Genomic DNA, 57,174 nt, shown 5'->3' with positions numbered 1-57,174 from the left:
GGCGATTCGCGCTGCCAGTGTGGTCTTGCCCGAACCGGAGACCCCCGCGACTAGTACGCGGTGTGGGCGATGAGGAAGGGCGCCGTCGTGGGGAAGCATCGCTCAAGTGTAAGCACGCACGCTCCAGCCGCCTCGAGCAGCTGCATCGCCTGAGCAGAGAGCATGTTGTCGATGCCCGGGTGTCTCGCAAGCCATGGGTTTCGAAGCACTTAGGTTGCGAGACATTTCCCAATAGGGATGCGGTCCGATTCCAGGTCCTAACACCGACTCTTGGAGAGCGATCCTCGTAGAGGAAAACCTGAGCATGGGAGGTCCGTTGGATCGCGACGGCCCTCCCGGGTCGTCAACGCAGGCAAGGTCATTAGACCAGCCGATAACCCTGCACTGATTGAATTTGGTGGAGTACGTCGTTCATGATGACCCGGGACAACCATCCGATGTCGAACTCATACTCCGCGCCAACTTGGAAAGAAGCCGCTAGTTCTTGCCGCCCGTCGAAAGTCACTCCTTCGGTGATTGCCAGGCGACCGCAGTCCGACGTCTGGATGAGAACCGAGGCCGTTGACGCCGACCCTCTCAACCCGCCCGACGACGACCTCGGCTCCGCCGACACCACCTCACAGCGCACGCTTTCAACAGAAATTAAGTCCAACTCCGGGCCGAACAGCACACCGACACCAAACACCACCAAAAGCAGGAACACGACCCAGTACAACCACCCGGCTCTTGGCTTCTTCTTCGCCTTCGGTGTTGCAGGGTTACCCATTGTCGGCATTTCGTTGTTCACCTTTTCCATTACCACCCACCTGTATGGAGGCCCGTTGACGGTACGGAAGCCCCGCCCCAAAAGCCCTCAATCGCACCGCTCACGAAATTCTCAGACGTTGCCCCGTCCGGCTTCAAACCTGCGGTCCCCACCACAACGACGAGCCCGCCAAAAACGGTCGACCAGCTACTCCGCCACGGGCTCCTCGAACCAGGCCAGACCCCAGCTGTGCAGAAGAGCAATTGAAATTGCTGCAGGCGACCGGCAAAACCGACACCGTTCGCTCAACCTATCGAATGCAGGACCTCTCACGAGCCACTCTCGACTGTTCAAAGAGGAACGTCGTGTCTTGCATCCCATGGGTTATGAAGCAGATGCGTTACGAGACACATCTCTCCTGGGTTCCGGGCGGTCCATTCAGGATTCGTTGCTACCGGTGTGACTGGTTTTCTCCAGCAGTGCGCCAGCCTTTAGCAATCGACTGTATTCCCTGGTACGCAAGAGTGCCAGCGAGGCAAACGAAGACAACACCGGAAACGTGGTCGAACCATTCCGACGCATTCCCAAAGATGAGTATCGAGAGCCCGATGATCGCGACAGCGCCGCCGAGGTACGCGGTGCCGGTGCCTTTCGAATCTGCTCTGGACTCAGAGTGGTCAAGACCTGTCATGCCCGAAGCCTACTGCGCCTACGCATCGTGTCTCGAAACCCTGCCGATGTGAGACAGGTCAGGTTGCGAGACGAGTCGCCTGTATTTGTCCCCTCGACCGTCTCGTAACCCATGGGATACAAGGCAGCTGGCTTGCGAGACGCGCCAAGGGGGCTGCTCACGGACGAACTGAAGTCATCAGCTCGCCCAAAGTGACCATGGCGTTGCTCGACGTTTTCGGTATTGACCGGAATTTTCGAGCCAGGTCCGGATCAGCTGCGGTGGCCAGGAGGTACCGCTCGATGTCGGCGCGAGTTGCGAAGTTGAAAGGCTTGACTCGCAGGGCGGCCAGCGGCGCTTCCTCCTGGAAAGCGATGCTATGGGCATCCTCTGGATGATTAGCGAGGGCGGCCTCGAGAAGAGCGGACGGGATGTCTCGATGAATGTTGTTGACCATATGTCTGACATCCTCATTTTCGTCCAGGACTAGCCGGGCGATCAGCTCAAGCGTGAGGTCGGGCTGAAGTGCGACTTCTGCGCGTTGCTCCCGTACAGAACTCGCCACGCAAGTCGCGCGCATCTCCGCTGTTAGGCGAGGACTCGGCGCGCTGCTTCGCCGATAGACCGGGGCAGGAGGGGAATCATCGTCCATCACGGGATCAGTCAACCATCGATGCTGCTATGTATCAGCGACCGTTCAGGCGGTTTTGAACGCCTCATATCTCATGGCTTGTTAGGCGTCTCGTGTGCTCGGGTTAAGTTTCCGTAGATAGCGATCTCGAGCGCGCTACGGTGAACAGTTGCACCAGAGCCTCCAGCACGTGATTTCTTCAGCTGGGGCGGAACTGGGGCAAAACCACCGCAATGTCGTAGACCTCAACCTCAAGCAGACGCACCAACTCATCTCCCGTCGCCAACCATCGAGTCTGATTCCTGGATTCGTCCCAGCCGTCAAACGGGTCAAAGTGACGTTGCCAGAAAAGCGACCAGTCGTTAAGGCGTCGGCCCAGTTCAGAGGAGATGCCATAATCGTCCGGCTCCATTGCGTACTTGTCAGTGAAGTTCTCCCATAACGGATAGTCGTGGCCCCAGTCCAGGAAGAACCGGATCCGGTGCAACTCGCCTGCTTGCTCCCGCCGGGCATGGTCGACGGCGCGATCGTCTGGGATTTCCGCGGGCACGAGCATCTCAATCTGCGTCCCCGGGTCGACCACGCGGCGGTACTGGCCGTCACTCCCACTTACAGGCTGCTCCTCAATCACGATTCGAGGCTACGGTACTGGTGTGAACTGGGGCACAGTCGCGCAGAGCCAGTTCGCTGCGGCCGAATGCGGACCACCGACCTTGCCCATTGGGCGGTCGGTAATCGGTCGGGATTCTTTTCGTCGGGATTCCCCGGCCAAGGCGCACCGGGAGTGCTCATTTGTCCCTTCCGACGAGAACAGCCGCAAGGGTGCATTACCTGCGACATGATTTCATGTCTCGCATCCCATGCGACATGAGGCAGATCGGTTGCGAGACACGTGAAGGGGGCAGCTCAGGGAGGAAGGGAGCTCTTCAACTCATCCAAGGTGACCATGGCATTGCTCGACGTTTTCGGGGTTGACCGAAATGCTCGAGCTACGTCTTCCCCGCCCTCCGATACGGCTGTCCGTGATTAGCATGACTGTCACCCACACCAGGATCGGAAAGGCCGAGGCGGGACCAGCCCATGACGGATTGCCGGAGTTGCTGATGTAGATCACGTTCAGCACGATCAGCTACACCACAGACCCCAGTAAGAGGGCGAGACGGATAGGCGAGAACAGAACGGACAATCGTCGTTTCGAAGAGTGGCGATATTCGGTGTCGGTCATCTGCATGTGCCTCCCGAGTAGTCGTTCTGGACGGACAGTCTTCGTTCGCATCGCTTGGCCCGTCCCCTTGGCTCGTACGTATTTCGAACCATAACGGGTTCCCTCGGATTTCGACCCGTCGTTACCGAGATGCCGCCTATCGCCGACGGTATCGTCCCACGAACGAAGCCTGTCATGTGCCTCGAAGCCGTACGGATGCGAGAAAGGTCCAGATGCGAGACAAGTCAGCTGCCGCTCGTCGCTGAACAGGCGATCTCCTTTGTCTCGTATCCCATGGGATATGACACACATAAGTAACGAGACAGTGCTTCAGATGTGCAGTCTCAACAGGACGACGGCCTGCCGAGCGCAGCGCGGCATCCGGCGGAGTCAGGATGCAGGAACGAGTGACCCGACCGTGAAGTCGGTCCAAGCGTCGCCGCAGACCTGCAGATCAGCTGGCGCGTCGATGCCCGGGCCAGCACCATCCGATGTCACGAGCACCCGGATTGTCGTCACTTTCGCCGGCGTGCAGTCGTACGTGACGACGTACGTGAGGAGCGCTTCCACCTGGGCCGACTCGCCCGGGGCGAGCGCCCCGGCCTCCGGCTCGATGGGGCCCAATATCTTGTCGTCACGGCTGGCCAGATTAGTGCCGTCGGCGCCGAGCAACAGCACTCCTGGTCCCCCGTAGTAGGAGCAGGATTGCTCCGACACGTTCGTGAGCACGATCGCGAGCCCCTCCCGGGTCGCTGTAGAAAGGTCGGGACGCTCTACAAGCTCAGCGGCGAGCTGTTCGTCCTGACACCGGTCGTTTGGCCACACAGGTTCCGCCGCTTCGACTTGGGGGGTTGCAGTCGGGGTCGAGCTCGACACGGGTGCGCTGGCCACAGTGGGCTCCGGAGCCTCGGCGGCCCCTTCGGCGCATCCTACGAGCGCGAGAGTGGGCAGCATCAGCAGCGCGATGAGGGCTATGCGGTCAGTCCGGGTCTTGAGCATGCGGCGAATCCTTTGAATGAACGGACAGAAGGTGCATCTAAGGTCTCTTTTGCCAGCCAGACGATGGAGGCTGTCGTCCATTGACAGTGTCGCGTTGTCGGACAGTCAATAACCCTCGACGAACTTACAAACATGACCACTAGCGGGTGTGGGCGATGATCGCTTCGGCGATAGCCACCGTGTCGCTGTTCGACGCGACCTGGTAGGCCGACTGGCCGAGTGAGAAGATCACGACGCAGAACGGTGTCACGTCGGAGCACATCTGCACGGCGTGCTCACCCTCGACCGCGCCCTTCAGCGCAATCGTCGGCAGGGCCTGGCTGTCTGGTGTGGAGACCATCGTGTCGACGAGTCCGGCCAGGTCGTAACCGACCGTGACCGACGTACCCAAAACCCCGGCGGCGATCAAGTCGACCGGGACGCCGGCGGCATCCACATCACACTGGAATACCCCGGCCCGCTGCGCCACGTAGTTCTCAAAGTAGGTCAAGCCGTTTGGTGGGGACCGGACTTCGTATTCGAGCGAGTCGACGCCGAGAGCCGTGGCGATGCCCTCCGACCCCACCGCGCGGGTGCAGTCCGATTCGTGTTCGACCAGATCGACCGTCGGCCAGACCAACTTGCCGGGCTGAGCATCCGTCAGAGCGGTGAAAACGGATGCCGCGAGCGGCTGCATCTGCGCCAGAATCGCGTCGGGCGTCAGCCCGGAGAAATACCAACCGTCGCGTTGGATCCAGTTCGTGCTCAACACGATTTCGACCCAGGCATCGCCGACCGGCGCGCTGATGAAGCAGCCGGTGTCGTAGTAGCCGCACCCGGTCGCCGCTTCAATGCCTCCGATGGTCATCGCGGTGTCGGAAGGGCCGTCGCCGAACGATAAGGCGTCGTCGCCCACCGTGTAGGGCGCCCAAGAGTCGGCGCCGCCGGGAACGACCTTGACGCTGACGTAAGCCCAGTCGAAATCGACGGGGTCGAGCAACGGGTTGGTGACCGCGGGGCCGACCCGCCAGGAGCAGGACAGACCGCCCAGGGCTGGCACGACGTAGTCAATGAGGTTAAACGCTGGCTGGATCGCGGCCACCGGGGTCGGCGCGGTTCCGTCGGCGGTGACGAAAACGGGTGCCACGTCATCAAGGGCGGCAATGTCGTCGCAGGTGTAAACGCTCGCTGCCGCTGGTGTTGGTGCGACGGACGCTGACGGTTCTATCGGGGGCCCCGCAGTGCATCCGCTGAGGACCACGATGGCGAGCAAAACAGCCGGCGTGAGGGCGATGCGGCCAGTCCGGGTCGTGCGCATACGGCGAATCCTTTGAACGAAACGGACAGAAGGTGCATCTAGGGTCTCTAGCCGACGACGCTGAAGATGCCTAGTCGCCTGGCCAACGCGCGTAGTCGATCCGCATCAGTTCCTATCCGCAGTTGCATCGGCGTAGAAACGACGGACCGGACCCTCTGATCGTTCTCTTCTGTCCGGGCGGACCGAAAAAAACAACACGGCTCCTCTTGCGAGAGTAGTGGGCAGTGTAGGCAAGCTCCGCCATCTATCTGGTCCCTACTCCTCGCGTTCTGCCCCCAATTCGGGCAGCCTAGATTCTCCAGGGCCTGCCATGACCGGCAACCGTCCATGCCCGTTGGGATCGGATCACAATCCTGCGAAGCGCACCCACTCCAAGCGAAAGTTCGAGAGCCCGGCTGCACTGGCTATTTGGTTGGAATCCCGCAGCTCGGGGTTTGACCCTCGGACCCAAAGCAACTTTCTCAACGCCTGTTGGGCTTGCCTGTTTCGAAACCCTACCGACGCGTAAAGTCTCGTGGGTATTGCTCCCGCGGACGCCGCAGTAGCAGCGTCCGCCGCTGTTCGTATGGGATACGAGACACCGAGGCTATGAGACACCGATGTTGGGCTCAGAGGAGGAGCCGGCACCCGCAGGCGGCTACCCGTACGCAACAACCCGGCACCTATACGCCGAACAACAACCCGGCGCATATGAACAGGCCGACGACCAGCAGGAGCCCGATCGTAGCTGCGCCCATGTCAACCGCCTGGCGCGCTGGTGAAATCGAATGAGGCGCTGTCGCCGTCGAGTGAAGTGACGGTGACTGTGTACGTGTTGCCTTCCTTGCAGTACACGACGAAGGCATCCGTAGCGGTGGCGCCCGGCTCGATGATCGAGGGGAACTCGCCGATCGCATAACCTCGGTGCTCCGTCGTCACTGATCCGGCGCGACCGCCGAAGGGAAGATCCCACTCGGTCGAGCTTGAGCCGTCGAAGACTGCAAGGTCGCTTTCGTTGAACTTGATCGGCGTGGGGCTGAGGTTCTCGATTTTCACTCCGACTCCGCAGTAGCCGTCGAAGGAGTAGCTGATCTGATCAGCTGAGATCCGCAGGTTCGCTGTCTCGACCTCGTCGGGAGACGACGTCCTCAGCTCGAGGAGGCTGCACCCCGCCAGCAGCCCCGCTGAAACGAGCCCGCCTATCAAGCCAAGAGTTGTTCGGGTGGCTAGCGAAAATCTTCGCGACATGGCCCGAGCATCTGCGACCTCTCGGAGCCGTTGGTCACGCACATCGATCATGCGTTTGCCGTCCCATGTCCTAAGGTGTCAATCGTCGCGCATACGAGCACCTGCCACTCCGCACTCGACAGTCGCCGAAACGAGGAAATCAATGCCTCAGGGCGAAGAAACCGACGCGTGGGTTCAGCGAATCGGCTCGGAAGCAGCGAGAGTGCGCCGTAAGGCCGACCCGATCGTGTTTGGGGCGGTGGCAGCGGGCATCGGAACCATCATGTTGGCTACATTCGTAGGCCGTATGGTGTCTGCGCCGGAGCAGTACGGCGCTGCGCTACCCGTCGTCGGTTTCGTGGGAGTGCTCCCGCTCGTGATGAGTGCAATGGTCGTCGGAACAGTTTTGAAACGGCGTGCGGGAGCACTCGCAGCACAGCACATTGGCTTGAGCCGGTACTCCACTTACAAAACCGTTCCCACGATGTACCTGGTTCGCCGGACCGATTCGATGACTTCATGGTTATCGCAGGCGTCCCACAGGCCGGCAGCTACGTCGCCCACCCGTCACCTGTGGCCTTCGAAACTGCGAGACGACACAGTGACCGGATACTGACACCGCCGACGACGCTCCCGCGAGAGCCGGACGGATCCGGCCGCGATATCACTGCAGCGGGGACCTCTCGATCGGGGTTGTCTCGATCAGTTCGTCTTGGTGGTGCGCTCGTGTTGTGCGGCGTCGTTCTTGCCTTGGCTGGAGCGGTTGTAGTTCTCATTGGCACTTTCCAGGGGCACCCGCAAGGCGGCTTGGTACTGGCACTGGTCGGGAGCTGCATCCTGTGCTTCGTCGTTGGCACACCCCTGATGTATGTCCGTCGGACCGGCTAGCGCCCACTCTGAAGGCCCACTTGCCACCGGAGCTGGAATAGCCCACATCTGTCTCGAAACCCTACCGATGCGAGACACGTCCGGATGCGAGACAAGCCACCTCTTGCTCGTCGCCCCGACCGAGTCTCATATCGCATCGGTTTCGAGGCGCTCAGGTTACGAGACATTTCCCAGACGGGATTCGGTCCGATTCCAGTTCTGAGCACCGATGCTTGGAGAGCTTTCCCTTTGGAGGAACATCTGAGGATAGAGGGGCCCTTTGGGTCGCGACGGCCCTCTCCGGCCGGTCGATGGAGCCCGGTCATTCCACCAGCCGGTAACCCTGCACTGCCTGACTTCCGTGGAAGACGTTCGTCATGATGACCCGGGAGAACCAACCGATGTCGAACTCATACTCGGCGCCGACTTCAAAGGAGGACGCCAGCTTTTGCCGGCCGTCGAAGGTCACTCCCCTTGAGATATCCAGGCGGCCGCAGTTCGAGGTCTCGATGAGAACCGCGGGCGTTGACGCCGACCCTCTCGATCCGCCCGACGCCGTGTCTGGCTCCGCCGAGACCACCACGCAGCGCACGGTTTCGACAGTCATCGCGTCCAACTGCCCACCGAATACCACACCCCCAAAAACCACGAGCATGAGGAGGAAACCTACGAAGGACAACCAGAAGGTTCTTGGCTTGGTCGCCTTCGGCGTCGCAGAGTTACCCATTGTCGGCATTTCTTTGTTCACCTTTTCCATTGCCACCCACCTGTATGGAGGCCCGATGACGGTCCGGACGCCCCGGCCACGGATCCCTCAATCGCACCGCTCTTGAAGTCCGCAAGCGTCGGTCCGCCCGGCTTCAATGCCATGTTCTCGACCGCAACTATGCCCCCGCCGATCCGCTAGAAAGGGAACCGTTCGCTAAACCTATTGCATGCGGGACCCCAGGCCACAGGGACAGCCGTTCAGCAACTTCTACTGTCTCGAAACCCTAGGGATTCGAGACGTCTCCTCGCCGTGATCTGGACTTCCTCCGAAATCACCTGAATCTCACTACGGGTCGAGTCTTACAACTACGTTGCATAACCCTCGACGTGAATTACAGTGCGCATCGTTAGTTATGAGACAACTAAGGAGTGCTGTGATCAAGCTGATTGGCTATGCCCGGATATCGACTCGGCAGCAAGATACTGACGTGCAGCGGGCCGAGCTCTTGGCGGCGGGTGTGCGGCGTGACGACCTATATATCGATCAGGGGAGTTCCGGAGCGCGGGCAGCTCGTCCTCAGTTTTATGCCGCACTCGCAGCGCTTGAACCTGGCGACACATTCGTGATCGCGACGCTGGATCGGCTGGGGCAGTCGACGCAGAACGTTCTTGCCGTCTCCAAAAGGCTTAGCGACCGAGGCGTTGAGCTTCGCGTCCTCGATCTGGGCGGCGAAGACGTCGACACAGGGACACCGATGGGATCCATGTTGTTCACAATCATGGCTGCTCTCGGGCAGATGGAACACGAAATCAAGCGTGAGCGTGTGCTCGACTCGATCGATAGACGCCGCAAGGCCGGCAAGAACCTTGGTGGCCGACCGCGAAGAATCACGAACCGACAAATCCGCAACGCCAACCGACTCATCGAAGCCGGAGAACCAACGGCACAGGTCGCACGCGACTTCGGGATGTCCCGCGCCACGTTCTACCGCCGGGCCCGCACCCTGGGACTGTTGCCAGATCAGTCCGGTGACGAGACCCCGGAAAGTGACGGTGCGAGTTGACGAGTACAGAACTCCCACAAGCTGGTCTGCGGTGTGTTCGAACTAGATGGCAGAAGTCCGAAGTTGCGTGTCACGTGACAAATGTTGTCGCGTGACAGTCCAGTCCGGACAAATTGCCAAGGTCGGACACGCGTAATTACGCGGAAGTAGCTCCGTGCAAGGTCGATGGTTTTGCCACCGTACATCGGACACGCGATCCTGCTCACCCCACAGTGAGCAGAAGCGCGCCGCCCCGCACGCCAGCTCGGGCGGTGGCGCGACTGAAAGAGCGACCGAGCACAGGCTGAGCTCACATCAGCTCGACGAGCCTCGCCAGCGCCGGACGGGTGTGGATCGCAAGACGTTCGCGAGCGTCGTCCAACGCAGCGGAATGCGGGTATCCCGGCGGCACTCGCGCCGGGTTGAGCGCAACCCCGTCCGACCACGCCTTGATGTCGGGCTGGGCAGTGAAGTTGATCGCGGCCCGGGTGCCGAGAACGGTCGCTTTCGCCCACTGGGACATCGAATTGCCGTAGTTCGAAGGCGGGCAAAGCCGGTTCTTTTCGGCATCGTCGGCGCGGGTGGCCTCGACGTACCCGATCAGGGCGGCGCCGAAGCACGGGAAGCCCGTCCGGATCGGCTGAAGCGTGATGTCCTCCTGCCGCCACACTGGGACGAGGGGTGGGTATTTCAGGCCGTCCGCCGCGGCGTGCACGACGAGGGCATCATCCGCAACCTGCATGGCGCCGTCGGCGAAGGTGAGCTTGCCGCGATCCACAGACGCGATGTGCCCGCGGCGGACGACGTTTGAAATGGAGCGAAGCTGGTCGAGCTCCCACGACGCGAGAGTCGGTGTTTTGGCCATCGTCGGCATGACCGAGCGGTCGATACGCAGAAGGATCCCGGCGTCCTCGAGCTGCAGGAACAAGCTGCTGAGCGAGGCCGCGCCCTCGGAGATCTGCATGACGTCGGCGGCCATTCTGAGGAAAATTGCGGGCTCAGGTTGGATGAGCGCGCGGTTGAACATCCACGGGTCGCGAGGCCGGACCCAGCAGATCGCGTCGGGGTCCACGCCGCGCGCAAGCAACCAGATGCAGGCGTCGCTCGCGGTCTTGCCGGCGCCCACGACGACGTACCGGCTCGGCGCCTCCTCCAGCCGCGCGAGGTCGTTGATGGGCAGGACGCGAGCCGCGTCGGCGACATCGAACGGCGGTGCCGTCTCGGCCGGGATGCTGGGAGCGAGGTAGTGGGCGTTCACGATCCGGCACGACTCGGGCACCTCGAACTGAACCCCTGCGATATGCGAGACGACGGTGTGGTCGCCGTCGAAGTGACTGTTGGGCAGAAAGTCGACCTTGCCCGTCTCCAGCATCCGGTCGAGCATCTGCCCGTAGTACGCGGTGATCTCCGCCTGGTTCGCCCGCTCCTGAAGCCCGGTCTCCGGTCCGCTCACCTGGAGCTTGCCGCCACCCAGCATGCTCGAGGCGACGCCGTAGAACGCCGAGGCCTGATGCAGCCTGATGAACGGGTACGCCTCCAGCCAGTGCCCGCCGACCCCGTGACGGCGGTCGACCATCGCGACGCGCACGTCGGCGTGGTCGATTAGCGTGTCGGTAAATGCCATCCCCATGGCACCCGCGCCCACCACAAGGTAGTCGGCTTCAAGGGTTCGAGCCATGTGTTAATGGTGACACTCGCTGGGGGCCGCGTCAACGGCACAGGAATCGACGCAACGAGGAGCAATCCGCTCCTACCCGACGGGGAATGGAACGGAGTCATCGCAACAGTTTCATGGACTGCCGCGGGATGAACTCCCGGAATTCGCATGCCGATTGTCCGAACTGGGTGGCAGAAGTCCGAACTGGCATGTCACGTGACAAATGTGCCCCCAGGCAGATTCGAACTGCCGCCCCTGCCTCCGGAGGGCAGTGCTCTATCCCCTGAGCTATGGGGGCCCAGGAACCTCTAGGTTAGCATCCCTGGGCGGACGTCTTTGCGCCGATTGGTGCGCCGGTTGCTGGGCGGGTGACGAACAGGCGCAGCTGGACAGAGCGGTTAGAACGGGGGAGGCTCTTCGCCGCTGCGTCGAGACGCGGAGGCCGACCGCTTGGACGCGGCCGGCAGCTTTGGTTCCGGTGGCGTCGGTGGCGAGACCGCCGAGTTACTGAGGCCGAGTGGCTGGCTGTCGTAGGTCGTGGGGTCGTAAGTGGTGGGGTCGTAGGTGGTGGGGTCGGTGTTGGTGGGCGCTGAGGTGTAGGTCTTGCCGGCGGGGGTGGTCCAGGTGAGGGCGCCGCCGGGGCCTTGGCGGGTGGTGAAGCTGGATTGGTGTTTGAGGCGGTGGCAGGCCTTGCAGAGGTGTACGAGGTTGTCGACGTCGGTGGGGCCGCCGGTGCACCAGGGCCGGGTGTGGTCGATGTCGCTGAGCGTGGCTCGCCGGTTGCAGCCGATGCCCTGACAGGTTTGGTCGCGGGCGTCGAGGTAGCGGCGCATGTCGGCGGGCGGGTTGTAGGTGTCGCGGCCCATGCTCAGTCGACAGCCGGTTTCGGGGTGGGTGAGGATGCGGGACCAGCTGGTCGCCGTGCCCGCGATCCGGCGGGCGGTCTCGGGGTCGATGGGGCCGTAGCCGTCGAGGATGGCGGGTTCGTCGCTTCGGCCCAGCAGGGTCAGCGCCGGCACCGTGATGCTGACCGTGCCGCGGATGCCGTGGCCGAGGCCACTGGGCCCGACACCGTCCAGGAGCAGGTCGCGGTACGCGTCCGCGCGGCGCTGGTCCTTGCTGCGGCAGGGGACAGGGGAGTCGGAGCCGGGCGCCGGGGCGGCGTCAGCGTCGGTGTCGAGGTCTGTGGCGATGTGGCTGAGCCGGTCGTAGATCGCTTGAGCGTCTTCGGCTTTGAGGTAGGCGTTCAGCCAGGCCATCCCGTCGGCGTCGGGGCTGAGCACCACCCGGCGCTTGACGAAGCCGGCGTCGGCGCGGTCCGGCAACGGCACCGGGTGCATCCGTTCCAGGATCCGGCCGGCGACCCGGACGAACTGGGTCGAGGTCAGCTTCTCCGCCGCCGGGAGCACCTTCTCCTCAAACGCGGGCAGGATTTCTTCCGGGACCCCGTCGGTGAGGGTGAGCATCTTCACCGCGTGGCCCCAGGTGATGCTGCCGCGGCTCAGGGCCTGGTGGAAGCCGGGCAGTTGGCCGGTGAGGCGGGCGGCGTCGAAGATCATCATGCCCGCCGTGGTGGCCGTCAGCCGTAGCGCTCCGGCGGCCTCGGCGGCCATGCTGCGGCGGGCGAGCTCCTCGTCGTCCCAGGCCGGGCCGTGCGCGCCGGTGTCGGGGTCGTTCCGGCCGGACTCGGCAGGGTCACCACACAGACCCGCGAGGATGCGCGGTTCGTGGCCCAGCCGGTCCAGCTCGGTCAGCAGCCGGGTGCGTTCGGCGTAGCCGGCCGCGATGACTTTCTCGTTCTCGATCAGCGGGTCGATGACCGCGCTGATCGCCGCCGCGACAGGATCCACCGCGGGGTCCGCAGGGTCATCGGGGGTGTGATCGGGTGTGGCAGCTGAGGTGGCCATAGGCACAGTGAAGCACCCACCACCGACACTCCCAGGCCCAGAAACCAAACTGTGGAAAGGTCCAGAAAAACCGGCCTGTGGAGGAGGAGCGATCCTCCCGAAGAGCCCTACAGGTTGCCGATAACCGTGCTCATGACGCGCTCGGCATCGCCGGGCTCGATCATGGCGGGGGAGGAGACCGCCACCCAGTACCCACCGGTGAAGACCTGAGCGGTGCCGGTATCGGCACTGAAGTAGCCCTCTACGTCGGGAGCGCTGCCGTAGGTCGGCACGACTTCGCCGCCGGCCAGGGCCGCATCCTTCAAGGTATTGGCGAGCGCCTCGTTCGGCATCGTCACTGACACGTCGATGACCTCGCCGCTGGAATTGTTGATCCAGCCGCAGGCGATGCCGTTATAAGTGGTCGCGGTCACGGCCGTGTCACTCGACGCTGAATAGCCCGGGTCGACACTCACATTGGGGTTGATCTCGTAGACGTCGTCCGCCGTGAGGACCTGGTCGCAGCTCTTGTCCACGGCGGTGCCTTCGGCTGCCGGCGCAGGGGTGGCCGACGCCGTGGCCGACACCGTGGGTTCCGCCGTGGCGGTGGGCTCCGACGTGGCAGTGCTGGTCGGCTTTGCCGTGGCTGACGCGGTGGGCTCCGTGTCGCCTGCCGGTGCGCATCCGGCCAGGGCGATCAGAGCGAGCGAAGCGCCGGTGAGGGCGAGTGCGGCGCGCAGTCGGCGGCCGGTGGCGAAGGAGGACGAGCTGGAGTGGGTCACTCGTTGACCTTACCAACCGGGACGGCGGGTAAGCTTGTTCGCCGTGACCCCTGCCGAACTCTCCCAGTCCCTGCTCGACCTCGTCAACTCCCTGGTCGAGCGCCGACGAGGCGAAGGGGCGGAGATCGCAGATCTCGGTCTGGTCGCAGCCGACATGTCGCTGGAGCGCCCGCGCAACCGCGACCACGGTGACTGGGCCTCGAGCGTCTCGATGAAGATCGCCAAGCCGCTGGGCACCAACCCGCGCGCCGTGGCCGCCGAACTCGCCGCCGGCCTCGAAGCCATGCCAGAGGTCGCCTCCGTGGAGATCGCCGGCCCCGGCTTCATCAACATCCGCCTCGAGGCATCCGCCGCCGGCGCACTCGCGCAGACCATCGTCAACGCCGGCTCGGTCTACGGCACCGGCCACCTCTACGACGGCATCAAGATCAACCTCGAGTTCGTCTCGGCCAACCCCACCGGCCCCATCCACATGGGTGGCGTGCGCTGGGCAGCCGTCGGCGACAGCCTCGCCCGCGTGCTGATCGCCGAGGGCGCGGATGTGACGCGCGAGTATTACTTCAACGACCACGGCTCGCAGATCGACAGGTTCGCCCGCAGCGTGCTGGCCGCCTACCTGGGTGAGCCCACCCCAGAAGACGGCTACGGCGGAGCGTATATCGGTGACATCGCCGACAAGGTCGTCGAGATCTACGAGGGTGACATCGCCGTCCTGCCCCGCGACGAACAGCAGGAAATCTTCCGCTCCATCGGCGTGGACCTTATGTTCACCGAGATCAAGGAGAAGCTGCACGGCTTCGGGGTGGACTTCGACGTGTTCTTCCACGAAGACTCCCTGCACGAATCCGGCGCCGTCAACCGCGCCATCGAGCGCCTGAGCGAACTCGGCCACATCTTCGAGGAAGATGGCGCCATCTGGCTGCGCACCACCACCTTCGGCGACGACCGCGACCGAGTCATCATCCGCTCGAACGGCGAACCGGCGTACATCTCCGGCGACCTGGGCTATTACCTCGACAAGCGCGAGCGCGGCTTCGACCAGAACCTGATCATGCTCGGCGCCGACCACCACGGCTACATCGGCCGCATGATGGCCATGGTCGAGGCGTTCGGCGACGTGCCCGGCGTGAACCTGCAGATCCTCATCGGCCAGATGGTCAACCTGCTCAAGGGCGGCGAGCCCGTGCGGATGTCCAAGCGCAACGGCACCATCGTCACCCTCGACGACCTCGTCGACGCGGTTGGCGTGGACGCCGGCCGTTACTCGCTGGTGCGCTCCTCGAGCGACTCCCAGCTGGACATCGACCTGGACCTGCTCGGCAAGCGCACCAACGAGAACCCGGTCTTCTACGTGCAGTACGCGCACGCCCGCACCTGCTCCGTCGGCCGCAATGCCGCCGACTCCGGCGTGGACCGCAGTGCGTTCGCCCCTGAACTGCTCACCCACGACAGCGAGTCCGCGCTTCTCGGTGTGCTGCAGGAGTACCCGCGCGTGGTGGCCCAGGCCGCCGAACTGCGCGAGCCGCACCGCGTGGCCCGCTATATCGAAGAGGTCGCCGGCTACTACCACCGCTGGTACGACAACTGCCGGGTCATCCCGCTCGGCGACGAGCCGGTCACCGACCTGCACCGCACCCGGCTGTGGCTGAACGACGCCACCGGCCAGGTCATCCGCAACGGCCTGGGTCTGCTCGGCGTCTCCGCGCCGGAGCGCATGTAGGCCGGAGCACTCCTTCGTGACGAGCTCGACACTGCCCAAACGCCGCCGGCCCGCTCGCCGGCTGCTGGTGACGTTGGTGGTGTTGCTCGCGCTGGTGGGCATCTTCTTCGCCGCCGACGCGGGCCTCCGCGGCTACGCGCAAGACCGCATCGCCAGCGAGATCGATGCCGGCCTGCCCGCCGGTGTCACCGGCGACGTCGAGGCGGCGATCGGTGGCACCTCGGTGATCGCGCAGTACCTCACCGGCAGTTTCGAACGTGTGGAGCTCACCGCGCCGACCCTGACCGTCAACGACGTGCCGGCATCCGTCTCGATCGTCGCCACCGGCGTGCCCACCGACACGACCCAGCCCATCGACCATGTCAACGGCACCATCGACCTCGACCAGGCCGCCCTCAACACCTTGCTGCAGTCCGCACTGGCCGAAGCGGATGCCGCCCCTGCCGCGCGCAACGCGGAACTCGAGCTCGGCACCGACCAGGTCACCTACACCGGCGAGCTGAGCGTGTTCGGCCTGGCCGTCGGCTACCAGGCCACCGCGACCCCCAGCGTCACCGACGACTCACTCGTGCTCACCCCGACCGACGCGCGGGTGACCTCCGGTGCCGGTGGCCTGGACGTGAGCGGACTGCTGGACCTGGTGCTCGGCAACGAGCCGATCAGCGTGTGCCTGGCCGGTTACCTGCCGCAGGGCGTCACACTCAGCGATGTGCAGACCACAGCGGAGCGCGCACGCATTACGCTGGAGTCGAGCACATTGACGCTCACCGAACAGTCGCTCACCACCCTGGGCAGCTGTTCCACCGCTTGATTCGGCGCGCGCAACTCGCAGTCGCTAGAATTCCGGTAGATTCCCGCGCCTCTTTCGGCGCGTCTCTTCGCTGGCTTCAGGGACCAATCCGGGTTCGCTCGCCACTTCGTGAGACACCCACTTGACTCCTGTGAGGTTTTCACCCGTGGCCCATAATCCACTCGCCCCCGAGTGGCTCAGCTCTCCAGCTGATGCCAACACGCTCGCCGACGGCCTCTGGCCCTCCTCCGCGCACCGCTCCGACGCCGGCGCGATCACGATCGGCGGCGTCAGCGCCCCCGAGCTGGCGGCCGAATTCGGCACCCCGCTGTACGTGATCGACGAGACGGATGCCCGCACCCGCGCCGCGGAGCTGCGCGCCGCGTTCGACACCGAGTTCGCCCGCATCGGCACCACCGTCAAGGTGTACTACGCCGCCAAGGCATTTCTGTCTACCGAGGTCGCCCGCTGGATGGTGGACGCCGGCCTGAACATCGACGTCTGCAGCGGCGGCGAACTCGCCGTTGCCCTGGCCGCCGGTGTTGAACCCGGCCGGCTCGGCTTCCACGGCAACAACAAGTCGCACGCCGAGATCGACGACGCCACCCGCCTGGGTGTGGGCACGATCATCATCGACAGCCCGGTCGAGATAAACAGGGTCGCCGCGGCGGCCGCCCGGCACGGGGTCGTGCAGAACGTGCGCCTCCGCGTGAACAGCGGCGTGCACGCGCACACCCACGAATTCCTGGCCACCTCGCACGAAGACCAGAAGTTCGGTGTGGTCTTCGAGGACGCCCCGGCCCTGGTCGCGGCGATCCGCGCCGAACCGAGCCTGAACTTCCTCGGCCTGCACTGCCACATCGGCTCACAGATCTTCGGCGTCGAAGGCTTCGCCGAGTCGGCGTCGCGCCTGCTCAGCCTGCACGCCGAGCTGCTGACCGACGGCCCGGTACCCGAGCTCAACCTCGGCGGCGGCTTCGGCATCGCCTACACGAGCACCGACGATCCCAGCCCGATCGCCGACCTGGCCGCCGGCCTGGCCGACATCGTCGCCGCCGAATGCGCGCGCCGCGGCATCGCGGTGCCGGTGATCGCCATCGAACCTGGACGGGTCGTCATCGGACCGGCCGGCGTGACCCTCTACGAGGTGGGTACCACCAAGCCCGTGTGCATCGGCGAGAACACCCGGCTCTACGTGAGCATCGACGGCGGCATGAGCGACAACGCCCGCCCCGCGCTCTACGGCGCCGAGTTCTCGGTGCGGCTCGCCGACCGGGTGTCGGATGCCGAGCCCGCGCTGGTACGCATCGCCGGCAAGCACTGCGAAAGCGGCGACATCGTCGTGGACGCCGACTACCTGCCCGGGGATGTGGCGCCGGGAGATCTGGTGATGGTGCCCGCGACCGGAGCGTACTGCTGGTCGTTGGCGAGCAACTACAACTATCTGGGGCGGCCGGCCGTTGTGGCCGTCGTAGACGGAAAGGCCAGGGTCATCGTGCGCGGGGAGACGATTGACGACTTACTGGCGCGGGACGCAGGTCTAGCGAGGTCGACTCACAAGGTCGCGACAAGCTCGACCAACGGAACTGGGGCGACAAGCTCGACCAATCAAATGAAGGAAACTACCCGATGATCGAATACCGCAATCTGCGTGTCGCCCTGCTCGGCGGTGGTTCGGTCGGTGCCCAGGTGGCCCGCCTGCTGCTCGAGCACCGCGACGAGCTCGCCAACCGGGTGGGCGCGAGCCTCGAACTCGTCGGCATCCTGGTGCGCGATCTCGACGCCCCACGCACCGTCGACCTGCCCCGTGAGCTGTTCACCACCGACGCGGACTCGCTGATCCTCGGCGCCGACATCGTCATCGAGCTGATGGGCGGCATCGAGCCCGCCCGCAGCTACATCCTCACGGCGATCAACTCCGGCGCCGACGTCGTGACCGCCAATAAGGCGTTGCTCGCCCAGCACGGCGCCGAGCTGTTCGAAGCCGCCGACCAGGTGGGCGCCCAGCTCAACTATGAAGCCGCCGTCGCCGGCGCCATCCCTATCGTGCGGCCGCTGCGGGACAGCCTCGCCGGTGACACCGTCAACCGGATTCTCGGCATCGTGAATGGCACTACCAACTTCATCCTCGACCGGATGGATGTGGCCGGCGACAGCCTCGAAGAAGCCCTGGCCACCGCGACCGAACTCGGCTACGCCGAAGCCGACCCCACCGCCGACATCGAAGGTTACGACGCCGCGCAGAAGGCCGCCCTGCTGGCCAGCCTGGCGTTCCACACCAACGTGCCCCTCGAGAAGGTCTACCGGGAGGGCATCACCCAGGTCACCCCGCAGCAGATGGAGTCGGCACGGAAGGCCGGCTACGTCGTGAAGCTGCTCGCGATCTGCGAACGCCTCATCGACCCGGAGACCGGCGAACAGGGTGTCTCTGCCCGCGTCTACCCGGCCATGGTGCACCGCGGCCACCCGCTCGCTTCCGTGCACGGCGCGAACAACGCCGTCTTCGTCGAGGCCGAGGCCGCCGGCCCGCTGATGTTCTACGGCGCCGGGGCCGGGGGAGTGCAGACCGCTTCCGCCGTGCTCGGCGACCTCGTCTCCGTCGCCCGCCGCCACGTGATGGGCGGCCCTGGCTACGCGGCCTCCAGCCACGCCGACCTGCCGGTGCTCGACATCGGCAAGGTCACCACCCGATACGCCGTCACCCTCGAGGTGACGGATGAGCCCGGCGTGCTCGCCACGATCGCCGGAGTGTTCAGCAAAAACCACGTCTCGCTCGCGCAAGTCGAACAGTCGATGACGCTCGAGCAGCCCGGAACCGCCAGTCACGAGCCCGTGTCGGGCACAGCTACCCTAGTCATTGGAACGCACGAGGCCACGGAGGCTGCGCTTGCCGCGACCGTGAACGACCTTGCCGCGAACAGTGTCGTCACCAATGTCGCATCCGTTTTGAGAGTTGAAGGAGTCTGATGTCCAGCGAACGAGAGACCGGTCAGCACCAAATGGTCAAGACCCCGTCCCGTCAGTGGCGCGGTGTGCTGCGCGAGTATGCCGACAGGTTGAATGTCAGCGACGCCACCCCGATCATCACGCTCGGCGAAGGCGGCACCCCGCTGATCCCCGCCGCCGCGCTCTCCGCGCGCACCGGCGCCAAGGTCTGGGTCAAGTACGAGGGCATGAACCCCACAGGGTCGTTCAAGGACCGAGGCATGACGATGGCCATCTCCAAGGCCGTCGAAGACGGTGCCAAGGCCGTCATCTGCGCCTCCACCGGTAACACCTCAGCGTCGGCCGCCGCCTACGCCACCCACGCCGGCATCAAGGCCGTCGTGCTGGTGCCGGAGGGCAAGATCGCCATGGGCAAGCTCAGCCAGGCCATCGCGCACAACGCACAGCTGCTGCAGGTGCAGGGCAACTTCGACGACTGCCTCGACATCGCCCGCGACCTCGCCAAGAACTACCCCGTGCACCTGGTCAACTCGGTCAACCCCGACCGCATCGAGGGCCAGAAGACCGCCGCGTTCGAGGTCGTCGAGGTCCTCGAAGACGCCCCGGACATCCACATCGTCCCGGTCGGCAACGCCGGCAACTACACCGCCTACTTCCGCGGCTACAGCGAAGAACTCGCTCGCGGCGCCACCACCAAACTGCCCCGGATGTTCGGATTCCAGGCTGCGGGCAGCGCCCCGATCGTGCTGGGTCACCGCGTGGAGCACCCGGAGACCATCGCCAGCGCCATCCGCATCGGCAACCCGGCGTCGTGGGACCTCGCCCTGAACGCCCGCGAGGTCAGCGACGGCTACTTCGGCGCGATCAGCGACGAGAAGATCCTCGAGGCGTACCGCATCCTCTCCGCCGAGGTGGGCATCTTCGTGGAGCCGGCCTCCGCGATCAGCGTCGCCGGTCTGCTCGAACGTGCCGACGCCGGCCAGATCCCCCAGGGCGCCACCGTGGTGCTCACCGTCACCGGCCACGGCCTGAAGGACCCGCAGTGGGCACTTCGCACCGCGGACGGCAGCGACGTGAAGCCCACGATCGTTCCCGTCGACACCGTCGCCATCGCCGAGCTGCTGGGTCTGGGCCAGAAATGACCACGGCGCTCCCCGTCGTGGGACGCAATGCGCTGGCGGGCCGTTCGGTCGTCGTGAAGGTTCCGGCCACCACCGCGAACCTCGGCCCAGGCTTCGACACCCTCGGCCTGGCCCTGGCGCACTACGACCACCTGCAGGTCGAGGTGACCGACGAGTCCGGCGTGTTCGTCGAGGTGCACGGCGTCGGCGCCGGGGAGGTGCCCACCGACGAGACCAACCTCGTGGTGCGCGCCATCGCGCACACCTTCGCCGCCTACGGGATCCCGTTGCCGGGGCTCAAGTTGGTCGCCGAGAACGTGATCCCGCACGGGCGTGGCATGGGGTCATCCGGTGCCGCCATCGTTTCGGGCATCATGGCCGCCAAAGGCCTGCTCGAGGGCATCGTGGAGATCGACTCCGACGCGCTGCTCGTGCTGGCCACCGAGATGGAGGGGCACCCGGACAACGTGGCGCCCGCCCTGTTCGGCGGCCTGACCATCGCCTGGATGACGCCGGAGGGCCCCAAGCACAAGAAACTGATGGTGCACCGCGGCGTCTCGCCGATGGTCTTCGTGCCCGTGCACGCCATGTCCACCGCTCTGGCCCGCAGCCTGCAGCCGGAGTCGGTGCCGCACGAGGACGCCGTCTTCAACCTGTCGCGCTCGGCGCTGCTCATCGCCGCGCTCATTCAGAGCCCGGAGCTGCTGCTCGCCGCAACCGAGGACAAGCTGCACCAGAGCTACCGGGCCGCGGCGATGCCGGAGACCAACCGTCTGATCACCCTGTTGCGCGAGCACGGTTTCGCGGCCGTCGTCTCCGGCGCCGGCCCGTCGATCCTGGTCCTGGCCAGCGACCCCGGCCAGCGCCTGGTGGCCGCCGACCTGGTGGCCCGGACGAGCGAGACGCCCTGGGAGACGTTGATGCTGGCCGTCGACTTCAAGGGTGCCACGGTCATCCGCACCGACGCCTAGCTTCGGCCGAGACCAGAGCCCTTTCCCGCCTGACGGGAAGGGGCTCTTCTCGCGTGTCGACGCACGCGCGCTGCCGACCGAACCTGCTAGAGTGGTTGCGCACCCGATAGAAACCGCCACCGCGGATCTGTTCTCTGGTGTATTCCCTGTAACTCACTGCTATCGCGTTTTTGTGCGTGGCTGTGTGTGTTCACTCCAGTCCGCCACTGTGTGGGACTGGATCACCCGCAGCCCACCGGCGCTGCAACATCTTCTCTGGCCAATTCGTAAGAGCCAGGGGGAAGGATAAAACTTCGTGACCAACGTCAACCTCCACGCCAACGGCGTGGACATCTCACGCCTGACCACCCTTCGCGTCGCCGAGCTTCAGGCTCTGGCGGGCGAACTGGGTATCCAGGGCGCATCCAAACTTCGTAAAGGAGAGCTCGTGGACGCAATCACCGCGAACCAGTCCCACACGACCGAGTCGGCTGCAGCTACCGACGCCGCCGTCATCGACACCGCCGTCACTGACGTACCCGCGCAGGCTGCCCCGGTAGAGGCCGCCGCTGTCGTCACCGACGCCCCCGCCGAGACCGCGCCCAAGAAGCGGGTCTCCCGCCGGGTGAGCACCGCCACGTCGGCTCCCGCCGTCGCCCACGTCAACGCCGACGGAGATCTGGGCCTCGGCCTGATCGTCCCGGAGACCGCGAAGACCCGCAAGACCACGGCCCCCACCACCTACGCCGGTGCCACCGACAACATCGTCGCCGACGCACCCGTCGTGGAGAAGCCGGTCCGCCAGGCCCGCAAGCGCGCCAGCACCGCCACCATCACCGAGGCCGCCATCGCCGAGGCCGTCGCAACCGCGAACGCCGTCGAGGCCGCTGCTCCGGTCGTCGAGACCACCGCAGCCGTCGCCGCCCCGGCCGCAGAGCCCGCCACCGAGACGCAGGCCGGTTCCGGCCGCAACCGTCGCGGCAACGGTCGCAACGAGAACCGCAACGAATCGCGGAACGAAAACCGCAACGAATCGCGCAACGGCGGACGCAACGGCGGCAACAACCGCAACAACAACAACAGCGCCGCCACCGCCCGCAACGCCTTCGATGCGCGCAGCATGATCGACGCCCAGAACGCCGAAGACGGCTACGAGGCTCCTGAAGAACTCGAAGCCGCACCGGCCGCACCGGCCGCGACCGACTCGGCCGACTCCGCCGAGAGCACCGAGTCGCGCATCCAGCGTCCGGAGGGCGTCGTGCGTGCCGAACGCTCCGAGCGTGGCGGACGCCAGCGCAACCAGCGCGGTGCACGCGCCGAGCAGCCTGAGCAGGCCGAACCGACCGAGCAGGTTGAACCGGCTGAGCAGGTTGAACCGGCCGAGCAGTCCGACAGCAGCTCCACCGAGCAGTCCGACGAGCAGGCCGAGCAGCCCCGCCAGGGACGCAGCCGCAACCGCAGCCGCGGCGGCGACCGCAACCAGCAGGGCGACCGCAACCAGGGCGACCGTGGCCAGGCTGACCGTGCCCAGGGTGACCGTGCCCCGCAGACGTCGGATGACCGTGGTGCCGAGCGTGGCGACGACCGCCAGCAGAACCAGCGCCAGGCCGGCAACCGCGGCCAGGACCGCCAGCAGCAGGATCGCCAGCAGCAGGACCGCCAGGGCGACCGCCAGCAGAGCGATCGCGCCCAGCAGGAACGCCAGGGCCAGGACCGCAACCAGGGCCTGGACCGCAACTCCGGCCCGGAGGACGAGCTGAACGGTCGCAACAACCGCAGCCGTTTCCGTGACCGCAAGCGTCGCGGCGCCACCGCCAACGACGACTTCGAGCCCGAGCTGACCGACGATGACGTGCTCATCCCGGTCGCCGGCATCCTCGACGTGCTCGACAACTACGCCTTCGTGCGCACCTCCGGCTACCTGCCGGGTGCCAGCGACGTCTACGTCTCGCTCGGCCAGGTCAAGAAGTACAACCTGCGCAAGGGCGACGCCGTCGTCGGCTCGATCCGTCAGCCGCACGAGGGTGACCAGAACGGTCGCCAGAAGTACAACGCGATCGTCAAGGTCGACTCCATCAACGGCTTGACCGTCGAGGAAGCCGCCAGCCGCGTCGAGTTCCAGAAGCTCACCCCGCTCTACCCGCAGGAGCGACTGCGCCTCGAGACCGAGCCGGGCAAGCTGACCCAGCGCATCATCGACCTCGTCGCCCCGATCGGTAAGGGCCAGCGCGGCCTGATCGTCGCGCCGCCCAAGGCCGGCAAGACCATCGTCATGCAGCAGATCGCCAACGCCATCGCCACGAACAACCCCGAGGTCCACCTCATGGTCGTCCTGGTCGACGAGCGCCCCGAAGAGGTCACCGACATGCAGCGCACGGTGAAGGGTGAGGTCATCGCCTCCACCTTCGACCGTCCCGCCGAGGACCACACCACGGTCGCCGAACTGGCCATCGAGCGCGCCAAGCGTCTCGTCGAGCTGGGTCACGACGTCGTCGTGCTGCTCGACTCGATCACCCGTCTGGGCCGTGCCTACAACCTGACGGCCCCGCCGAGCGGCCGGATCCTCTCCGGCGGTGTCGACGCATCCGCGCTGTACCCGCCCAAGCGTTTCTTCGGCGCTGCCCGCAACATCGAGAACGGTGGCTCGCTCACCATCCTCGCCTCCGCACTGGTGGAGACCGGGTCCAAGATGGACGAGGTCATCTTCGAGGAGTTCAAGGGCACCGGCAACATGGAGCTGCGCCTGTCGCGCCACCTGGCCGACAAGCGGATCTTCCCGGCCGTCGACGTCAACGCATCCGGCACCCGCCGCGAAGAAATGCTGATGAGCGCCGATGAGGTCAAGATCACCTGGAAGCTGCGCCGTGCGCTGGCCGGACTCGAACAGCAGCAGGCTCTCGAGGTCATCCTGGGCCGGCTGAAGGAGACCTCGTCCAACGTCGAGTTCCTGATGCAGGTTCAGAAGTCGATGCCGACCCCGAACGGGTCAGACAAGGATCACTGATGTTCGAGTCTGTCCTGACTCTGCAGGCTGAGCACGACGAACTGCAGTCCCAGCTGGCGGACCCGGAATTGCACGCGAATCCGGCCCGTTCCAAAAAGGTCAACCGTCGTTACGCCGAGCTCAGCCGCATCATCGCGGCGTGGAACGAGTGGAAAGAGATTGGCGACAATCTCGAGGCCGCTCGGGAACTCGCCGACGAGGATGAATCGTTCGCCGACGAGATCCCCGGTCTCACCGACCAGCTGGAGGAGGCAGCCGAGAAGCTGCGTCGCCTGCTGATCCCGCGTGACCCGCTGGACGCCCGCGACGTGATCATGGAGATCAAGATGGGGGAGGGCGGTGCGGAATCCGCGCTGTTCGCCGCCGATCTCCTACGCATGTACCTGCACTACGCGGAGTCCAAGCGTTGGAAAACCGAGATCATCGAGCAGACCACCAGCGACCTCGGCGGAATCAAGGACATCCAGTTGGCCATCAAGGGCAATTCGGCTGACCCCGCCGAGGGTGTCTGGGCGCACCTGAAGTACGAGGGTGGCGTGCACCGCGTTCAGAGGGTGCCGGCCACCGAGTCGCAGGGACGCATCCACACCTCGGCGGCGGGCGTTCTCGTCTTCCCCGAGGTCGATGAGCCCGAAGAGGTCGAGCTGCACCCCAACGACCTCAAGATCGACGTCTATCGTTCCAGCGGCCCCGGCGGCCAATCGGTGAACACCACCGACTCCGCCGTACGGATCACCCACCTTCCCACCGGGATCGTGGTGGCCATGCAGAACGAGAAGAGCCAGCTGCAGAACAAGGAAGCGGGTATGCGGGTCCTCCGCGCCCGCGTCCTCGCCCGGCAGCAGGAAGAGATCGACGAGGCCGCCTCGCTGGTGCGCAAGGGCCAGATCCGCACCATGGACCGGTCAGAGCGCATCCGCACGTACAACTTCCCGGAGAACCGCATCGCGGATCACCGCACCGGGTACAAGGCATACAACCTGGACACCGTGATGAACGGCGCCCTGGATGCCGTTATCGACTCGTGCATCACCGCGGACGAGGCCACGCGCCTCGCCGAGATCGGCGATCACGACTAACACCTGCTGCACCAGAAAGGGCGCCCCTGCTTCGGCCGGGGCGCCCTTTTTTGGTGGCCCGCCGCCCTAAGAAAGCGGTGCGGTCGGGGAGCGCTAGGATCTCAATCATGCCTGGGCCGACCTTTGTCACTACCGACCCGGGTTCAGCCGCTGCCGCCGCCATGTTGTGGGCCTACTATGAGGACATCGTCGGCCGTTATTGGGGGCGGCTCGCGCTGCCCGCTGAGGTCGAGTCCGCGATGGCGGATGAGCCGAGCCACGACCTGCAGGGCGGCACCGGTCTGCTCGTGCTCGGGATGCTGGACCGCGTCCCGGTCGCGTGCGGCGGTGTGCGGTTCGTCGGCGCCGGCATCGGCGAGCTGACTCGCGTCTACGTGGCCGCACAGGCGCGGGGGACCGGCACCGGGGCCGCGCTCCTCGATCATCTGAGCGAGCTGGCGGTGGATGCCGGCCTCACCCAACTTCGGCTCACGGTGCGCACAGACCTCATCGAGGCCCGGCGCCTGTATGCCAGAGCCGGCTACGCGGAGGTCGTTCCGTTCAACACCGAACCCTACGCCGAACACTGGTTCGCGAAGGACCTGCGCTGACCGCTGCCTACTTGAGCAGGTCGGCGTGGTGGATGGCCGCGACGTCCGGGTGCGCGCGCATCCGGCTCTTCAACGAGTTCTCGCCGTAGGTGGGGAAGATCGGGTTCTCCGGGTCCACGGTGATGCCGGGGGCGTGCAGTTCCTCCGGCAGGGTGAGCACCGGGATGGTGGCATCCAGCGCCGGGCTGTAGAAGAACGGGATCGAGATGCGGTCGTCGCCGATCAGCGGCGAGATCACCCTGTGCACCGTCGCCTTGAGGTAACCGTCGGTTGCGACCTCGAGCAGCTCGCCGATGTTCACCACGAAGGCGCCGTCGAGCGGGGGAGCGTCGATCCACTCGCCGTCTTTCTCCACCTGCAGCCCGCCCTTGCCCGGCTCGACGAACAGCAGCGTCAGCACGCCGGAGTCCTTGTGGGCGCCGACGCCCTGCCGCGGGGTGGGGTCTGACTTGCCGGGGTAACGCACGATCTTGATCAGCGTGGACGGCTTCACCGCGAACGCCTCGTCGAAGACGTGCTCGTCGGCTCCGAGGGAGAGGGCCCAGGCCTGCATCAGGCGCAGCGCCACGGCGTTGAGCTCCTCACGCCAGGAGGTCATGACCTCTTCCAGCGCGGGCAGGTTCACCGGCCACTGGTTGGGGCCCTCCAGGCGGAGATAGTCGGCGCTGTCCGGGGTGAGCTCCAGGGCGGGGCGCTCCGGTCCGATGTCGATCTGCTCGCGCCAGTCCACCTTGCCCTGGGTGAGTTCGCCGCCCACCCGGGTGTAGCCGCGGAAGTGGGGGCTCTGCAGGTTCTCAATGGCCATCTTGTCGTCCTCGGGCAGGTTGAAGAAAGCCCGTGAGGTGGTCATCACCCGCTCGATGAGATCGGCCGGCACACCATGCCCGGTGAGGTAGAAAAACCCGTACTCGTGGGTGACTTCGCGCAACTGGGCGCGGAAGGCCTCGGCTTCCTCCGCTCCGGCGTCGAGGCGGGACAAGTCAAGGATCGGGAGCGTCGGTGCGGCGGCTGAGGTTGTCATGACAACTATTCTGCCAACAACCAAACGAATTCAGGCCGGTGTTACACCGGATTGCCGAGGTCGAAGAATCTGCGGGTGAACGTCCGCGGTGACGCCCGTGTTCGCAGAAAACCTCGGCGAGCCGGGTTCAGTTGCCGAATTTGAGCAGGCCCCGCGCTGCCTTGATTTCCTCGGCGGAGCCGTGCTGCGCGCGCGCGGGGATTCCGAGCAGGATCGACCGGGCCGGGGCGTCCTTGGTGACGACGGCGTTGGCACCCACGGTGCTCCATTCGCCCAGCGTGATGGGGCCGAGGATCTTGGCGCCTGCGCCCACGGTGACCCCGTCGTGCAGATGGGGGTGCCGCCGGGCACCGACAACAACCCCGTGCCGGCTCTTCCCGCCCAGGGTGACCCCGTGGTACAGCATCACGTCGTCCCCGACCACGGCGGTCTCACCGATCACGACGCCCATGCCGTGGTCGATGAACAGTCGCCGGCCGATGGTCGCCCCGGGGTGGATCTCCACGCCGGTGAGGAACCTGGTGAACTGCGACAACAGCCGGGCCGGCAGGCGCAGGCCTGCCAGCCACAGCCGATGTGTGATCCGGTAGGCCCACACGGCGTGCACGCCGCTGTACGCGAGCACGACCTCCGCCTTGCTGTGCGCGGCAGGGTCGTGCCTCTGCGCCATCGCGATATCCTCGCGAACGCGTGCGAACACTCCCATGCCGGGCACCTGTCTGTAGTCGATCGAGCAGCGGATGGTGCCTAGTCGACGAGGTCTTCGTACAGGACTGTGCTGATGTACCGCTCGCCGAAACCGGGCACGATCACGACGATGGTCTTGCCGGCGTTCTCGGGCAGGTTGGCCTGCTCCAGAGCGGCCCACACTGCGGCGCCTCCCGAGATTCCGGCGAGGATGCCCTCTTCGGTGGCCAGGGCGCGGGCCGTGGCGACGGAGTCGGCGAGGGTCACATCGGTGACCTCGTCGTAGACGTGGGTGTCGAGGACGCTCGGCACGAAGTTGGCGCCGATGCCCTGGATCTTGTGCGGGCCGGGGGCGCCGCCGGTGAGGATAGGGGAGTCCTTGGGCTCTACACCGATCACGCGGACGGACGGCTTCCGCTCCTTGAGCAGCTGGCCGGCGCCGGTAATGGTGCCGCCGGTTCCGATTCCCGCCACGAGCAGGTCCACGGCGCCGTCGGTGTCGTCCCAGATCTCCACCCCGGTGGTGGCCTTGTGGATGGCCGGGTTCGCCGGGTTGTCGAACTGCCGGGCCCAAATGGCGTCGGGGGTGGCCGCGACGATTTCCTTGGCCTTCTCCACCGCGCCGCGCATGCCCTCTGAGCCGGGCGTGAGCACAAGCTCGGCGCCGTAGGCGCGCAGCAGGATCTTGCGCTCCTTGCTCATGGTCTCCGGCATCGCCAGGATGACCGAATAGCCGCGGGCGGCGCCGACCATGGCCAGGGCGATGCCGGTGTTGCCGCTGGTGCCCTCCACGATGGTGCCGCCGGGCTTGAGCTCACCGGAGGCTTCGGCGGCGTCGACGATGGCGATGCCGATGCGGTCCTTGACGCTGCTGGACGGGTTGTAGAACTCGAGCTTCGCGAGCACCGTCGCAGTGGAGGTGCCGGGCAAGCGGTTGAGCTTCACCAGCGGGGTGCCGCCGACAGTTTCGGTAATGTCTGAGTAAATCCGTGCGGACATCGGTAGACCTTTCCTGGGGCTCTCCTGGAGCCGACTGGTGCGGATGCTCCGCAGGTGGGTGGTGCCGTAACGAAAGCCGTGCTCTGGCGCGCCTCGTTCAGCCTAGAGCCCCGACGATACCCAGTGGGTGCCCCGGAGTTGCGTAAGATTCCAGTTTGTGACGCCTTCCCCTAGCAACTCCGGCTCCTTGTCCGATATTCCAACGACGATCGAGCGGATGCGGGCCTTCGCCACCTCGGCCCTGACCGGAGCGGGAATCGAAGGCGCCGAGATTGACGCCGACCTATTGATCGGTCACGTCCTCGGCCAGAGCCGCGGGCAGGTTCAGGCCGGCGCCATTATGGGCACCGTCCTCAGCGACACCGATGCGGCAGCCATCGTCGCCCTCGTTCAGCGGCGTGAGAAGCGCGAACCCCTGCAGCACATCACCGGTCGGGCGCCGTTCCGCGGTCTCGAACTCAACGTGGGACCAGGGGTCTTCGTGCCGCGCCCCGAAACAGAGGGGGTCGCCCAGCTGGCCATCGACGCCCTGCGTTCGATGGCCGACCCCGAGCCGATCGGGGTGGACCTGGGCACCGGCAGCGGCGCCATCGCCCTGGCCCTGGCCACCGAGGTGCCGCACGCCCGCGTCTATGCCTGCGAGAACTCGGCCGACGCGTTTCCGTGGACCAGCCGCAACTTCACCGAGGTGGCCGCCGAGAACGCCACCCTGGTCTTCGCCGACCTCGCGGGCGCCTTCACCGAGTTGAACGGCACCGTCTCCGTGGTGGTGTCCAACCCGCCCTACATCCCGGCCGACGCCATCCCCCGCGACCCCGAGGTGCGGCTGTTCGACCCGGCCCACGCCCTCTTCGGCGGGCCGGACGGCCTCGACATCGTGCGCCTGGTGTCCCAGACGGGCCTGCGCCTGCTGCGCGCCGGGGGAGTGCTCGTGATCGAGCACGGCGAACTGCAGGGCGCCGAGATCCGTGCCCTCCTCGACGCCGACGGCTGGCGGGCCACCGCTACCCACCGCGACCTCACCACCCGAGACCGCAGCACCACGGCCCTGCGCCCGTGAGCGTGCACACGACGGGCGAACTCGCGCTCCTCGGTAAGGAGCAACTCGCGGGCTGGCTACTCTCGAGCACCGCCGACTACGTCAACGACCTGGAGGCAGGCGGGCTCAGCCGGGCTGCGGCCGAGAACAAGGCCAACGAATCCTCCCGGCGCGAATTCCCGGGTGGAGTGCCCGCCGCCGGTCAGCACGTCTACGCCATCACGGTGGCGGGCGAGCAGGTTGGCGTGATCTGGCTTTCTGCAGGGCCGGCGGATGACCCCACCAACTGGTGGATCCTGGACGTCGTGGTCTTCGAGCAGTTTCGGGGCCGTGGACACGGCCGCCTGGCGATGCAGCTGGCCGAGACCGAAGCCGCCAGGCACGGTGCGGCCAAGCTCACCCTGAACGTCTTCGCGCGCAATGCCACGGCCCGGGCCCTCTACGCATCCCTGGCGTACGCGCCCACGAAGATCGTGATGGAAAAACACCTCACCGACCCCGCGACCTGAGAGCAAAGCACCCAAAACCCGCCGAAACCGGGCCTTGACTCACAGTTCGCGGCGCCTAGAGCCCGCCCCGGCTCCGTCGACGGGCCCTCACAGGCTGGCTGCACTAGAATCGTGCCCGATGACACGTATCTATGACTGCTCGGTCGATGAGGAACGCTCGACGGGCATGAGACTGGCACGCTCGGCGATCGGCCGCGGTGCGCTCGTCGTCATCCCCACCGACACCGTCTACGGCCTCGCCGCGGACGCATTCAACCCCGAGGCCGTGCAAAAACTGCTCGACGCCAAGGGCCGGGGCCGCCAGTCGCCCCCGCCGGTGCTCATCCCGGGCATCCCCACCCTCGACGCCCTCGCCCAGGACGTGCCAGAGCCCGTGCGCGCCCTGGTCGCCGAGTTCTGGCCCGGCGGTCTCACCGTGGTGCTCACCGCGCAGTCCTCCCTGGTCTGGGACCTGGGCGAGACCCAAGGCACCGTCGCCCTGCGGATGCCCCGCAACCAGGTGGCCCTGGACCTGCTGGCCGAGACTGGCCCACTCGCCGTCTCGAGCGCCAACACCAGCGGCCTGCCCTCGGCCATCGACGTCATCGGCGCAGAAGAGATGCTCGGCATCAGTGTCGCCGTCTACCTCGACGGGGGAGTCGCGGGACTGGACTACGAGCCGATCGGCGACCGCGCCGGCGACACCTCCTCCACAATCGTGGATGCCACCGGCTTCGCCACCAACGGCGGCAAGTTGGTCATCGTGCGGAACGGTGTGATCTCCCGGGCCGCGATCGAGGCCGTCATCGGCGACGCTCTCGCCCCAGTGGACGTGTAATGACCCTTTTCTTCCTGTTGGCTGTGGTGTCGGCGGTCGTGACTTTCGTCATGTCGATCGTGGTGCTCAAGCTCACCCACAAGTACCGGCTGTACCCCAAGATCCGTGAACGTGATGTGCACACCCGGCCCACCCCGCGGCTGGGCGGCATCGCCATGTTCCTGGGCATCCTGGTCGCCTTCGGGGTGTCCTACCTGGTGGCTTCCCAGTTCGCGCCGCTTCGGTTGATCTTCGCCGACCCGCACCAGATCATGGCCATCCTCGGCGCGGCCCTGCTCATCGTGCTGCTCGGTGTCGCGGACGACATCTGGGATCTCGACTGGATGACCAAGCTGCTTGGCCAGTTCATCGCCGCCGGCCTGGTGGCCTGGCAGGGCGTGCAGGTCTTCTCCCTGCCGATCGGCGGACTCACCGTCGGATCGTCCTGGATGTCGATCGTGATCACGGTCATGGCCATCGTCATCGTGATGAACATGATCAACTTCATCGACGGGCTCGACGGGCTGGTCGCCGGGGTCGCGCTCATCGCCAACGGTGTGTTCTTCATCTACAGCTACCTGCTGGTGCGCGACACCTCGCCCACCAACTACTTCAACCTCGCTTCCCTGATCGCCGCGATCCTGGTCGGCGCCTGCGTGGGGTTCCTGCCGGTGAACTGGCGCCCCGCCAAGATGTTCATGGGCGACGCCGGCGCCCTCCTCGTCGGGCTGCTGATGGCCACCTCGGCCATCGCGATCACCGGCCAGGTCGACCCAACGGCCGTCAACCGGTCCCAGCTGTTCCCGGCCTTCATCCCGCTGATCCTGCCGGTGGCGATCCTCATCATCCCGCTGCTCGACTTCGGCCTGGCGGTGTTCAGGCGGGTTCGCGCCGGAAAGTCGCCGTTCAGTGCCGACCGCAAGCACCTGCACCACCGGCTCCTGGACATGGGGCACTCGCACTTGCACGCCGTGCTGATCTTCTACGCCTGGACCGCAGCCGCATCGGTGGGCTGCCTGCTCTACTACCTGCTCCCGGTGTTCTTCGGTCTGCCCACCTGGTGGGCCACCGTCTTCCTGGTGAGCGCCCTGGTTATCTGCACGGTTGTCACCCTCGCCCCGCTGAGCCGCCGCAAGGCCATCGAGGCCGCCAGCCAGCTCGCCCCGGCGACCGGCGCCATCGGCGTCCCCACCATTGCCCGGCTTGATCCCCTCGACGAAGCGTCTGACGCCAAGGAGCCCGTATGACCCCCGCACCCGATTCCCCCGACTCCGCAGGCGCGCCAGCCACACCGACCAGGACGACGCCGGTGGATGCCAAGAAGATCCTCACCGAGGTCCTCAAGTACACCGGACTGCTGGCCATCGCGATCGCCGTGATCGGCGGCGGCCTCGGCTACCTGTTCGCCGGAACGGAGGGCCTCATCAGCGCCCTCATCGGCACCGCGCTGGCTGTTCTGTTCGCGTCCATCACCGCCGCCAGCATCATCGGGGCGATGAGGTTCGACATCGCGGCGTTCTTCGGAATCGTCATGGGTGCCTGGCTGCTGAAGATCGTCGTCTTCATCGTCATCCTGGCCCTGCTGCGCGATGCCCCCTTCGTGCAGACGATGGTGCTCTTCCTCACGGTGATCGCCGGGGCCGTCGGCACCATGCTCATCGACGTGATCGTGGTCTTCAAATCACGCCTGGGCTACGCGAGCAATGTCATGCTTCCGAGCGCACCGGATGAGACCGCGCGCTGACCGCGCACCGGTCACGTCGATTAGTCCCCAAGAGCGATTGTTGGTAAAGTGAAAACACTCTCAGGTGGCAGTGTGCGCCCCCGAGCCGTAGACCGAATTCCCCCACTGTCGCCTATGTGCGTCCGCACAGAAACAGGAGATAGCGCTGTTGTCTAACGCTGCGTACTTGCTGATTCCCATGGCATCCGAGGAGGGCGAATTCCACGCTCCGGGGATTGGCGAATTCCTGGGCCTCCCCGCGCTGTTCTTCGCAGACACGCCCTTCGAGATCAACCGCATCATCCTGGTTCGACTGCTGGCCATCGCGCTCATGCTGTTCCTGTTCTGGTTCGCACTGCGCAAGCCCACCCGGGTCCCAGGTCGCAACCAGAGCATCGCGGAGCTCGCCCTCGGCTTCGTCCAGGTGCAGATCGCAGACCAGATCCTGGGCAAGGACATGGGCCGGCGTTACCTGCCCCTCCTGGCCGGGCTGTTCTTCGGCATCCTGGCGATGAACATCACCGGTGTGGTGCCGTTCATGAACATCTCGGGAACATCGATCATCGCGATGCCGCTGCTGCTCGGCCTCGTCGCCTACGTCGTGTTCATCTACGCCGGCATCAAGGCGTTGGGCCCGGGCAAGTTCTTCAAGAACTCGCTCTTCCCCGCCGGTGTGCCGTGGCCGATCTACATCCTGCTCGCGCCGATCGAGTTCATCAACATCTTCATCGTCCGGCCGCTCTCGCTGGCCCTGCGACTCCTACTCAATATGATGGTCGGGCACCTGCTGCTCGTGCTGTGCTTCAGTGCCACGAACTTCTTCTTCTTCACTGCCGGTGGATGGGTCGGACTCTTCGGCGTTGGAACACTCGCGTTCGGGTTCATCTTCACCTTTGTTGAATTCGCCGTCTACATCCTCCAGGCGTACATCTTCACCCTTCTGACCGCCGTGTACGTGCAACAAGCCGTGGCTGAAGAGCACTGACACAACTGAACTGGCTACGTCGACCGACGTCGTTTTTCGATTGAAAGGAAACACCTAGTGGAACCCACCATCCTCGCCGAGATCACCGGCAACATCGCGACCGTCGGTTACGGCCTTGCCGCGATCGGCCCCGGTATCGGCATCGGTATCGTCGCCGGAAAGACCGTTGAAGCCATGGCTCGCCAGCCCGAGCTCGCCGGCCGTCTCCAGGTCACCATGTTCCTCGGCATCGCGTTCACCGAGCTCCTCGCGTTCATCGGTGTTGCCGTATTCTTCATCTTCGTCTAGGGATTACCACAATGCCTGAGCTTGTTCTCGCAGCGGAAGCGGAAACCAACCCGTTTCTTCCTGCCATCTACGACATCACCTGGTCGCTTGTCGTCCTCCTGGTTGTCATGGTCTTCTTTGTACGCTTCGCGATCCCGCGTTTCCGTCAGATCCTTGACGACCGTGCGGAGGCCATCGAAGGGAACATCGCCAAGGCAGACGACGCCCAGCGCAAGGCCGAAGCTGCTCTCGAGCAGTACACCGCCCAGCTGGCCGTTGCCCGCGTCGAAGCCGGCCAGATCCGCGAGCAGGCACGCGCCGACGGTCAGCGCATTCTCGCCGAGCTGCGGGAACAGGCCACGTCAGAGGCCAACCGCATCACGGCAACTGCGAAGGCACAGATTGAGGCCGAGCGTCAGTCCGCTGTCCAGTCGCTGCGCAGTGAAGTCGGATCCCTCGCCATCGACCTCGCCTCCGGCGTGATCGGGGAGAGCCTGAACGACGATGCGCGTGCAAGCGCCATGGTCGAGCGGTTCCTCGCTGACATCGAAGCCACCGAGAACACGGCCCCTTCGGCCGGAAAGAACTAAGACACATGGGAAGCGCCACCAGAGAAGCCTTGGCCACGTCGCGGGCGGCACTCGCCGCCCACGCCGAGTGGGCTGATCTGGCGACGGGTGAGAACCTGTTCGACGCCGGCCGGGTCATCGGTGAGTCGTCTCAGCTTCTCGCCGCTCTCGGCGATTCGTCTGCGGAGGAGTCACACAAGATCGCGCTCGTTCGTGCGGTCTTCGGTGCCACCGTCACGCCCGCCGCTCTCGAATTGCTGCTGAGCGTGGCTGTCGGCCGCTGGTCGAGCCACCAGGATCTGCTGGCCGCGCTCGAAGAGCTGGCGTTGCGGGTGACGGCGGATTCGGCGGAGCCGAACGTGTCGATCCGATCCGAACTGTTCCAGTTCGGTGCGGCGGTGTCCTCGGATGCCGAACTCGAGTTGGCCCTGACCAGCAAGCTGGGTAAGTCCTCAGCCAAGGTCGGACTCATCCAGGCGCTCCTCGCCGACAAGGTGTCGCCCCAGACCCTCGTCATCGTTCGCCACCTGGTGCAGCAGCCTCGCGGCCGCCGTATCGGCGAGCTTCTCACGGATGCGGCCACCATCGTCGCCGATCAGGCCGACAGCATCCTTGCGACGGTCACCGTGGCGGCAGCGCTGCAGCAGGGGCAGTTGGACCGCCTCGCCGCGACGCTCTCGGCCCGGTACGGACGCAACGTCGCCCTCAACCAGGTCATCGACGCATCCGTCATCGGTGGCCTCAAGGTACAGATCGGCGATGACGTCATTGACGGCAGCGTCTCCACCCGTCTCAAGGACTTGAGACTGCAGCTTGCTGGCTAACCTTCGGGTTGCCAGAACACACATATCTCGAGACGGTAACGTGTCGAAAAGACAAAGCCTGTACTGCTGTACAGAAAAGGGAAGATGATGGCAGAACTAACGATCAGCCCCGATGAGATCCGTGACGCTCTCCAGGACTTCGTCAAGTCCTATGAGCCGAACAAGGCCGCAACGACCGAGGTCGGCTACGTCACCACCGCGGGCGATGGCATCGCCCACGTGCAGGGTCTCCCCGGCGTGATGGCCAACGAGCTCATCAAGTTCGCGGACGGCACCCTCGGCCTTGCGCTGAACCTCGACGAAGACGAGATCGGTGTTGTCGTCCTCGGCGAGTTCGCCGGCATCGTCGAAGGCATGGAGGTGTACCGCACCGGCGAGGTCCTCTCCGTTCCCGTCGGCGACGGTTACCTCGGCCGTGTCGTCGACCCGCTCGGCGCCCCGATCGACGGTCTCGGTGAGATCGCCACGGACGGTCGCCGCGCCCTCGAGCTGCAGGCTCCCGGCGTCATGCACCGCAAGAGCGTGCACGAGCCGATGCAGACCGGCATCAAGGCCATCGACGCGATGATCCCGATCGGCCGTGGCCAGCGCCAGCTGATCATCGGTGACCGCCAGACCGGCAAGACCGCCATCGCGGTGGACACCATCATCAACCAGAAGGCCAACTGGGAGTCCGGCGACTCCAACAAGCAGGTTCGCTGCATCTACGTCGCCATCGGCCAGAAGGGCTCCACCATCGCTTCGGTGAAGGGTGCGCTCGAGGATGCCGGAGCGATGGAGTACACGACCATCGTCGCGGCTCCCGCGTCCGACCCGGCCGGCTTCAAGTACCTCGCGCCGTACACCGGCTCGGCCATCGGCCAGCACTGGATGTACGCCGGCAAGCACGTTCTCATCATCTTCGACGACCTGTCCAAGCAGGCCGAGGCCTACCGTGCGGTGTCGCTGCTGCTGCGTCGCCCGCCGGGACGCGAAGCGTACCCCGGCGACGTGTTCTACCTGCACTCCCGTCTGCTCGAGCGTTGTGCCAAGCTCTCCGACGAGCTCGGTGCCGGATCGATGACCGGCCTGCCGATCATCGAGACCAAGGCCAACGACGTTGCCGCCTACATCCCGACCAACGTGATCTCGATCACCGACGGCCAGATCTTCCTGCAGTCCGACCTCTTCAACGCCAACCAGCGCCCCGCGGTCGACGTGGGAATCTCGGTTTCGCGTGTTGGTGGCGACGCCCAGGTCAAGTCGATCAAGAAGGTCTCCGGTACCCTCAAGCTCGAACTGGCCCAGTACCGTTCTCTCGAAGCGTTCTCGATGTTCGCATCTGACCTCGACCCGGCCAGCCGTCGCCAGCTTGCTCGTGGCGCCCGTCTCACCGAGCTGCTCAAGCAGCCGCAGTACTCGCCGTACCCCGTGGAAGACCAGGTCGTTTCGATCTGGGCCGGCACGAACGGCAAGCTGGACGAGGTTCCCCTCGAGGACATCCTGCGTTTCGAACGCGAACTGCTCGACTTCCTCGGTCGCACCACCAGCATCCTCACGACGCTCCGCGACACCAACGTGCTCAGCGACGACACCGTCGCCGAACTGACCACCGCGGTTGACACCTTCAAGCGCGAATTCCAGACCGGTGAGGGCAAGCCCCTGGCTTCCGTCGGCCGTGAAGAGTTCGTCGCAACCAAGGCAGAAGACGTCAACCAGGAAAAGATCGTCAAGCACAAGCGCTGACCGCGCATCCGGTTCGAGCCGCCGCAGGCGGCTCGGACCGGGTACTTGACACTCATCGACACGATATCTAAGCAAGCACAGGAGACACATGGGAGCGCAACTTCGGGTCTACCGGCAGAAGATCAAGTCTGCCCAGACGACCAAGAAGATCACTCGGGCCATGGAGTTGATCTCCGCTTCGCGCATCCAGAAGGCGCAGGCGCGAGTCGCGGCTTCCACCCCGTATTCGCGTGCGATCACGCAGGCGGTGTCGGCCGTCGCCACCTACTCGAACGTCGAGCACGTGCTGACTACCGAACCCGAGGTCATCAACCGTGCCGCGGTCGTCATCTTCGCCTCGGACCGTGGACTCGCGGGCGCGTTCAGCTCGCAGGTACTGCGTGAGGCTGAACAGCTCAGCGAGCTGCTGCGCAACCAGGGCAAGGACGTCGTCTATTACCTCGTCGGCCGCAAGGCCCTGGCGTACTTCAGCTTCCGCCGTCGTGTGTCCGAGCAGTCGTGGACCGGCGGAACCGACCGTCCCGAGTTCGACACCGCCCAGGAGATCGGCGACGCACTTCTGTCGGCCTTCCTGCGCGAAGCCGATGACGGTGGCGTCGACGAGATCCACATCGTCTACAACCGCTTCGTGAGCATGGTCACCCAGGTTCCCCAGGTTGTGCGCCTTCTGCCCCTGGAGGTCGTCGAGGGTGAAGCCGGCGACGTGCCCGCCACGCTGCCGCTCTACGAATTCGAACCGGACCCCGAGACCGTGCTCGACGCCCTGCTGCCGGTCTACATCGAAAGCCGCATCTTCAACGCCATGTTGCAGTCCGCGGCCTCGGAGCACGCCAGCCGCCAGAAGGCGATGAAGTCGGCCAGCGACAATGCCGACAAGCTCATCAAGGACTTCACCCGGCTGTCGAACAATGCGCGCCAGACCGAGATCACGCAGCAGATTTCCGAGATCGTGGGTGGAGCCGACGCGCTCTCATCCGCCAAGAACTAATCCAGAGAAGAGAGAGCAATGACTGACACCGCAATCGCGCCAGTCCTCGAAGAGGGCACAGCCGGCGCTGTGGGCCGCATCGCACGCGTCACGGGCCCCGTCGTGGACATCGAGTTCCCGCACGACTCGATCCCTGGCATGTACAACGCGCTCAAGACGACCATCGTCATCGGCGACGAGTCGACCGAGATCACCCTCGAGGTCGCCCTGCACCTCGGTGACGACCTGGTTCGCGCCATCGCCCTGAACCCGACCGACGGCCTCGTCCGCGGCCAGGAGGTCCGGGACACCGGCTCGCCCATCATGGTTCCGGTCGGCAACGTCACCAAGGGCCGCGTCTTCAACGTCATCGGCGAGGTCCTCAACGCCAAGCCCGGTGAGAAGATCGAGATCACCGAGCGCTGGCCCATCCACCGCAAGCCGCCGCCCTTCGACCAGCTGGAGTCCAAGACCCAGCTGTTCGAGACCGGCATCAAGGTCATCGACCTGCTCACGCCGTACGTGCTCGGTGGAAAGATCGGCCTCTTCGGTGGTGCCGGTGTCGGCAAGACCGTCCTGATCCAGGAAATGATTCAGCGCGTTGCGCAGGACCACGGTGGTGTGTCGGTGTTCGCCGGTGTCGGCGAGCGTACCCGTGAGGGCAACGACCTCATCGGCGAAATGGAAGAGGCGGGCGTCTTCGACAAGACCGCCCTCGTGTTCGGCCAGATGGACGAGCCGCCGGGAACGCGTCTGCGTGTCGCGCTCTCCGCGCTGACCATGGCCGAGTACTTCCGTGACGTCGCCAAGCAGGACGTGTTGCTCTTCATCGACAACATCTTCCGCTTCACCCAGGCCGGATCCGAGGTGTCGACCCTGCTGGGCCGCATGCCGTCCGCCGTGGGCTACCAGCCGAACCTGGCCGACGAGATGGGCATCCTGCAGGAGCGCATCACGTCGACCCGTGGCCACTCGATCACCTCGCTTCAGGCCATTTACGTGCCTGCCGACGACTACACCGACCCGGCTCCGGCGACCACGTTCGCGCACCTCGACGCCACCACAGAGCTGTCGCGTGAGATCGCGTCGAAGGGCCTGTACCCGGCCGTCGACCCGCTCACCTCGTCCAGCCGTATCCTCGACCCCCGCTACTTGGGCGCCGACCACTACAACACGGCCGTTCGCGTCAAGGCGATCCTGCAGAAGAACAAGGAACTCCAGGAGATCATCGCGATCCTCGGTGTTGACGAGCTCTCTGAAGAGGACAAGGTCACCGTGGCCCGCGCCCGGCGCATCCAGCAGTTCCTGTCGCAGAACACCTACATGGCGAAGAAGTTCACGGGCGTCGAGGGTTCGACGGTGTCGCTCAAGGACACCATCGAGTCGTTCACGGCCATCGCCAACGGTGACTTCGACCACGTGTCGGAGCAGGCATTCTTCAACGTCGGTGGCATCAACGACGTCGAAGAGAAGTGGGCTCAGATCCAGAAGGAGAACGGCTAAGCATGGCTTCGGCTTCGCTCACCGTGACTCTCGTCTCGGCGGACCAGCAGGTCTGGTCCGGCGAGGCGTCCATGGTTGTCGCGCGCACGGTGGAAGGCGAGATCGGTATTCTTGTCGGCCACGAGCCGTTGCTGGCCATCCTGTCCAGCGGCGAGGTTCGCATCACGCTGCTGGACGGAACCAAGGTCGTCGCCGAGGCTGACGACGGGTTCCTGTCCGTGGACAACGACATCATCTCCATTGTCGCCCGCCGGGCCGCACTCGTTTAGGCGCCGCCTGATTTAGGATCCTCGTGTTTGTATTGCTACCGCCGTCGGAGACGAAACGCTCCGGCGGCGTTTGCATGCCCCTGGCGATTGACTCCCTGGCCTTCCCGGCGCTGACCGGTCGCCGCCACGTGCTCACTACCGCCCTGGCCGCGCTGGCCGCCGATCAGGACGCCACCGTGCGCGCCCTCAAGCTCGGCCGCACCCAACTCGCCGAGATCGACCGCAACGCCGCCCTGCTGTCCTCCCCGACGACCCCGGTTATCGACAGGTACACCGGGGTGCTCTATGACGCGTTGGCCGCCGACACCCTGTCGCCGGCGGCCCGCGACTTCGCAGGCAGGCACCTGCTGGTGCACTCCGCGCTGCTCGGACCCGTCGGGGGGCTCGACCTCGTACCCGCCTACAGGCTCTCGCACGACTCCCGGCTGCCGGGCCTGCCCCTCAAGAAGCACTGGGCTGCCGACGTGTCCGCGGCGCTCGAGGCCACCGCGTCCGATGGTTCGGGCGGGCTGCTGCTCGACCTGCGCTCGGAAGGGTACGTGTCGCTGGGACCTGCGGCGGGGCATCCGCGGCGGTTCTACCTGCGGGTGGTGACCGAGAGCGCCGACGGTCGCACCCGCGCCCTCAACCACTTCAACAAAAAGGCCAAGGGCGACTTCACCAGGGCGCTGCTGCAGCACGGCCAGGCCTTCGACACCGTCGACGCGCTCCTCGCCTGGGCGCCGACGGCCGGATTCGCCCTGCGGCCCGGCGCTGTCGGCGAACTCGAACTCGTCGTCGCCGGTCACCTCTAGTATGAATTCGTGCAGAGACAACGAGTAAACGTCACCGTCACCGGCGCCGGAGGCAACATCGGCTATGCGCTGATGTTCCGCATCGCCTCGGGCCAATTGCTCGGACCTGACGTTCCCGTCGCGCTCCGCCTGCTCGAGATCCCCAGCGGTCTCCGGGCCGCGGAGGGCAGCGCGTTCGAACTGCAGGACAGCGCCTTCCCGCTGCTGCGCGAGGTGCTCGTGACGGATGACCCGGTGCAGGCCTTCGACGGCGCCAACGTGGCCATCCTCGTGGGCTCGCGGCCCCGCGGACCCGGCCAGCAGCGTGCGGACCTGCTCGAGGGCAATGCCCGCATCTTCGGCCCGCAGGGCGCCGCCATCAACGCCGGCGCCGCCGACGACATCAGGGTGGTGGTGGTGGGCAACCCGGCCAACACCAATGCCCTGGTCACGGCCAGCCACGCGCCGGATGTACCCGCCGACCGTTTCACCGCCCTGACCAGGCTCGATCACAACCGCGCGGTCGCCCAGCTCGCGGCGCACCTGTCGGTGCCGGTCACCTCGGTGAGTGGCGTGGCTATCTGGGGCAACCACTCGGCCCTGCAGTACCCCGACGTGTCCCACGCCACCATCGACGGACGCCCGGTGCGGGAGCTCGTCGACGAGGCCTGGCTGGTGAACGAGTTCATCCCGCGGGTGGCCAACCGCGGCGCCGAGATCATCGCCGTGCGCGGAGCGTCCTCGATGGGGTCTGCCGCCAGCGCCACGGTCGACCATGTCTACGACTGGGTGAACGGCACCGGTCACGACTGGACCAGCGCCGGAGTGTTCTCCGACGGGTCATACGGCGTGCCGGCCGGCCTGGTGTCGTCCTACCCCGTGCGCTCCCTGGGCGGCCGTTGGGCGATCGAGCCGGGGCTGGCTGTTGACGACTTCTCCCGCGCCCGGATCAACACCTCGGTGGCCGAACTGCAGGCGGAGCGCGCCGCCGTCGGTGCCCTGGGGCTGCTCGGCCCGCGAGAATCCGCCTAGGCCGGCGCCGGCGCCAGGTGGCAGCCGAGCACGTGGTCGTTCACGAGCCCGCTCGACTGCATCAGCGCGTACATGGTGGTCGGGCCCACGAACCTGTAGCCGCGGGCTCTGAGTGTCGTGCTGAGCGCGGTGGACTCCGGCGTGATCGCCGGCACCTCGGCCAGATCAGTGAGCGGCGTGCTCCGCGGTGCCGGTGCGAAGCTCCAGATCAGCTCGGTCAGGCTCTCGCCCAGGGCCAGGGTGGTTCGGGCGTTGTCGATGGTGGCGGTGATCTTGCCCCGGTGCCGGATGATGCGCTCATCGGTGAGCAGCCGCTCCACATCCGCCTCGGTGAACGCGGCGACGGCATCGACGTTGAAACCGGCGAACGCGGCCCGGAACGCCGGCCGGCGCCGGAGGATCGTGATCCAGGACAGCCCCGCCTGGAATCCCTCCAGGCACAGCTTCTCGAACAGGCGCTGCTCATCGCGCAGCGGCCGGCCCCACTCCTCGTCGTGGTAGCGCCGGTACTCGGCGTCGTTCGCGGCCCAGCCGCACCGGGCGACTCCGTCGTCACCGACGACGACGGATGGCCGCGGAATCACGGTTTCCTCGGTTGTCATCCGACGTACTCGATGCCCTCGTGCCGCAACAGCCACTGTTTGGTGGGGATGCCCTCGCCGGCGCTGAAACCGGTGATGCGCCCGTTAGAGGCGAGCACCCGATGGCAGCCCACCAGGATCGGCGCCGGGTTCGCGCCGACGGCGCCGCCGATCGCCCGGCCGGCGCCGCTCCTGCCGATCGAACGGCCCAGCTCACCGTAGGAAAGATGATCGCCGAAGGGGATGGCGGCCAGACCCCGCCAGACGCTCTGCTGGAACTCGGTGCCGCGGTTCAACCGCACCGGCACATCGAAGGTGACCCTCGCGCCGGCGAAGTACTCGCCGAGTTCAGCGGCGGCGCGTCCAAGCAGCGCGTTGGGAGCCTCCGGCAGGCCTTCCAGGGGGAGGTGGCCGTCCCTGACGATGGCCAGGGACCAGACCTCGGTGTCATCGCCCGTGAGCTCGAGGTCGCCGAGGGGACTCTGCACGCGGATCAGGTTCGGGGGAGTGGGGGCTGCGCTGGTCATAGTGTGACTGTAGTCGGCGGTCCCGAACGGTTCCGGCGGTTTTCGGACAGGGGAATATCCGGCCGGTCAGGGGCCTGTGGAGGAGGGGCCGCAGGTGGTCACATCATCGCCGCACAGGAATAGTCTGTAGCAATGGCTCAGATCGACTATCGCACTCTCGGCAACTCCGGCCTCGTCGTCTCGACGATCGGTCTGGGCTGCAATAACTTCGGCCGTAACGGCACCAGCACCGAGACCCAGGCGGGTACCTCCCTGGTGATCGATGCGGCCATCGACACCGGTGTGACCCTGTTCGACACCGCGGACATTTACGGCGCGGAACGCGGACTCAGCGAAACCCTGATGGGCAACGCCCTGCGCGGCAAGCGCGACCAGATCGTGCTCGCCACCAAGTTCGGCATGGACATGGCCGGCGCGAACGGCCCCGACTGGGACGCCCGCGGCTCCCGCCGCTACATCCGTCTGGCCGTCGAAGCGTCGCTCACCCGGCTGCAGACCGACTGGATCGACCTGTACCAACTGCACCGGCCCGACGCCAACACCCCCATCGAGGAGACCCTCGAGACCCTGGACGACCTCATCCGTGAGGGCAAGATCCGCTACATCGGCCACTCCAACCTGGCCGGCTGGCAGATCGCCGAAGCCGAATTCACCGCCAGGATCAACCATCACCCGGCCTTCATCTCGGCACAGAACGAGTACAGCCTGCTCGTGCGCGACGCCGAAGACGAGGTCCTGCCCGCCGTGAACGCCTACGGCCTGGGCTTCCTGCCGTTCTTTCCGCTCTACAACGGGCTGTTCACCGGCAAGTTCAGTCGTGAGGGCGGCCCGGCGGACAGCCGCATCATGACCATCCGCCGGCACCTGCTCGACGACGCCCCCTGGGACACCATCGAGCGTTACCAGCAGTTCTGCGACGACCGCGGCGTGAGCATGCTGGCCGCGACCCTGGCCTGGCTCCTGGCCCAGCCCGGTCTCACCAGCGTGATCGCCGGCGCCACCAAGCCGGAGCAGATCGTGCAGAACGCCGAGGCCGCCACCACCTGGCGGCCCACGGCTGAAGACGTCGCCTACATCTCCGCCCTCTTCGCCTGATGCTCTGGACCCTGCTCGTTCGCTACCTCCGGCCGCACTGGCGCCTGCTGGTGGCCGTCGTCGTCTTCCAGCTGGCGCAGTCGATCGCGTCGCTCTACCTGCCATCGTTGAACGCCGACATCATCGACGAGGGCGTGGCCACCGGCGACACCGGCTACATCCTCCGCGTCGGCGGGATCATGCTGATGATCACCCTCGGCCAGATCATCTGCGCCATCATCGCCGTCTACTTCGGCGCCAAGGCGGCCATGGCCCTCGGCCGTGACCTGCGCGGGGCGGTCTTCACCAGGGTCGGCGAATTCTCCGAGCAGGAGGTCAGCCGATTCGGCGCCCCCTCGCTGATCACCCGCTCCACCAACGACGTGCAACAGGTGCAGATGCTCGTGCTCACCACCTGCACCCTGCTGGTCTCAGCGCCCATCCTCTGCATCGGCGGGGTCATCATGGCGATGCGCCAGGACCTCGAACTGTCCTGGCTGATCGCCGTCAGCGTGCCCGTGCTGCTCGTGGCCGTCGGGCTGATCATCGTGCGCATGGTGCCGCTGTTCAGGGTGATGCAGGTGCGCATCGACACCGTCAACCGGGTGCTGCGCGAACAGCTCACCGGCATCCGGGTCATTCGCGCATTCGTGCGCGAAGACGTGGAGACCCGCCGCTTCGGCCAGGCCAACACCGACGTCACCCACACCGCCCTGCAGGCCGGCCGGCTGATGGCGCTGATGTTCCCCGTGGTGATGCTGGTGCTCAACGTCTCCAGCGTCGCCGTGATTTGGTTCGGCGCGTTCCGCATCGAAGACGGATCGATGCAGGTGGGCACCCTGATCGCGTTCCTCAGCTACCTGATGCAGATCCTGATGGCCGTGATGATGGCGACCTTCATGGCCGTGATGATTCCCCGCGCCACAGTGTCGGCCGACCGGATCGGCGAGGTGCTCGACACCGCCTCCAGCGTGCGTCCGCCAAAGAACCCCGTGAACCAGACGCACGGGCACGGCGAGCTGGAGCTTCGGGGCGTGAGCTTCGCCTACCCCGGCGCCGAACAGCCCGTGCTCAGCGACATCAGCTTCGTGGCCAGACCCGGGTTCACCACCGCCATCATCGGCAGCACCGGTTCGGGCAAGACCACCCTGGTCAACCTGCTGCCGCGCCTGTTCGATGCCACCAGCGGCACCGTGCTGTTCGGCGGTGTCGACGTGCGCGAGCTGAACCCCGACCTGCTCTGGGGCCACATCGGCCTGGTTCCGCAGAAGCCCTACCTGTTCTCCGGCACCGTGCGCAGCAACCTGCTCTACGGCAAGCCGGATGCCACCGAGGCCGAGATCTGGCAGGCGCTGGAGACCGCGCAGGCCCGCGACTTCGTCGAACGGCTCGACGGTGGCCTCGACGCCGCCATCGCCCAGGGCGGCACCAACGTTTCCGGCGGGCAGCGGCAACGCCTCGCAATCGCCCGGGCGCTGGTGAAACGGCCGGAGCTATATATCTTCGATGACTCATTCTCGGCGCTCGACCTCGCCACGGATGCCCGGCTGCGGGCGGCCCTGGCCGCGGACGTCGCCGACGCCACCATGATCATCGTGGCCCAGCGGGTGTCCACGATCCTCGACGCCGACCAGATCCTCGTCGTCGAAGACGGCCGCATCGTCGCGAGCGGCACCCACGAACAGCTGCTGGCGACCTCATCGACCTACCAGGAAATTGCGGCATCCCAGCTGGCAGCGGAGGCCACCTCATGAGCGACACCGAAACCGCCGACGACAAGGTACCGGCACGCCCACCGCGGGGCGGCGGCCCGTTCGGCGGCATGAACATGCCGGCCGAGAAGGCGATGAACTTCGGGCCGAGCGCCAAACGCCTGATCGGCACGCTCCGCCCCGAGCGGGTGTGGCTGGTGCTGGTGCTGGTGCTCGCCGTGATCAGCGTCACATTCTCGGTGATCGGCCCCCGACTGCTCGGCGAGGGCACCAACCTGATCTTCTCCGGCGTCGTGAGCAAGGCCCTGCCGGCCGGGGCCACTCAGGCCGAGGTGATCGCCGGACTGCGGGCATCCGGCGACACCGCGCAGGCCGACATGCTCAGCGCCATGACCCTCACCCCCGGCCTCGGCATCGACTTCGCGGCCCTGTCTGCCGTGTTGTTCTGGGTGCTGGCGCTCTACATCCTCGCGTCGGTGTTCAGCTGGCTGCAGGCGCTGGTGCTCAACGCCGTCGTGCAGCGCACGGTGTTCAGGCTGCGCGAGGAAATCGAGGCCAAGATCAACCGGCTGCCGTTGGGCTACTTCGACACCGTCAAGCGCGGTGAGCTGCTCAGCCGGGTGACCAACGACGTCGACAACATCTCGCAGAGCCTGCAACAGTCGCTCAGCCAGGTGGTCACGTCACTGCTCACCGTCATCGGCGTGATCGTGATGATGCTGCTTCTCTCGCCGCTGCTCGCCGTGATCGCGCTGGTCACCGTGCCGCTGACCCTGGTCACCACGGTGCTGATCGCCAAGCGGTCGCAGAGGCTCTTCGTGGCGCAGTGGGCCCACACCGGGGAGCTCAACGGCCAGATCGAGGAGACCTTCTCCGGGCACGCCCTGGTCAAGGTCTTCGGCCGGCAGAAGGAGGTGGAGCAGCGCTTCGCCGCGAAGAACGACGAACTCTACGAGGCCAGCTTCGGCGCCCAGTTCGTCAGCGGCATGATCATGCCCGCCATGACCTTCATCGGCAACCTGGTCTACGTGGCCATCGCCGTCGTCGGTGGCCTACAGGTGGCGTCGGGGGCCATGCAGCTCGGTGACGTGCAGGCGTTCATCCAGTACTCCCGGCAGTTCACCCAGCCGCTGGCGCAGCTGGGCTCGATGGCCAACCTGCTGCAGTCCGGCGTCGCCAGCGCCGAGCGGGTCTTCGAGCTGCTGGATGCCGACGAGCAGACCCCGGACGCCGACCCGGCCGAGACGCCCGCGGAGACCCGCGGGAGACTGGTGTTCGAGGACGTGTCGTTCAGCTACAGCGCCGACAAGCCGCTCATCCAGGGCCTGAACCTGGTGGCCGAACCCGGCCAGACCGTGGCGATCGTGGGCCCTACCGGCGCCGGCAAGACCACCCTGGTGAACCTGATGATGCGCTTCTACGAGCTCGACGGGGGCCGGATCACCCTGGACGGTGTGGATATCGCCGGGATGACCCGCAACGACCTGCGCGGCCGGATGGGCATGGTGCTGCAGGACACCTGGCTGTTCGGCGGCAGCATCCGCGACAACATCGCCTACGGCCGGCCGGACGCCACCGAGGAGCAGATCCTCGAGGCCGCGACGGCCACCTACGTGGACAGGTTCGTGCACTCGCTGCCGGACGGCTACGACACCGTGCTCGACGACGAGGGCGGCAACGTCAGCGCCGGGGAGAAGCAGCTGCTCACCATCGCGCGGGCGTTCCTGGCCCGGCCCAGCGTGCTGATCCTCGACGAGGCCACCAGCTCCGTCGACACCCGCACCGAGGTGCTCGTGCAGCACGCCATGAAGGCACTCCGCGCCGATCGCACCAGCTTCGTGATCGCGCACCGACTGTCGACCATCCGCGACGCCGACCTGATCCTGGTGATGGAGGCGGGCCAGATCGTGGAGCAGGGCAGCCACGCCGAGCTGCTCGAAGCCGACGGCGCATACAGGTCCCTCTACGACTCCCAATTCGCAGCAGCCATCGAGTAGCCCCGGCCCCGCGAACTGTGAGAAAAGCCCCAGAAACGTCGAGTTTCTGGGGCTTTTCTCACAGTTCGCGAGGGGGAGGGAGTGGGTTACTTGGCGGGCCAGACGGGGAGGACGGCGCGGCCGGCGGTGGAGTTGTAGACCACGGCGAACGAGCCGTACCAGGCCAGCAGTGCGGTGAGGATGCCGAACCAGCCGCCGAGCTGGTGGATCGCGGTGATCCCGGTGTACGCGCCGATGGCCAGCAGCACGAAGGTGATCGAGAGGGCGACGAAGACGATGAAGATCGAGCCGTTGGTCTTCTTGGCGGCCACGGTCATGTAGAGCGTGAAGATCGCCCAGGCCAGCAGGAAGGTGCCCATGCCGGCGGCACCGGCCTCGACGTTGCCGCCGGTGCTCTCCAGGTACCAGAACGCCAGCCAGAACGCACCGAACGAGGTGAACGCCGTGGCGCCGAAGGTGTTGCCGTTGCGCAGCTCCCAGATGCCGGCAATGACCTGGGCGATGCCGCCGTAGAACAGCGCGAGGCCGAGGACGGCGACGCTGGAGGGAACGATTCCGGTGTTGGACATGCTGAGCACGAAGGTCGTGAGCGCGAACGCGCCCAGGCCGAGGGCGCCGGGATCGGCGAGGGGGCCGTGGGACGGGGCTGCGGGGGCTGCGGACATGGGTGCGGCGGGTGCTGTCGCGGAGGCCGCGGGGGCCTCCGGATACGTCGTATTGATCTGATTCATTTGTTTTGAGATTATCAGCCGCACCCGGCCCCACCCCGCCGACCGAGTAGTGCACAGGCCACCGGCCCGGCAGGTTCTGCACAGGTCGGCCGGCGTCCGGTCGCCCTGGCCGGATCCGGCGCACCGTCGAGGCATGCAGAAGACAATCGTGAAGACCCCGACTCCCCAGGATTTCCTCGCCCTCGTGCCCCAACTTGTGGGCTTCCACCCCGCCCAAAGCCTGGTGCTCGTCGCGTTCCGCGGCAACCGCACCTGCGGTGCGCTGCGGTTCAACCTCCCCAGCCCCGACGCCGGTCCGCAGGAACTCCGACGCATCGCCGGCGCCCTGCTCGGCACCCTGTGCAAGATTCCCGGCGTTGACGCCCTCGTACCGGTGAGCTACACCGACGAGTCGATCGGCGACGCCCCGGCGACCGACGTGGCCGACCTGCCGCAGGGCGCGTTCCTGCGGGCGATCCTCACCCGCGCCGGCCAGGCCGGCTTCCTGGTGCGCGACGCCCTGTGCGTGGCCGCGGATGGCTGGGCCTCCTACCTGGACGCCGCACCTGACCGTGGCCGGCCACGCAAGCAACCGCTGCGGCATCCGCTCCGCGAAATCAAGGACTCCAGCGTCAGCGAGGGATTCCCAGGCGACGCCCGCCGTGAACTGGGCCGGTTGCACACCGGCGCCGAGTTGCCCAGGGTGGACCTCGCCACCCGGGAACGCTGCGCCAGGCGCCTGGCCCGCTACCAACGGCTCGGCCCCGACCTGGGGCCGGTCCCTGAGCTGATCGAGATGGTCGGCGACATGCTCGACCCTGTCGGCACCGCGGAATCCGCGCTGGGCGTGAACCCCGCCGAGCTCAGCATCGACGAGGCCGCCGCGCTGCTCTTCCTGATTCAGGGTCCGGCCACCCGCGACCAGATGATGCTGCAGTTCGCCTTCGGCGAGGCCGAGGGCCACCGCAGCCTGGCGCTGAACCGGCACTACGCCAGACGGCAGCGGGAGACGGGCCTGAGCATGGACGACGTCGTCGAGGCCGACATGGCGGCCGGCCGGGCCCTGCAGGAAGACTCGCCGACGACCGGGGACCTGATGCTCGGCCTCAGTCGGGACCGGCCGGACCCGGAACGGGTCAGCCGGGGCATCCGGCTGCTCCAGCTGCTCGTGGCGATGGCACCCCGGTCGGCCAGGCCGGCGCCGCTGTGCATGCTGGCCTGGCTGAGCTGGACGCTGGGCCGCGGGTCGGTCGCGGGAATCTACATCGACACGGCCCTGGACATCGACGGCGAGTACGGCATGGCGCGGCTGCTGTTGCAGCTGATCGGCAGCGGCCACCTGCCGGAGTGGGCCTTCGAGGTGCCCGACGAGACGGACCTCTGAGCCCGTTCAGGCAGCCGGGGCCTGCGCGATGCGCACGGTGTTTCCGGACGGATCCCGGAAGGCGCAGTCGCGTGGGCCCCAGGGCTGGTCGGTGGGCTCCTGGAGCACCTCGGCGCCGGACGCACGCACGGTCTCGAACGTCGCGTCGACGTCGTCCGAGCGGAACACGAGCATCGGCAGGACCCCCTTGGCGAGCAGCTCCTGGAGCGCATCGCCGTCGGCCGGCGACCGGCCGGCGTGCGGCTCCGACAGCACGATCTCGAGACCGGGCTGGGCATCGCTGCCGAGCGTGACCCAGCGGAATTTTCCGGACGGCACGTCGCTGCGCACCTCGAGCCCGAGCGCGTCCCGATAGAACGCGATCGCCTCGTCGACATCGTTGACGGTGATGTTGCAGTACTGGAGTGAGATTGTCGTTGTCATGCGACGAATCTAGGCCGCTAGCGTCCGGCGCGCTTCTTGGATCCTGCTCGATTCGCGGGCAGTGCCCGGCGGGCGCCGAACCGGGCGGGTGTGAGTCTGGGCGACACAGGCCGGCATGGCCGTCACGGACGCGTGCGTGCGCGCCCGATAGGCGCTCGGAGCCTCGCCGACGATCTCGGCGAACCGGGTGCTGAACGAGCCCAGCGAGGTGCAGCCGACCCTCATGCAGGCATCCGTGACGCTCGCGCCACCGCGGAGCAACGCCATCGCCCGCTCGATCCGGCGGGTCATCAGGTAGCTGTACGGCGTCTCGCCGTACGCCGCCCGGAACCGTCGGGAAAAGTGCGCGGGCGACATAAGCGCCCGGCGCGCCATGGTGGGGACGTCGAGCGGGTTCGCGTACTCCCGATCGATCAGGTCCCGGGCCCGGCGCAGGCAGGCGAGAATCTCGAGTTCCTGCGGAGTCACCATTTCACGCTAGCACCGGGCCGAGCGACCGGCTAGAGGTGCTTCGGCGCCTCCGACAGCACGCCGTGCAGGATGTCGCCGATCTCGCGGATCTCGGCCGGGCCGATGGTCAGCGGCGGTGCGAGCTGCACGACGGGGTCGCCCCGGTCATCCGCCCGGCAGTACAGCCCCGCCTCGAACAGCGCACCGGACAGGTATCCGCGCAGCAACCGCTCGGACTCCGCGTCGTTGAAGGTCTCCTTGGTGGCCTTGTCCTTGACCAGCTCGATGCCGAAGAAGTACCCCTCGCCGCGCACATCACCCACGATCGGCAGTTCGAGCAGCTTCTCCAGCTCCGCCCTGAACACCGGCGAATTCTCCCGCACGTTCTCGTTGAGCTTCTCCTCCTCGAAAATGTCGAGGTTGGCCAGCGCCACCGCTGCGGAGACCGGATGGCCGCCGAAGGTGTAGCCGTGATAGAACGCCGTGTCGCCGTGCTTGAACGGTTCGTAGATGCGGTCGCTGATGATCGTCGCGCCGATCGGAGAGTACCCGCTGGTCATGCCCTTGGCGCAGGTGATCATGTCCGGTTCGATGCCGAAGGTCGTCGAGGCGAACATGTTGCCGATCCGGCCGAACGCCGTGATGACCTCATCGGCCACCAGCAGCACGTCGTAGGTGTCGCAGATCTCGCGCACCCGCTTGAAGTAGCCCGGCGGCGGTGGGAAACAGCCGCCGGAGTTCTGCACGGGCTCCAGGAACACCGCGGCCACGGTTTCCGGCCCCTCGAACTGGATCATCTCTTCGATACGGTTCGCGGCCCACAGGCCGAACGCTTCCACGTCGTCGCCGTGCCCCGAACCCATCTCATCGGCCCGGTAGAAGTTGGTGTTCGGCACCCTGAACCCGCCGGGGGTGACCGGCTCGAACATCTCCTTGAGCGCGGGGATACCTGTGATCGCCAAGGCACCCTGGGTGGTGCCGTGATAGGCGACCGAGCGGGAGATCACCTTGTGCTTGGTGGGCCGGCCCTGCAACTTCCAGTAGTACTTGGCCAGCTTGAACGCGGTTTCGACGGCCTCGCCACCGCCGGTGGAGAAGAACACCCGGTTGAGGTCGCCCGGGGCATGCTCGGCCAGCCTGTCGGCGAGCTCGATGGCGCTCGGGTGAGCGTAGGACCAGAGCGGGAAAAACGCGAGTTCCTCGGCCTGCGTCGCGGCCGCCTGGGCGAGGCGTTTGCGGCCGTGACCGGCGTTCACCACGAACAACCCGCTCAGGCCGTCGATGTAGCGCTTGCCGGTGGAGTCCCAAATGTGGTGGCCCAGCCCCTTGGTGATGACGGGAACACCGGCACCGGATTCCAGCACCGACTGGCGGGCGAAGTGCATCCAGAGGTGGTCCTTCGCCTTCTGCTGCAGGTCGGCGTTCTCGGCGTCGGTGTAGACGCGTGGGCCGATGGTGGGCTCTGTGATGGTCATCGCGGTTACCGTGTTCCCCAGTCGTACAACTGTTTGTGAAGCTTGAGGTAGACGAAGGTCTCGGTCGAGGCGACCCCCTCAAGCGCGCGGATCTGTGAATTGAGCAGGGCGATCAGTTCGTCGTCGTTCTCGCAGACGACCTCGGCCAGGATGTCGAAGGAACCTGCGGTGAGCACGACGTAGTCGACGGCGGCGATCGCGGCGAGCTGATCGGCCAGGACCCGGGTGTCTCCGGTGGCGCGGATGCCGATCATGGCCTGCCGGTAGAAGCCCAGCTGCATGGGGTCGGTCACCGCGACGACCTGCATGACCCCGGCCTCGGTGAGTTTCTGCACGCGTTGGCGCACCGCGGCCTCGCTCAGACCGACAGCCTTGCCGATCTCGGCGTAGGACCGCCGGCCGTCCACCTGCAGCTGCTCGATGATCTTCTTGGACACATCGTCCAGTTGCGCGGGCCGACCCGCACTGCCGCGTCCATTGCTGCTCATCACCCGATTGTGACAGTGAAGGGGCTATGCGGCAAGTGAATCAGTCGTGAAACACGAGTTTCACAACGGATTCCGGGCGGCTAGGCTGACGCGCATGAGCGCGCTACGCAACTTCATCAACGGCGACCACGTCGAGTCCACCTCAGCGACCACCATCGACCTCATCGACCCTGCCACCGAGCAGAGCTACGGCTCCAGCCCGGTGTCGACCGCCGCCGACGTGGATTCGGCCTACCGGGCCGCCGCGGCCGCGTTCGAGGGTTGGGGCGAATCCACCCCCGCCGAACGCCAGCTGGCCCTGTTCCGCATCGCCGATGGCGTGGAGGCGCGCGCAGAGGAATTCGCCGACGCGGAATCCCGGGACACCGGCAAACCGCGCAGCACCCTCGTCGACGACGAGATCCTGGTGTCGGTGGACCAGATCCGGTTCTTCGCCGGTGCCGCCAGGGTGCTCGAGGGCAGAAGCGGCGGCGAGTATATGAAGGACCACACCTCTTTCATCCGCCGGGAGCCGATCGGCGTCGTCGGTCAGGTGACACCGTGGAATTACCCGCTGAACATGGCGGTGTGGAAGTTCGCCCCGGCGCTCGCCGCCGGCAACACCACGGTGCTCAAGCCCTCCGACACCACCCCGAGCGCCACCCTGCTGCTGGCGGAGGTGGCTGCGGAGTTCCTGCCGCCGGGCGTGTTCAACGTGGTGATGGGGGATCGCAGCACCGGAGCGGCGATGATCGACCACAAGATCCCGCAACTGGTCTCGATCACCGGTTCGGTGCGCGCCGGCATGGAGGTGGCCAGGGCCGCCGCCACCGACCTCAAACGGGTGCACCTGGAGCTCGGCGGCAAGGCGCCGGTCGTCGTCTTCGACGACGCCGACATCGCGCAGGCCGTTGAGGGCATCAGCGCGGCAGGCTTCTTCAACGCCGGCCAGGACTGCACGGCAGCCACCCGGGTGCTCGTGCAGGCCGGCATCCACGACGAGTTCGTGGCGGCGCTCGCCGCCCACGCCGCCCAGAACGCCCGCACCGGGCCGCCGAGCGAGGCGGGCATCCTGTTCGGACCGGTGAACAACCGCAACCAGCTGGACCAGGTGACCGGCTTCATCGACCGGCTGCCCGACCACGCCGTGGTCGAGCTCGGCGGCCACCGGCAGGGCAGCACCGGCTATTTCCACGAGGCCACCGTGGTGAGCGGGCTGCGGCAGACCGACGAGGCGGTGCAGCGGGAGATCTTCGGCCCGGTGATCACCGTGCAGAGCTTCACCGATGAAGCCGAGGCCCTGGCCTGGGCCAACGACGTGCAGTACGGGCTGGCCTCGTCGGTGTGGACCTCCAATCATGGGCGGGCCATGCGGATGGCCAAGCGCCTGGACTTCGGCTGCGTCTGGATCAACACCCACATTCCGATCGTCGCCGAGATGCCGCACGGCGGGTTCAAACACTCCGGCTACGGCAAGGACCTGTCAATGTACGGCTTCGAGGACTACACCCGGATCAAGCACGTGATGAGCTACATCGGCTGAGTCGACTCGGCCGTCGGGTTTAGCATCAAAGGAACGAGGGAGCCTGATGCAACTGGGACGGGTCGGCTGCGAGACCGCGCCGTTGGAGAGCGCCGAATGGACGTTCGTGGTGGGCCGCGGGTTCCTGGCCGTTGTGCCCGCCAGCACCGCCAGCCCCGTCGTGGCCGCCCTGCACGCCCTCGCCGCTGAGACCGCCGTCACACTCGAGGCGCTCGTGTCGCTGATCCCGCTTGGCGGTGCTGGAGAACCGGACGCGTTCGCGGTGATCGTGCCGGGCGTCCGCCGCGCCGGCGACGGGACAAACGGAGACGACCCGACGCAAGACGGCATCCCCGTGCACGCCGTCGTGCGTGGAGCCATCGCCGTGGACGTCTTCTCGATCGGGGGATCCCGCCGGTTCACCGACCGCAACATCAGGCCCTGGCTGCTGGCGGAGTTCCAGTCCGTGACCGGGCTGGTGATCGGCTCACCGCTGGCCGCCGTCGCTCGGGCCGACCGGCTGGGTGCCGGGCGGATGCTGGGCACGGGCATCGACGCCGGTGACACCCTGTTCTGGTCGGTCGCCGGGGAACCGGACGGCACCGCTGACACTGTGCTTCGCCCCAGGCGGATCGTGGACGACACCGTCGTGCTCGACCGGCGAATGCGTGACCGTGTTGTCGTCGTGGCCGCCGGTGCACCGGCCGTCGAGCCGTCGGGCGAACCGGCCGACCCATCCGCCGGCGAATCCGCCGCCGAATCTGCCGCCGACGAACCCGCCGACCGGCCGGGGCCCCACGGGTTCAGGTTGGCCACCGGCGAGGTGGTGCGACTGGGCGCGGTGTACCGGATCGGGCGAAGCCCCCGGCCTCGGCGCATCCAGCCCGGTGAGCGGCTGGAGCTGATCGTGGTGGCCTCAACGACAGCGCTCGTCTCGGCGAATCACCTCGAAATCCGGCAGGACGGCGACGCCGTCGTCGTCACCGACCTCGGTTCGACGAACGGCACACTGGTTCATTTTCCCCTCGGTCGCACCCAGCGGTTGCGCTTCGGAGCCTCGCTCACGGTGTTGCCCGGTACAACGGTGGACATCGGGGACGGTAACCTGATCGAGATACTGCCAGCGGACTGACCGTCGTTCGCTGCGTTGCCGCACGTTTGTATTCGGAAGGCACCACCCGTGACCCAGATAGGTCAAGGCTCACCCAGCCACACGATCGCGCTCCCCGCGGTGAAGAAATCCGTCACCCTGGCCTGGTCCGCGCTCACCGACGTTGGTCATCGCCGCGAAGTCAATGAAGACAGCCTGGTAACCCGATCACCCATTTTTGCGGTGGCCGACGGCATGGGCGGCCACTCCGCCGGCGATGTCGCCAGCAAGGCCGTGGTGACCCGGCTCGCCGAACTGGGCAGCGACGCTGATACGACGGCAGAGGCCATCAACCGGGCCCTCGCCCTCGCCGTTGACGACATGAAGGCCGGCGAAGGCGTCACCGACCTGGGCACCGGCACCACCGTCACCGGCGTTGCCGTGGCCATCGTCTCGGATGCCCCGCAGTTCATCGCGTACAACATCGGCGACTCGCGGGTCTACCAGCTCAGCTCCGGAGTCCTGGAGCAGGTGACGGTCGACCATTCGGTGGTGCAGGAGCTCGTCGACGCGGGCCGGATCACCCGTGAGGAAGCGGATGTGCATCCGCACGGAAATGTCATCACCCGGGCCGTCGGATTCCACGAACCACCGGTGCCCGACTATCGCATCCTGCCGCTGACGGCGGGCCAGCGCATCCTGGTCTGTTCGGACGGTCTCACCAAGGAGCTGACCGCATACGGCATCCGGCATTTTCTGCTGTCGAACCCGAAGGCCGAGGACGCCGTCGCGGCCCTGGTGACCGCGGCGCTGGAGAACGGCGGCCGCGACAACGTGACCGCGATAGTCCTGGACGTGCTCAGCGTCGACGATCTCGACGGTAGTCATGACGAGAGTGTTCATGACGCCGATGTTCATGACGACGATGTTCATGACGCCGGTGTTCATGACGACGCGGCCGACGCCGCTGCCGGGGCCTGACGACCCGCAGCCGTAGAATTGTGCAGGGTCGTCGATACCCGTGACGACGACCACATCCTGCGATCAGGCAGGGCAAGCAGGCAATCCGGTCGGTTCCTTCGACCGTTCGAGACGATTCACGGGAGGCGCCATGGCGGTAAGACTGCCGTCGACGCCCCCGGCCCTGCCGGGGTTCTCCTACCTGAGGCCGTTGGGTGCCGGTGGCTTCGCCGATGTGTTCCTGTACGAACAGAACCTGCCGCGGCGCCAGGTGGCAGTCAAGGTCCTCATCGCCGAGGTTGTCAGCGACCCGGTCAGGCGTCTGTTCCAGGCCGAGGCGAACCTGATGGCTCAGCTGTCAGCCCACCCGTCGGTGCTCACGGTGTTCCAGGCCGGGGTGTCCGCCGACGGCCGCCCGTTCCTGGTGATGGAGTACTGCTCCAACGCCCTCGAGCAGCGCTACCGGTCGGGCCGCCTGCCGGTGTCCGAACTGCTCCGGATCGGGGTGACCATCGCCAGCGCCGTGGAGACCGCCCATCGGGCCGGCGTGCTGCACCGGGACATCAAGCCGTCGAACATCCTGATCACCGCGTACGGGCATCCGGTCCTGTCCGACTTCGGCATTGCGGCCACCCTCGGTGAGGTGGAGGAGAGCGACCAGGTCGGGCTCTCGATCCCGTGGTCGGCGCCCGAGGTGCTGTTCGACGAGAGCCCGGGCTCGGTGGCCGCCGAGGTCTGGTCACTCGGGGCGACGCTCTACACGCTGCTGGCCGGCCGGTCGCCGTTCGAACTACCCGGCGATCGCAACGGGCCCGCCCAGCTGATGGCCCGCATCCAGAAGATGGCCCTGCCGCCCATCGGTCGGCCCGACGTGCCGGAGCGCCTGGAGCTGGTGCTGGCCCGGGCCCTCTCCAAACGCCCCGAGCGGCGCCAGGCCAGTGCGCTCGAGCTGATCCGGGAGCTGCAGGCCGTAGAGGCCGAGCTCGGGCTCGCCCAGACTCCGCTCGAGCTCGCGACGGCCGAGTGGGAAGCCCAGGCCGCCGGGGACGCCGACGATCAGACCCGCATCACCGGCCTGGTCTCCGTGGACGCTCAGCCGGCCCGCCGCCAACGTCGGGAGTCGGGCGCCGCCCGCACCGCTGCTTCGCCGGCCCGCGCCGACCCGACCCGCGCCGACCGTCCGCGCCCCGCCCAGCGGCGGCGCACTCTCGCGGCCGTC

55 protein-coding genes and 1 tRNA gene (1 of these 56 only partly in view) are annotated in these 57,174 nt (G+C 66.3%); 33 read left to right on the top strand and 23 right to left on the bottom strand.

Features of this window, described 5'->3' with window-relative positions; genetic code table 11:
* The 9 genes from E3O60_RS08890 to E3O60_RS08850 all read right to left on the bottom strand — a co-directional run.
* Positions 1–99 carry the 5' end (the start) of an AAA family ATPase gene (locus E3O60_RS08890; RefSeq protein ID WP_134497831.1) on the bottom strand. Its footprint begins 471 nt before the window's first position, so only the first 99 of its 570 coding nucleotides appear in the window; the start codon lies at positions 97–99; the stop codon falls past the left edge of the window.
* A 262-nt stretch (positions 100–361) separates the two neighbouring features.
* Positions 362–796 carry a hypothetical protein gene (locus E3O60_RS08885; protein WP_134497829.1) on the bottom strand — a complete coding sequence of 145 codons (435 nt, stop codon included), beginning with the start codon at positions 794–796 and terminating at the stop codon, positions 362–364.
* A 400-nt stretch (positions 797–1,196) separates the two neighbouring features.
* Positions 1,197–1,436, bottom strand: a complete 240-nt coding sequence (locus tag E3O60_RS08880) for a hypothetical protein (RefSeq protein WP_134497827.1) — start codon at positions 1,434–1,436, stop codon at positions 1,197–1,199.
* A 157-nt stretch (positions 1,437–1,593) separates the two neighbouring features.
* Entirely contained in the window at positions 1,594–2,070 is a 477-nt protein-coding gene (locus E3O60_RS08875; protein ID WP_166788977.1) for a hypothetical protein, read from the bottom strand.
* A 175-nt stretch (positions 2,071–2,245) separates the two neighbouring features.
* On the bottom strand, positions 2,246–2,677 hold the full coding sequence (locus E3O60_RS08870; RefSeq protein WP_134497823.1) for a hypothetical protein: 432 nt from the start codon (positions 2,675–2,677) through the stop codon (positions 2,246–2,248).
* A gap of 963 nt (positions 2,678–3,640) precedes the next feature.
* Complete coding sequence (locus E3O60_RS08865; protein WP_165787964.1) at positions 3,641–4,249, bottom strand: DUF4232 domain-containing protein; 609 nt, start codon at positions 4,247–4,249, stop codon at positions 3,641–3,643.
* A 139-nt stretch (positions 4,250–4,388) separates the two neighbouring features.
* The gene (locus E3O60_RS08860; protein ID WP_134497821.1) at positions 4,389–5,546 is read right to left on the bottom strand and encodes a hypothetical protein; all 1,158 of its coding nucleotides are present in this window, start codon (positions 5,544–5,546) and stop codon (positions 4,389–4,391) included.
* 738 nt (positions 5,547–6,284) lie between these two features.
* A complete protein-coding gene (locus E3O60_RS08855) occupies positions 6,285–6,773 on the bottom strand; it encodes a hypothetical protein (protein ID WP_133159801.1) in 489 nt (162 codons plus the stop codon).
* 1,168 nt (positions 6,774–7,941) lie between these two features.
* Positions 7,942–8,376, bottom strand: a complete 435-nt coding sequence (locus tag E3O60_RS08850; RefSeq protein ID WP_134497819.1) for a hypothetical protein — start codon at positions 8,374–8,376, stop codon at positions 7,942–7,944.
* 385 nt (positions 8,377–8,761) lie between these two features.
* On the opposite strand from E3O60_RS08850, the gene E3O60_RS08845 reads away from it, so the two are divergent.
* Positions 8,762–9,391, top strand: a complete 630-nt coding sequence (locus tag E3O60_RS08845) for a recombinase family protein (RefSeq protein ID WP_088455430.1) — start codon at positions 8,762–8,764, stop codon at positions 9,389–9,391.
* Positions 9,392–9,680: 289 nt separating this feature from the next.
* Here the strand turns inward: E3O60_RS08845 and E3O60_RS08840 are convergent, their stop codons facing one another.
* The 4 genes from E3O60_RS08840 to E3O60_RS08825 form a co-directional block, all read right to left on the bottom strand.
* Positions 9,681–11,048 carry an NAD(P)-binding protein gene (locus tag E3O60_RS08840; protein ID WP_134497817.1) on the bottom strand — a complete coding sequence of 456 codons (1,368 nt, stop codon included), beginning with the start codon at positions 11,046–11,048 and terminating at the stop codon, positions 9,681–9,683.
* A gap of 205 nt (positions 11,049–11,253) precedes the next feature.
* Positions 11,254–11,325, bottom strand: a tRNA-Arg gene (locus E3O60_RS08835).
* Positions 11,326–11,425: 100 nt separating this feature from the next.
* Positions 11,426–12,934, bottom strand: a complete 1,509-nt coding sequence (locus E3O60_RS08830) for an HNH endonuclease signature motif containing protein (RefSeq protein WP_134497815.1) — start codon at positions 12,932–12,934, stop codon at positions 11,426–11,428.
* Between the two features lie 107 nt (positions 12,935–13,041).
* Complete coding sequence (locus E3O60_RS08825) at positions 13,042–13,695, bottom strand: iron ABC transporter ATP-binding protein (RefSeq protein WP_134497813.1); 654 nt, start codon at positions 13,693–13,695, stop codon at positions 13,042–13,044.
* 43 nt (positions 13,696–13,738) lie between these two features.
* On the opposite strand from E3O60_RS08825, the gene argS reads away from it, so the two are divergent.
* From argS to E3O60_RS08775, 9 genes are all read left to right on the top strand, one after another.
* The gene (argS, locus tag E3O60_RS08820; protein WP_134497811.1) at positions 13,739–15,415 is read left to right on the top strand and encodes an arginine--tRNA ligase; all 1,677 of its coding nucleotides are present in this window, start codon (positions 13,739–13,741) and stop codon (positions 15,413–15,415) included.
* A 16-nt stretch (positions 15,416–15,431) separates the two neighbouring features.
* Positions 15,432–16,226: a DUF2993 domain-containing protein gene (locus tag E3O60_RS08815; RefSeq protein WP_134497809.1), complete on the top strand. Its 795-nt coding sequence runs from the start codon at positions 15,432–15,434 to the stop codon at positions 16,224–16,226.
* A 145-nt stretch (positions 16,227–16,371) separates the two neighbouring features.
* Complete coding sequence (gene lysA, locus E3O60_RS08810; RefSeq protein ID WP_134497807.1) at positions 16,372–17,838, top strand: diaminopimelate decarboxylase; 1,467 nt, start codon at positions 16,372–16,374, stop codon at positions 17,836–17,838.
* Positions 17,835–19,172: a homoserine dehydrogenase gene (locus tag E3O60_RS08805; protein WP_134497805.1), complete on the top strand. Its 1,338-nt coding sequence runs from the start codon at positions 17,835–17,837 to the stop codon at positions 19,170–19,172. Before lysA ends, E3O60_RS08805 begins: the two co-directional genes overlap by 4 nt.
* Entirely contained in the window at positions 19,172–20,293 is a 1,122-nt protein-coding gene (gene thrC / locus E3O60_RS08800) for a threonine synthase (RefSeq protein WP_370028224.1), read from the top strand. The genes E3O60_RS08805 and thrC overlap by 1 nt, the downstream gene beginning before the upstream one ends.
* Positions 20,290–21,243 carry a homoserine kinase gene (gene thrB / locus E3O60_RS08795; RefSeq protein ID WP_088455437.1) on the top strand — a complete coding sequence of 318 codons (954 nt, stop codon included), beginning with the start codon at positions 20,290–20,292 and terminating at the stop codon, positions 21,241–21,243. The genes thrC and thrB overlap by 4 nt, the downstream gene beginning before the upstream one ends.
* Before the next feature lie 295 nt (positions 21,244–21,538).
* Positions 21,539–24,226, top strand: a complete 2,688-nt coding sequence (rho, locus tag E3O60_RS18645) for a transcription termination factor Rho (protein WP_174845057.1) — start codon at positions 21,539–21,541, stop codon at positions 24,224–24,226.
* Entirely contained in the window at positions 24,226–25,305 is a 1,080-nt protein-coding gene (gene prfA / locus E3O60_RS08780; protein WP_088455438.1) for a peptide chain release factor 1, read from the top strand. Before rho ends, prfA begins: the two co-directional genes overlap by 1 nt.
* A gap of 107 nt (positions 25,306–25,412) precedes the next feature.
* The gene (locus tag E3O60_RS08775) at positions 25,413–25,895 is read left to right on the top strand and encodes a GNAT family N-acetyltransferase (RefSeq protein ID WP_088455439.1); all 483 of its coding nucleotides are present in this window, start codon (positions 25,413–25,415) and stop codon (positions 25,893–25,895) included.
* Positions 25,896–25,902: 7 nt separating this feature from the next.
* Here the strand turns inward: E3O60_RS08775 and E3O60_RS08770 are convergent, their stop codons facing one another.
* From E3O60_RS08770 to cysK, 3 genes are all read right to left on the bottom strand, one after another.
* Positions 25,903–26,916 (bottom strand): isopenicillin N synthase family oxygenase, encoded by a 1,014-nt coding sequence (locus E3O60_RS08770; RefSeq protein ID WP_134497803.1) that lies wholly within the window; start codon positions 26,914–26,916, stop codon positions 25,903–25,905.
* 127 nt (positions 26,917–27,043) lie between these two features.
* Positions 27,044–27,622 carry a serine O-acetyltransferase EpsC gene (epsC, locus tag E3O60_RS08765; protein WP_134497801.1) on the bottom strand — a complete coding sequence of 193 codons (579 nt, stop codon included), beginning with the start codon at positions 27,620–27,622 and terminating at the stop codon, positions 27,044–27,046.
* Between the two features lie 41 nt (positions 27,623–27,663).
* Positions 27,664–28,602 carry a cysteine synthase A gene (gene cysK / locus E3O60_RS08760; RefSeq protein WP_134497799.1) on the bottom strand — a complete coding sequence of 313 codons (939 nt, stop codon included), beginning with the start codon at positions 28,600–28,602 and terminating at the stop codon, positions 27,664–27,666.
* Between the two features lie 217 nt (positions 28,603–28,819).
* Here cysK and prmC point away from each other — a divergent pair, with 217 nt between their 5' ends.
* From prmC to E3O60_RS08685, 15 genes are all read left to right on the top strand, one after another.
* Positions 28,820–29,662 carry a peptide chain release factor N(5)-glutamine methyltransferase gene (gene prmC, locus E3O60_RS08755; RefSeq protein ID WP_088455443.1) on the top strand — a complete coding sequence of 281 codons (843 nt, stop codon included), beginning with the start codon at positions 28,820–28,822 and terminating at the stop codon, positions 29,660–29,662.
* On the top strand, positions 29,659–30,150 hold the full coding sequence (locus tag E3O60_RS18480) for an N-acetyltransferase (RefSeq protein ID WP_166788831.1): 492 nt from the start codon (positions 29,659–29,661) through the stop codon (positions 30,148–30,150). The genes prmC and E3O60_RS18480 overlap by 4 nt, the downstream gene beginning before the upstream one ends.
* A gap of 118 nt (positions 30,151–30,268) precedes the next feature.
* Positions 30,269–30,967, top strand: coding sequence for an L-threonylcarbamoyladenylate synthase (locus E3O60_RS08745; protein ID WP_103431192.1), 699 nt, complete (start codon positions 30,269–30,271; stop codon positions 30,965–30,967).
* On the top strand, positions 30,967–32,193 hold the full coding sequence (locus E3O60_RS08740; protein WP_088455445.1) for an MraY family glycosyltransferase: 1,227 nt from the start codon (positions 30,967–30,969) through the stop codon (positions 32,191–32,193). Before E3O60_RS08745 ends, E3O60_RS08740 begins: the two co-directional genes overlap by 1 nt.
* Positions 32,190–32,690 carry a hypothetical protein gene (locus E3O60_RS08735; protein WP_088455446.1) on the top strand — a complete coding sequence of 167 codons (501 nt, stop codon included), beginning with the start codon at positions 32,190–32,192 and terminating at the stop codon, positions 32,688–32,690. Before E3O60_RS08740 ends, E3O60_RS08735 begins: the two co-directional genes overlap by 4 nt.
* 178 nt (positions 32,691–32,868) lie before the next feature.
* On the top strand, positions 32,869–33,654 hold the full coding sequence (gene atpB, locus E3O60_RS08730; protein WP_088455447.1) for a F0F1 ATP synthase subunit A: 786 nt from the start codon (positions 32,869–32,871) through the stop codon (positions 33,652–33,654).
* 57 nt (positions 33,655–33,711) lie between these two features.
* Positions 33,712–33,942, top strand: coding sequence for an ATP synthase F0 subunit C (atpE, locus tag E3O60_RS08725; protein ID WP_088455448.1), 231 nt, complete (start codon positions 33,712–33,714; stop codon positions 33,940–33,942).
* A gap of 11 nt (positions 33,943–33,953) precedes the next feature.
* The gene (locus E3O60_RS08720; RefSeq protein WP_088455449.1) at positions 33,954–34,511 is read left to right on the top strand and encodes a F0F1 ATP synthase subunit B; all 558 of its coding nucleotides are present in this window, start codon (positions 33,954–33,956) and stop codon (positions 34,509–34,511) included.
* A gap of 5 nt (positions 34,512–34,516) precedes the next feature.
* A complete protein-coding gene (locus tag E3O60_RS08715) occupies positions 34,517–35,314 on the top strand; it encodes a F0F1 ATP synthase subunit delta (protein ID WP_088455450.1) in 798 nt (265 codons plus the stop codon).
* Between the two features lie 87 nt (positions 35,315–35,401).
* On the top strand, positions 35,402–37,039 hold the full coding sequence (gene atpA / locus E3O60_RS08710) for a F0F1 ATP synthase subunit alpha (protein WP_103459663.1): 1,638 nt from the start codon (positions 35,402–35,404) through the stop codon (positions 37,037–37,039).
* Positions 37,040–37,127: 88 nt separating this feature from the next.
* Complete coding sequence (locus E3O60_RS08705) at positions 37,128–38,027, top strand: F0F1 ATP synthase subunit gamma (RefSeq protein ID WP_088455451.1); 900 nt, start codon at positions 37,128–37,130, stop codon at positions 38,025–38,027.
* 18 nt (positions 38,028–38,045) lie between these two features.
* Positions 38,046–39,509, top strand: coding sequence for a F0F1 ATP synthase subunit beta (gene atpD, locus E3O60_RS08700; RefSeq protein WP_088455452.1), 1,464 nt, complete (start codon positions 38,046–38,048; stop codon positions 39,507–39,509).
* Between the two features lie 2 nt (positions 39,510–39,511).
* The gene (locus tag E3O60_RS08695) at positions 39,512–39,778 is read left to right on the top strand and encodes a F0F1 ATP synthase subunit epsilon (protein WP_088455453.1); all 267 of its coding nucleotides are present in this window, start codon (positions 39,512–39,514) and stop codon (positions 39,776–39,778) included.
* A gap of 23 nt (positions 39,779–39,801) precedes the next feature.
* On the top strand, positions 39,802–40,572 hold the full coding sequence (locus E3O60_RS08690) for a YaaA family protein (protein ID WP_088455454.1): 771 nt from the start codon (positions 39,802–39,804) through the stop codon (positions 40,570–40,572).
* A gap of 9 nt (positions 40,573–40,581) precedes the next feature.
* Positions 40,582–41,583, top strand: coding sequence for a malate dehydrogenase (locus E3O60_RS08685; protein WP_134408543.1), 1,002 nt, complete (start codon positions 40,582–40,584; stop codon positions 41,581–41,583).
* On the opposite strand, the gene E3O60_RS08680 is transcribed toward E3O60_RS08685, so the two are convergent.
* Positions 41,580–42,185: a DNA-3-methyladenine glycosylase I gene (locus E3O60_RS08680; RefSeq protein ID WP_103478790.1), complete on the bottom strand. Its 606-nt coding sequence runs from the start codon at positions 42,183–42,185 to the stop codon at positions 41,580–41,582. The two genes, E3O60_RS08685 and E3O60_RS08680, sit on opposite strands and share 4 nt — an antisense overlap.
* Positions 42,182–42,691, bottom strand: a complete 510-nt coding sequence (locus E3O60_RS08675) for a methylated-DNA--[protein]-cysteine S-methyltransferase (protein WP_088455457.1) — start codon at positions 42,689–42,691, stop codon at positions 42,182–42,184. The genes E3O60_RS08680 and E3O60_RS08675 overlap by 4 nt, the downstream gene beginning before the upstream one ends.
* 132 nt (positions 42,692–42,823) lie before the next feature.
* On the opposite strand from E3O60_RS08675, the gene E3O60_RS08670 reads away from it, so the two are divergent.
* The 3 genes from E3O60_RS08670 to E3O60_RS08660 are packed head-to-tail and all read left to right on the top strand — an operon-like array spanning position 42,824 to position 47,474.
* Positions 42,824–43,786 (top strand): aldo/keto reductase, encoded by a 963-nt coding sequence (locus E3O60_RS08670; protein ID WP_088455458.1) that lies wholly within the window; start codon positions 42,824–42,826, stop codon positions 43,784–43,786.
* Positions 43,786–45,519, top strand: coding sequence for an ABC transporter ATP-binding protein (locus E3O60_RS08665; protein ID WP_103459631.1), 1,734 nt, complete (start codon positions 43,786–43,788; stop codon positions 45,517–45,519). Before E3O60_RS08670 ends, E3O60_RS08665 begins: the two co-directional genes overlap by 1 nt.
* Positions 45,516–47,474: an ABC transporter ATP-binding protein gene (locus E3O60_RS08660; protein ID WP_134497797.1), complete on the top strand. Its 1,959-nt coding sequence runs from the start codon at positions 45,516–45,518 to the stop codon at positions 47,472–47,474. Before E3O60_RS08665 ends, E3O60_RS08660 begins: the two co-directional genes overlap by 4 nt.
* 86 nt (positions 47,475–47,560) lie before the next feature.
* Here the strand turns inward: E3O60_RS08660 and E3O60_RS08655 are convergent, their stop codons facing one another.
* The gene (locus E3O60_RS08655; RefSeq protein WP_240632392.1) at positions 47,561–48,205 is read right to left on the bottom strand and encodes an acetate uptake transporter; all 645 of its coding nucleotides are present in this window, start codon (positions 48,203–48,205) and stop codon (positions 47,561–47,563) included.
* Between the two features lie 133 nt (positions 48,206–48,338).
* Between E3O60_RS08655 and E3O60_RS08650 the strand changes: the two genes are divergently transcribed.
* The gene (locus tag E3O60_RS08650) at positions 48,339–49,568 is read left to right on the top strand and encodes a DUF4192 family protein (protein ID WP_134497795.1); all 1,230 of its coding nucleotides are present in this window, start codon (positions 48,339–48,341) and stop codon (positions 49,566–49,568) included.
* Positions 49,569–49,574: 6 nt separating this feature from the next.
* On the opposite strand, the gene E3O60_RS08645 is transcribed toward E3O60_RS08650, so the two are convergent.
* Genes E3O60_RS08645 through E3O60_RS08630 form a run of 4 tightly spaced genes read right to left on the bottom strand, consistent with a single transcriptional unit; the run spans position 49,575 to position 52,404 of the window.
* A complete protein-coding gene (locus E3O60_RS08645) occupies positions 49,575–49,991 on the bottom strand; it encodes a VOC family protein (RefSeq protein WP_134497793.1) in 417 nt (138 codons plus the stop codon).
* 9 nt (positions 49,992–50,000) lie between these two features.
* Complete coding sequence (locus E3O60_RS08640) at positions 50,001–50,459, bottom strand: helix-turn-helix transcriptional regulator (RefSeq protein ID WP_088457897.1); 459 nt, start codon at positions 50,457–50,459, stop codon at positions 50,001–50,003.
* A 32-nt stretch (positions 50,460–50,491) separates the two neighbouring features.
* Positions 50,492–51,916 (bottom strand): aspartate aminotransferase family protein, encoded by a 1,425-nt coding sequence (locus E3O60_RS08635; protein ID WP_103459625.1) that lies wholly within the window; start codon positions 51,914–51,916, stop codon positions 50,492–50,494.
* Between the two features lie 5 nt (positions 51,917–51,921).
* Entirely contained in the window at positions 51,922–52,404 is a 483-nt protein-coding gene (locus tag E3O60_RS08630) for an Lrp/AsnC family transcriptional regulator (protein WP_134497791.1), read from the bottom strand.
* A gap of 94 nt (positions 52,405–52,498) precedes the next feature.
* Between E3O60_RS08630 and E3O60_RS08625 the strand changes: the two genes are divergently transcribed.
* The 4 genes from E3O60_RS08625 to E3O60_RS08610 form a co-directional block, all read left to right on the top strand.
* Complete coding sequence (locus E3O60_RS08625) at positions 52,499–53,926, top strand: gamma-aminobutyraldehyde dehydrogenase (protein ID WP_088455465.1); 1,428 nt, start codon at positions 52,499–52,501, stop codon at positions 53,924–53,926.
* A 46-nt stretch (positions 53,927–53,972) separates the two neighbouring features.
* Positions 53,973–55,037 carry an FHA domain-containing protein gene (locus E3O60_RS08620; protein ID WP_134497789.1) on the top strand — a complete coding sequence of 355 codons (1,065 nt, stop codon included), beginning with the start codon at positions 53,973–53,975 and terminating at the stop codon, positions 55,035–55,037.
* Between the two features lie 48 nt (positions 55,038–55,085).
* A complete protein-coding gene (locus tag E3O60_RS08615; protein ID WP_134497787.1) occupies positions 55,086–55,976 on the top strand; it encodes a PP2C family serine/threonine-protein phosphatase in 891 nt (296 codons plus the stop codon).
* A 130-nt stretch (positions 55,977–56,106) separates the two neighbouring features.
* A partial coding sequence (locus E3O60_RS08610) for a serine/threonine-protein kinase (RefSeq protein ID WP_134497785.1) occupies positions 56,107–57,174 on the top strand: 1,068 nt, incomplete at its 3' end.

Origin of the sequence: Cryobacterium sp. TMB1-7, assembly GCF_004402435.1 — a bacterium.
In the GTDB taxonomy this organism is placed as follows: Bacteria; Actinomycetota; Actinomycetes; order Actinomycetales; family Microbacteriaceae; genus Cryobacterium; species Cryobacterium zongtaii.
This window is presented reverse-complemented; position numbering and strand designations above follow the sequence as displayed.

What these genes read in the sequence shown, in the direction of transcription:
- E3O60_RS08885 (WP_134497829.1), bottom strand. Translation starts at nt 796, where the DNA reads ATGGAAAAGGTGAACAACGAAATGCCGACAATGGGTAACCCTGCAACA.
- E3O60_RS08880 (WP_134497827.1), bottom strand. Translation starts at nt 1,436, where the DNA reads ATGACAGGTCTTGACCACTCTGAGTCCAGAGCAGATTCGAAAGGCACC.
- E3O60_RS08865 (WP_165787964.1), bottom strand. Translation starts at nt 4,249, where the DNA reads ATGCTCAAGACCCGGACTGACCGCATAGCCCTCATCGCGCTGCTGATG.
- E3O60_RS08860 (WP_134497821.1), bottom strand. Translation starts at nt 5,546, where the DNA reads ATGCGCACGACCCGGACTGGCCGCATCGCCCTCACGCCGGCTGTTTTG.
- E3O60_RS08855 (WP_133159801.1), bottom strand. Translation starts at nt 6,773, where the DNA reads ATGTCGCGAAGATTTTCGCTAGCCACCCGAACAACTCTTGGCTTGATA.
- E3O60_RS08850 (WP_134497819.1), bottom strand. Translation starts at nt 8,376, where the DNA reads ATGGAAAAGGTGAACAAAGAAATGCCGACAATGGGTAACTCTGCGACG.
- E3O60_RS08840 (WP_134497817.1), bottom strand. Translation starts at nt 11,048, where the DNA reads ATGGCTCGAACCCTTGAAGCCGACTACCTTGTGGTGGGCGCGGGTGCC.
- E3O60_RS08830 (WP_134497815.1), bottom strand. Translation starts at nt 12,934, where the DNA reads ATGGCCACCTCAGCTGCCACACCCGATCACACCCCCGATGACCCTGCG.
- E3O60_RS08805 (WP_134497805.1), top strand. Translation starts at nt 17,835, where the DNA reads ATGATCGAATACCGCAATCTGCGTGTCGCCCTGCTCGGCGGTGGTTCG.
- thrC (WP_370028224.1), top strand. Translation starts at nt 19,172, where the DNA reads ATGTCCAGCGAACGAGAGACCGGTCAGCACCAAATGGTCAAGACCCCG.
- thrB (WP_088455437.1), top strand. Translation starts at nt 20,290, where the DNA reads ATGACCACGGCGCTCCCCGTCGTGGGACGCAATGCGCTGGCGGGCCGT.
- prfA (WP_088455438.1), top strand. Translation starts at nt 24,226, where the DNA reads ATGTTCGAGTCTGTCCTGACTCTGCAGGCTGAGCACGACGAACTGCAG.
- E3O60_RS08775 (WP_088455439.1), top strand. Translation starts at nt 25,413, where the DNA reads ATGCCTGGGCCGACCTTTGTCACTACCGACCCGGGTTCAGCCGCTGCC.
- E3O60_RS08770 (WP_134497803.1), bottom strand. Translation starts at nt 26,916, where the DNA reads ATGACAACCTCAGCCGCCGCACCGACGCTCCCGATCCTTGACTTGTCC.
- epsC (WP_134497801.1), bottom strand. Translation starts at nt 27,622, where the DNA reads ATGGGAGTGTTCGCACGCGTTCGCGAGGATATCGCGATGGCGCAGAGG.
- cysK (WP_134497799.1), bottom strand. Translation starts at nt 28,602, where the DNA reads ATGTCCGCACGGATTTACTCAGACATTACCGAAACTGTCGGCGGCACC.
- prmC (WP_088455443.1), top strand. Translation starts at nt 28,820, where the DNA reads ATGCGGGCCTTCGCCACCTCGGCCCTGACCGGAGCGGGAATCGAAGGC.
- E3O60_RS08745 (WP_103431192.1), top strand. Translation starts at nt 30,269, where the DNA reads ATGACACGTATCTATGACTGCTCGGTCGATGAGGAACGCTCGACGGGC.
- E3O60_RS08740 (WP_088455445.1), top strand. Translation starts at nt 30,967, where the DNA reads ATGACCCTTTTCTTCCTGTTGGCTGTGGTGTCGGCGGTCGTGACTTTC.
- E3O60_RS08735 (WP_088455446.1), top strand. Translation starts at nt 32,190, where the DNA reads ATGACCCCCGCACCCGATTCCCCCGACTCCGCAGGCGCGCCAGCCACA.
- atpB (WP_088455447.1), top strand. Translation starts at nt 32,869, where the DNA reads ATGGCATCCGAGGAGGGCGAATTCCACGCTCCGGGGATTGGCGAATTC.
- E3O60_RS08720 (WP_088455449.1), top strand. Translation starts at nt 33,954, where the DNA reads ATGCCTGAGCTTGTTCTCGCAGCGGAAGCGGAAACCAACCCGTTTCTT.
- E3O60_RS08715 (WP_088455450.1), top strand. Translation starts at nt 34,517, where the DNA reads ATGGGAAGCGCCACCAGAGAAGCCTTGGCCACGTCGCGGGCGGCACTC.
- atpA (WP_103459663.1), top strand. Translation starts at nt 35,402, where the DNA reads ATGGCAGAACTAACGATCAGCCCCGATGAGATCCGTGACGCTCTCCAG.
- E3O60_RS08705 (WP_088455451.1), top strand. Translation starts at nt 37,128, where the DNA reads ATGGGAGCGCAACTTCGGGTCTACCGGCAGAAGATCAAGTCTGCCCAG.
- atpD (WP_088455452.1), top strand. Translation starts at nt 38,046, where the DNA reads ATGACTGACACCGCAATCGCGCCAGTCCTCGAAGAGGGCACAGCCGGC.
- E3O60_RS08695 (WP_088455453.1), top strand. Translation starts at nt 39,512, where the DNA reads ATGGCTTCGGCTTCGCTCACCGTGACTCTCGTCTCGGCGGACCAGCAG.
- E3O60_RS08680 (WP_103478790.1), bottom strand. Translation starts at nt 42,185, where the DNA reads ATGACAACCGAGGAAACCGTGATTCCGCGGCCATCCGTCGTCGTCGGT.
- E3O60_RS08675 (WP_088455457.1), bottom strand. Translation starts at nt 42,691, where the DNA reads ATGACCAGCGCAGCCCCCACTCCCCCGAACCTGATCCGCGTGCAGAGT.
- E3O60_RS08670 (WP_088455458.1), top strand. Translation starts at nt 42,824, where the DNA reads ATGGCTCAGATCGACTATCGCACTCTCGGCAACTCCGGCCTCGTCGTC.
- E3O60_RS08665 (WP_103459631.1), top strand. Translation starts at nt 43,786, where the DNA reads ATGCTCTGGACCCTGCTCGTTCGCTACCTCCGGCCGCACTGGCGCCTG.
- E3O60_RS08660 (WP_134497797.1), top strand. Translation starts at nt 45,516, where the DNA reads ATGAGCGACACCGAAACCGCCGACGACAAGGTACCGGCACGCCCACCG.
- E3O60_RS08655 (WP_240632392.1), bottom strand. Translation starts at nt 48,205, where the DNA reads ATGAATCAGATCAATACGACGTATCCGGAGGCCCCCGCGGCCTCCGCG.
- E3O60_RS08650 (WP_134497795.1), top strand. Translation starts at nt 48,339, where the DNA reads ATGCAGAAGACAATCGTGAAGACCCCGACTCCCCAGGATTTCCTCGCC.
- E3O60_RS08645 (WP_134497793.1), bottom strand. Translation starts at nt 49,991, where the DNA reads ATGACAACGACAATCTCACTCCAGTACTGCAACATCACCGTCAACGAT.
- E3O60_RS08635 (WP_103459625.1), bottom strand. Translation starts at nt 51,916, where the DNA reads ATGACCATCACAGAGCCCACCATCGGCCCACGCGTCTACACCGACGCC.
- E3O60_RS08630 (WP_134497791.1), bottom strand. Translation starts at nt 52,404, where the DNA reads ATGAGCAGCAATGGACGCGGCAGTGCGGGTCGGCCCGCGCAACTGGAC.
- E3O60_RS08625 (WP_088455465.1), top strand. Translation starts at nt 52,499, where the DNA reads ATGAGCGCGCTACGCAACTTCATCAACGGCGACCACGTCGAGTCCACC.
- E3O60_RS08620 (WP_134497789.1), top strand. Translation starts at nt 53,973, where the DNA reads ATGCAACTGGGACGGGTCGGCTGCGAGACCGCGCCGTTGGAGAGCGCC.